Origin of the sequence: Proteiniphilum sp. (genome assembly GCF_034331125.1) — a bacterium.
Lineage (GTDB): Bacteria > Bacteroidota > Bacteroidia > Bacteroidales > Dysgonomonadaceae > Proteiniphilum > Proteiniphilum saccharofermentans.
This window is the reverse complement of the sequence record NZ_JAXQGC010000032.1, coordinates 4,334-62,004: the sequence shown is the minus strand read 5'-3', so window position 1 is coordinate 62,004 and position 57,671 is coordinate 4,334. Positions and strand designations below refer to the sequence as shown.

The 57,671-nt window shown below is 43.1% G+C and carries 30 protein-coding genes (1 of these 30 cut by a window edge); 9 read left to right on the top strand and 21 right to left on the bottom strand.

Annotated elements, in window-relative coordinates; translation table 11 throughout:
- A protein-coding gene (locus U2P89_RS06415) for an efflux RND transporter periplasmic adaptor subunit (RefSeq protein ID WP_092026161.1) crosses the window boundary here: on the bottom strand, positions 1-236 show its 5' portion. Its footprint begins 868 nt before the window's first position; only the first 236 of its 1,104 coding nucleotides appear in the window; it begins with the start codon at positions 234-236; its stop codon lies off the left edge, out of view.
- Positions 237-500: 264 nt separating this feature from the next.
- On the opposite strand from U2P89_RS06415, the gene U2P89_RS06410 reads away from it, so the two are divergent.
- The gene (locus tag U2P89_RS06410) at positions 501-1,196 is read left to right on the top strand and encodes an SGNH/GDSL hydrolase family protein (RefSeq protein ID WP_076930935.1); all 696 of its coding nucleotides are present in this window, start codon (positions 501-503) and stop codon (positions 1,194-1,196) included.
- Between the two features lie 5 nt (positions 1,197-1,201).
- Here the strand turns inward: U2P89_RS06410 and U2P89_RS06405 are convergent, their stop codons facing one another.
- From U2P89_RS06405 to U2P89_RS06375, 7 genes are all read right to left on the bottom strand, one after another.
- Positions 1,202-1,507 carry a type II toxin-antitoxin system RelE/ParE family toxin gene (locus U2P89_RS06405; RefSeq protein ID WP_322190969.1) on the bottom strand — a complete coding sequence of 102 codons (306 nt, stop codon included), beginning with the start codon at positions 1,505-1,507 and terminating at the stop codon, positions 1,202-1,204.
- The gene (locus U2P89_RS06400; protein ID WP_322190968.1) at positions 1,504-1,728 is read right to left on the bottom strand and encodes a hypothetical protein; all 225 of its coding nucleotides are present in this window, start codon (positions 1,726-1,728) and stop codon (positions 1,504-1,506) included. The genes U2P89_RS06405 and U2P89_RS06400 overlap by 4 nt, the downstream gene beginning before the upstream one ends.
- Positions 1,729-1,902: 174 nt before the next feature.
- Complete coding sequence (locus U2P89_RS06395; RefSeq protein WP_322190967.1) at positions 1,903-3,180, bottom strand: fimbrillin family protein; 1,278 nt, start codon at positions 3,178-3,180, stop codon at positions 1,903-1,905.
- 318 nt (positions 3,181-3,498) lie between these two features.
- Positions 3,499-6,222 carry an alpha-L-rhamnosidase gene (locus U2P89_RS06390; RefSeq protein WP_322190966.1) on the bottom strand — a complete coding sequence of 908 codons (2,724 nt, stop codon included), beginning with the start codon at positions 6,220-6,222 and terminating at the stop codon, positions 3,499-3,501.
- 182 nt (positions 6,223-6,404) lie between these two features.
- Positions 6,405-9,194 carry a family 78 glycoside hydrolase catalytic domain gene (locus U2P89_RS06385; RefSeq protein ID WP_322190965.1) on the bottom strand — a complete coding sequence of 930 codons (2,790 nt, stop codon included), beginning with the start codon at positions 9,192-9,194 and terminating at the stop codon, positions 6,405-6,407.
- Between the two features lie 164 nt (positions 9,195-9,358).
- Positions 9,359-12,007: an alpha-L-rhamnosidase gene (locus U2P89_RS06380; protein WP_322190964.1), complete on the bottom strand. Its 2,649-nt coding sequence runs from the start codon at positions 12,005-12,007 to the stop codon at positions 9,359-9,361.
- Between the two features lie 95 nt (positions 12,008-12,102).
- Positions 12,103-14,826: a glycoside hydrolase family 78 protein gene (locus U2P89_RS06375; RefSeq protein WP_322190963.1), complete on the bottom strand. Its 2,724-nt coding sequence runs from the start codon at positions 14,824-14,826 to the stop codon at positions 12,103-12,105.
- A gap of 423 nt (positions 14,827-15,249) precedes the next feature.
- Between U2P89_RS06375 and U2P89_RS06370 the strand changes: the two genes are divergently transcribed.
- The 7 genes from U2P89_RS06370 (at position 15,250) to U2P89_RS06340 (ending at position 25,754) form a co-directional block, all read left to right on the top strand.
- On the top strand, positions 15,250-15,999 hold the full coding sequence (locus U2P89_RS06370) for a FadR/GntR family transcriptional regulator (protein WP_322190962.1): 750 nt from the start codon (positions 15,250-15,252) through the stop codon (positions 15,997-15,999).
- A 17-nt stretch (positions 16,000-16,016) separates the two neighbouring features.
- Positions 16,017-17,072: a hypothetical protein gene (locus tag U2P89_RS06365; protein WP_313381555.1), complete on the top strand. Its 1,056-nt coding sequence runs from the start codon at positions 16,017-16,019 to the stop codon at positions 17,070-17,072.
- Positions 17,073-17,211: 139 nt separating this feature from the next.
- Positions 17,212-18,123, top strand: coding sequence for a dihydrodipicolinate synthase family protein (locus U2P89_RS06360; RefSeq protein WP_313381554.1), 912 nt, complete (start codon positions 17,212-17,214; stop codon positions 18,121-18,123).
- Positions 18,124-18,264: 141 nt separating this feature from the next.
- Positions 18,265-21,366: a TonB-dependent receptor gene (locus U2P89_RS06355; protein WP_322190961.1), complete on the top strand. Its 3,102-nt coding sequence runs from the start codon at positions 18,265-18,267 to the stop codon at positions 21,364-21,366.
- A 26-nt stretch (positions 21,367-21,392) separates the two neighbouring features.
- Positions 21,393-22,844, top strand: coding sequence for a RagB/SusD family nutrient uptake outer membrane protein (locus U2P89_RS06350; protein WP_322190960.1), 1,452 nt, complete (start codon positions 21,393-21,395; stop codon positions 22,842-22,844).
- Positions 22,845-22,851: 7 nt separating this feature from the next.
- Complete coding sequence (locus tag U2P89_RS06345; RefSeq protein WP_322190959.1) at positions 22,852-24,474, top strand: sialidase family protein; 1,623 nt, start codon at positions 22,852-22,854, stop codon at positions 24,472-24,474.
- Positions 24,475-24,506: 32 nt separating this feature from the next.
- Positions 24,507-25,754: an MFS transporter gene (locus tag U2P89_RS06340; protein ID WP_322190990.1), complete on the top strand. Its 1,248-nt coding sequence runs from the start codon at positions 24,507-24,509 to the stop codon at positions 25,752-25,754.
- Positions 25,755-26,070: 316 nt separating this feature from the next.
- Here the strand turns inward: U2P89_RS06340 and U2P89_RS06335 are convergent, their stop codons facing one another.
- Positions 26,071-28,770 carry an alpha-L-rhamnosidase gene (locus tag U2P89_RS06335; protein WP_322190958.1) on the bottom strand — a complete coding sequence of 900 codons (2,700 nt, stop codon included), beginning with the start codon at positions 28,768-28,770 and terminating at the stop codon, positions 26,071-26,073.
- 331 nt (positions 28,771-29,101) lie between these two features.
- Between U2P89_RS06335 and ilvD the strand changes: the two genes are divergently transcribed.
- Positions 29,102-30,781: a dihydroxy-acid dehydratase gene (ilvD, locus tag U2P89_RS06330; RefSeq protein WP_092026234.1), complete on the top strand. Its 1,680-nt coding sequence runs from the start codon at positions 29,102-29,104 to the stop codon at positions 30,779-30,781.
- An 85-nt stretch (positions 30,782-30,866) separates the two neighbouring features.
- Here ilvD and U2P89_RS06325 read toward each other — a convergent pair whose 3' ends face one another.
- The 12 genes from U2P89_RS06325 to U2P89_RS06270 all read right to left on the bottom strand — a co-directional run bounded on the left by U2P89_RS06325 (position 30,867) and on the right by U2P89_RS06270 (position 57,455).
- The gene (locus U2P89_RS06325) at positions 30,867-34,112 is read right to left on the bottom strand and encodes a glycosyl hydrolase (RefSeq protein ID WP_322190957.1); all 3,246 of its coding nucleotides are present in this window, start codon (positions 34,110-34,112) and stop codon (positions 30,867-30,869) included.
- A gap of 106 nt (positions 34,113-34,218) precedes the next feature.
- Positions 34,219-35,139, bottom strand: coding sequence for an alpha/beta hydrolase (locus tag U2P89_RS06320; RefSeq protein ID WP_322190956.1), 921 nt, complete (start codon positions 35,137-35,139; stop codon positions 34,219-34,221).
- A gap of 247 nt (positions 35,140-35,386) precedes the next feature.
- Complete coding sequence (locus U2P89_RS06315; protein WP_322190955.1) at positions 35,387-36,598, bottom strand: glycoside hydrolase family 99-like domain-containing protein; 1,212 nt, start codon at positions 36,596-36,598, stop codon at positions 35,387-35,389.
- Positions 36,599-36,888: 290 nt separating this feature from the next.
- Positions 36,889-38,310, bottom strand: a complete 1,422-nt coding sequence (locus tag U2P89_RS06310) for an L-fucose/L-arabinose isomerase family protein (protein ID WP_322190954.1) — start codon at positions 38,308-38,310, stop codon at positions 36,889-36,891.
- Between the two features lie 29 nt (positions 38,311-38,339).
- Positions 38,340-41,378 (bottom strand): glycosyl hydrolase, encoded by a 3,039-nt coding sequence (locus U2P89_RS06305; RefSeq protein WP_322190953.1) that lies wholly within the window; start codon positions 41,376-41,378, stop codon positions 38,340-38,342.
- Between the two features lie 107 nt (positions 41,379-41,485).
- Positions 41,486-44,194 carry an alpha-L-rhamnosidase gene (locus U2P89_RS06300; RefSeq protein ID WP_322190952.1) on the bottom strand — a complete coding sequence of 903 codons (2,709 nt, stop codon included), beginning with the start codon at positions 44,192-44,194 and terminating at the stop codon, positions 41,486-41,488.
- A gap of 22 nt (positions 44,195-44,216) precedes the next feature.
- Positions 44,217-46,895, bottom strand: coding sequence for an alpha-L-rhamnosidase (locus U2P89_RS06295; protein WP_322190951.1), 2,679 nt, complete (start codon positions 46,893-46,895; stop codon positions 44,217-44,219).
- A gap of 159 nt (positions 46,896-47,054) precedes the next feature.
- Positions 47,055-48,617 carry a RagB/SusD family nutrient uptake outer membrane protein gene (locus U2P89_RS06290; RefSeq protein ID WP_322190950.1) on the bottom strand — a complete coding sequence of 521 codons (1,563 nt, stop codon included), beginning with the start codon at positions 48,615-48,617 and terminating at the stop codon, positions 47,055-47,057.
- 99 nt (positions 48,618-48,716) lie between these two features.
- Complete coding sequence (locus tag U2P89_RS06285) at positions 48,717-51,773, bottom strand: TonB-dependent receptor (RefSeq protein ID WP_322190949.1); 3,057 nt, start codon at positions 51,771-51,773, stop codon at positions 48,717-48,719.
- Positions 51,774-52,361: 588 nt separating this feature from the next.
- On the bottom strand, positions 52,362-54,131 hold the full coding sequence (locus U2P89_RS06280) for an alpha-L-rhamnosidase C-terminal domain-containing protein (protein ID WP_416188620.1): 1,770 nt from the start codon (positions 54,129-54,131) through the stop codon (positions 52,362-52,364).
- A 123-nt stretch (positions 54,132-54,254) separates the two neighbouring features.
- Positions 54,255-56,534 carry an alpha-L-rhamnosidase C-terminal domain-containing protein gene (locus U2P89_RS06275; RefSeq protein ID WP_322190947.1) on the bottom strand — a complete coding sequence of 760 codons (2,280 nt, stop codon included), beginning with the start codon at positions 56,532-56,534 and terminating at the stop codon, positions 54,255-54,257.
- A gap of 12 nt (positions 56,535-56,546) precedes the next feature.
- Positions 56,547-57,455, bottom strand: a complete 909-nt coding sequence (locus U2P89_RS06270; protein WP_092026219.1) for an AraC family transcriptional regulator — start codon at positions 57,453-57,455, stop codon at positions 56,547-56,549.
- Positions 57,456-57,671: the final 216 nt, after the last annotated feature.

Below are 57,671 nucleotides of genomic sequence, written 5' to 3'. Positions count from 1 at the left end.
TCCTCGTCAGGCAGCAGAACCCCTGTGATCCGGAACATATTGTTCAACGTTTGGGGCTTCAGTACGGTCGCGTTTACCATCAGCGCCCTGCTACCACCTCCGCCTGTATTCATCCGAACGGGAGCATTATCCTGCTCCCCGGGAGTAAGTAGTTGTTTGATCCTTGGGAAGAATGCCATCCCCAGAATTAAAACTGCGATGGAGGCAAATACAATTATTTTTGTTTTCCTATTCATACAATTGTGTAATTTCCTGTCGGCTAATATGCGTAGTATGTATTATTTTATCGCTATATTTCTTATTCGCAAAAAATCTTTCAAAAATACCCATTAAACGAGAGAAAACGTAACATAGAAACGGTTTTTAGTTTTTTTTAGGCCTTAAAATCGATATATCATCCAAATAAGTCGATGAATCCTATACGGATCAGCAATTAAATAACTATTTTTGACATTCAAAAACAGAGATCAATACAAATAAAAATAAGAATAAGTAGGTGTATGAGAAAATTGTTTCTAGCATTGGTGTTTATTATGAGTGGTATACTTCTGGCTGAAGCCCAGGATTGGGCGAACCTGGAGCGGTTCAGGGAGGATAACGCGAAATTGGGATCGGCAAAAACGTGTGACGACCGGGTGGTCTTTATGGGTAATTCCATTACACAGGGTTGGAAAGAAAAGGTACCTGAATTTTTTGAGGGTCGTCCCTATATCAACCGGGGGATTAGCGGGCAGACTACACCGCAGATGTTACTCCGTTTCCGTCAGGATGTACTTAAGTTATGGCCTAAAGTGGTGGTGATCCTGGCCGGAACGAATGATATTGCCGGTAATACTGGCCCGTCGACACTGGAAATGATCGAAGACAATATCCATTCCATGACGGAATTGGCACAGGCGCATGGCATACAGGTAGTATTGTGTTCGGTTCTCCCTGCATACGACTATCCTTGGCGCCCCGGTTTGGAGCCGGCTCCTAAAATTGTGGAATTGAACAAACGTATTAAGCAGTATGCCGGCACACGCGGGGCTGTCTATTGCGATTTTTTCTCTGCCATGGCTGATGAGCGTGACGGCCTGCCGGAAGAACTGTCGGAAGACGGCGTGCATCCAAACAAGGAGGGATATGCCATTATGGGGCCTTTGGTGGAGAATGCCATTGCCCGGGCACTTCTTATGTGGAAGGAGTTTAAATAATATTTTTATTTGATCTTTTTCCTATTGGTTTTTGGATCTTGGCGGCAATCCCAAATTGCCGCTATATATACTGTATCCCCTTTTATATAGTAAATAACTTTGTAATTATTTACTATTAATCCCTGAAATATTTGAGGTTCATTGATTAATACTGGTTCAACCGCAGCCATTAGAGGAAAATCACGAAGTCGGTCTATTTCATCCAGAAAATCATTGTATAATCTAATCGCCGCATGTTCATTCGTTCCGGCAATTGAATTATAGATGTCTTCTAAATGCTCTTCTGCTGCGATTAAGAATTTTATTTTCATTTACGGGGATGTTTTCTTCTCATTTCTTCCATAGATTTGCCTCCTCCGTTTTGTTCATCTTCAACAGAACGTCTTACTTCCTCTATTAACTCTTCTGATGAAAATTGACAGGGAGTAGTTTTTATTCTACGATAGTAGGCTTGTACCCGTTCGATTACAGAGCTATCTTGCTCGTTTTCTATTTCTTTTTGAAATTGGGCTTTCAATTCTAATGTTGCCATGTACAACTCCTTTCTTTTTTGATACAAATAAAGATAATATTCTTTTCTCAGATTGTGGAGATCTGTGACAATTTAGCATTTTTTCTTATTTTGCTTTATAATCATTCCTAGTTCCTGCTCCTTTGGCTGTATATGGTAAATATAATTACAACTACTCCCTGACTCCGTTTACTATTACGGTTCTATGAATTCGTATGCATTGATATCTCTTAACCCGGGTGCGCTGAAGTATGTTCCCAAATCTCCCCTGATCTTTACTTTTTTATCGAAATTGTCTGGGTTACCTCGTAGATTCAGTGCATTTCTGGCACTTCCGGTGCCCAGCATCACCGGTATAATCCGAGCCAAGTCAGTCTCTCCTTGATTGTCCGCCAGTGCGAGATTGCTTTGAGAGACATCACCGGATAAATTGGTCGAAAAACTGTTCATGGAGGAAGACGAAAAATATCCCACAATATACCCTTCCACCCATACACCGGCTTTACCTTGGTATTCTTGCGCTTGGATTACCGTGTAGGGAGATCTCTTTGACCCGGGTATTATCGGAGGATTTTCGTTCGTGGTAGATACGGTCGCATTGGTGGAAGGTCCCTCAATCCAATTGGATATTGTTCCTACGGTAACGGCGGGTGTCCGATCCGAATCTAAAAAAACATTATAAATGTACCGGGTCGATTTATCGAAAGATTGGATCTCCGGTACACTACTCAGGGGGTATTTGAACGTTTCATCATCCAATAGGAACCACAATTCCATCCCGTTGAGGCTGGATGTGGGCAAAAGGATCGCCTCGGCGGTCGCTCCGTCGGATGCCACCATACAGGCAATATTGCCGGTTGCGGAAGGCGCCGACAATGTCCCGTCCGTAAGGTTGAAATTGGCATTTATCCCTGCGTTGGTGATAATTACTTCTATGCCGTTCAGGTTAGGTATAAATTTGTGCTCTATCGTGAGCGTGATTTTCGCCAGTTGGTGGGAGAACAACATATTGACATTGGGTTTACCCGAGTTGAATGCTTTTGCATTATCGGAATAGAGGAGGTCTATATCGGACTGTACCGACTGATTGGACAGGTCGATAGGATATGTCAAGTTGGCAATCATCTCTTTATAAGGATAATATCCGATGAAATCCACATTCGATCCATCGAGCGGGAAGGTAATGGTGGTTGCCCCTTTTGCCGGTAAAAACGTTGATGTGCCTGTAGTTTCATACTTTGTATTCTGCACGATGGCCGAAGGTCCGAGTGCTTCGCCCGATTTCTTCATATACACGCCTATGGCATCTCCTTTATCCCACGTGGAACCGGAGGCGCGGGTCTGCAGCCCCTCGATCGCGGCACTTAATTGAACTTTCTCGCCTGCGCCTGGAGGGATTGGCGTATCCCCTTCGCACGAAGCGATGACAAAACAGATGAGAGAACAAAAGAACACTAATTTTTTTGCTTTCATGATGTGATTTTTTTTGATTTTCACCTTGTCAAGGTGATGTTCTGAAAAAAATGAGTAGTGAATAGTACAAGGTCAAAGTACGCGGTATAGATAACGTAAACTAATCTCAGCACCGTACCACAAAGATTATTGTACGGCGGAAAGGACACACAAGATATATTATCCCATTTCTAAAATGAAACGGAATGCAATTACAAAATAATACATGTGAAATCCAAATGTATTAACGAAATAATATTTAAAAACAGTTAAGGTCTTGGTCGCTGTTACTGGGTTGACAAGTGTCTCTCAATGAGACACGTAAAATCAAATAATGATTTATATTCCAGTAAGATGGTAATTTCCCGATCCTAATTCGATTTCGATACTATTTTCCGTTTCCGTAACATTCCTTATGCCCTTCCCTGTTGGTGTCGACACGTTCAGTTCCTTTGGCAACCTGATGATGGCTGAACTGTTTCCGGGAATGGTAATATCCCAATGGAATGTTCCGTTTTCTTTTTTCCATTCGCTTTTAATTTCTCCGTAAACCGATTTATAGGAGGCTTTTACATGCGATAATCCTTCGGGGAATTTCGGCTCCATCAGCAGTTTTTTATAAGCCGTACTTTCCGGATGGTTTTTGATCCCTGCCAGATCCTCATAAAACCAGATAAGCAGATCGCCCAGTAACATCACATGATTCGCGGAATTCATTGCCGGATCGGCCGTATCTCCGTTCCACAGTTCCCAGATGGTGGTCGCCCCTTTTTCGATCATATATCCCCAACTGGGATAGGTACGGTTGGTGGCGATCCTGTAGGCCAGATCTACATTTCCCTGTTCCGTCAGACCGCGCATCAGGTGCTGGATTCCCAATACTCCTGTGCTAACATGACCGTTGAAATCCACCTCTGTCTTGCGTACGATATTGTCGAACACTTTTTGTTCATATCCTTCCGGTACCAGCCCCAGGCGAAGCGAAAGAATATTGGCCGTGACAGTATTATTATCATACAAAGCTGAATCAGTATTGAAAAAACGGGCATTATACGCCTCTTTGATCTTCGATGCCAGCTCTTGATACCCTGCTATATCTTTCGTGTTGCCAGTGAGCTTGGCAAATTCGGTCATCAGGTTCAGCAGGCTGTAGTATACGGTGGTGCTTAAAACGGCTCCGGCTGTTTTCCGGGAAGGATCCTTCGAATGGATGAGTTCCTGTGATTCGGGCGGCATGCACCAGTCGCCGTATGTATCTTTGGTGAGGATATAATCCTGCATCGATACCTGTTGGATACGTTCCAGATAGCGTTTCATGGATGGGTAGTGCCTTTTTACCGGTTCGGTATCGCCAAACTGCAGCCACAACATCTTTGCCCCGTAGAAATAGGCGGCCGGCCAGGTTACATCGTCATTAAAGATAGTCCAGTACCGTGGAGAGACCACCGAAATGCTGCCTTCGGGGCTTTGCGAATCTTCGATATCCTGCAGCCATTTACTATAAAGTAGTGCATTGTTGAACACGAAGGCTTCTCCGAAGCATCCGGTCGCACGGTCACCCAGCCAACCCTGACGCTCATCGCGTTGCGGACAGTCGGTGGGCATACCCCTGTAGTTCCCGCGGATTCCCCAATAAGCGTTTTTGAATATTTGATTGATGGTTTCGTCGGATGTCTCGAATTGTCCGGTCGTTTCCATTTGGTCATAGATAACCCTGCCGGTGAAATCCGACAATTCCGGTTGGTAATCGAGGCCCGATATTTCTACGAAGCGGAATCCGTGAAAGACGAAAGAGGGTTCCCAACTGAAATCCCCGTCTTTCGAAGGCGTATAGATGTCGGTAACCTTTGCACTCCGCAGATTTGCCATATAGAGTGTTCCGTCGGGATTGAGTATTTCCGCGAACCGCATTGTGACAGGCTGATCTTTTTCACCTTTCAGCCGGTTGATCTTTATCCAGCCTACCATATTCTGTCCCATATCCAGGATAAATTTTCCGTCGGTCAGTTTTGTGATAGCTACCGGTGTCAGTTCTTCCTGTACGCGGATATTCGGATTGGGTTGTGCGGTAAGTGTCCCTCCGGGTGCAGACATTATATCGACCTGTTTCCAGGTAGTATCGTCGTAATTGATCTTATCCCATCCGGGAAGCTCCATCCGGGCATCATATTCTTCTCCGTCGAATTCGTTATTGGCAATGATGGGGCCTCTGGAGGTGACTTTCCAGGATTCATCGCTGACAATAACATCTGTTGAACCGTCGTTGTACTCAATTTCCAGTTGTGCCAGTAGTCGGGGAAAACCGAACACCTGGGTTGGGGATTCGCGCATACCGAAATAGCGACAGTTACCTAATTTTACCCCCAATAGATTACTATCTCTTTGAATCAGGGAGGTAACATCATATACGTTGTAATATACTTTTTCAGGATACCATGAAACCGTGGGGGCAAGAACGTCATCCGATACTCGCTTTCCGTTTATATAAGCCTCATAGGCGCCTTGCCCGGAGATATAAAGCACTGCACGTTTTACCTTCTGTTTACTATCGAAAGGTTTTCGCAGATAACGGGCAGCCAGACGGGTATTTCCCTTATCTGTTTCACCCGGATTTGAAAGTGCATTTTCGCCAATCCATTTGGCCTGCCAGCCGGCAATGTCCGGTAGGGCCATAGACCAGTGGTTGATCTTACTCCAGGCTGTTTCTCCCTGATTGGTCGTTACTTTTACCCGCCAGTAATATACTTCTCTCGGAGAAAGTGTTTCTCCCGTATATGGGATAAGTATGGATTCATCATCAGCAACAATTCCCGAATCCCATAACAAGTTGTTTCCTTTTTCCAGATCCTGCTCCGATCCTGCTACCTGAATCTGGTAGCTTTCCTGCTGCAAATCAGGTTGGTTAGAGGTGATCTGCCATGAGAATCGGGGTGTCGATGTGCTCACTCCCTGGGGATTCTCCTGCATTTCTACCTTCAGGGAATCCACTCTGACCGCTGTTCCCTGACATCCGGCCATGAATATGGCCAGGATAAGTCCAATTAAAAAATGAATGTGTTTCATATTGATTAAGAAGTTAGAAATTAGAACTCAGAACTCAGAAATAAGAAGTTAGAAGTGGAGAAGTAGAATTACTAATTATCCAATTAGCAGTTTCAAAAAAAATTCACTTTTCACTTTTCACTTAAACCACCTTCCCACCTTATTCATATTGACATATTAGCATATTATCAAATCAATATCGGTCAATTACTGAACCGGTACTTTCCTGCCGGAATTTCAAAAAGGATGTATCCTTCTTTTCTGCCAGTTTCTTTGACATGTTCAGCATTCACATGTACAGTTTTTTCGTTGTCATAGGGGAACAGGACTGTTGCGGTACAGTTTGGCGGTACAGTTACATTTAATGTAATCCTTCCGTTTTCACGCTCCCATGAGGATTCTATCAACCCGGCCGGAGAATCGAATGAAGCTTTTGCAGAGGATATTTGTGTTTCGGTGAGTTTGGGTATCCGTACCATAAACTTTCTGAATCCGGGAACATCGGCATCCCTTCTGATACCGGCCACACCGTCGATATACCACGCACCGGGATAGAGATAAGAGCTGTGCAGCAGTGAGTGCCCCGACAAATCCTTTTCCCACATCTCCCATATAGTAGTGGCTCCGCTTTCACGCATAAGCCCCCACCCCGGATAGGTGGTCTGGGATGTCATGGAATAGATGAGGTCGTCTCGCCCCTCTTCACGTAATACTTTAAAAAGCATTGCACCACCGGTGATCCCTACGTCGATATGTCCGTTCTTATGAACGAGAATTTCTTCAGCCAGTCTCTCCATCACCTTTGGGCGTAATTCAGCCGGCATGATATCGCCATAGAGAGCCGCAGAAAGGCTCCGCATCGATCTGTCCGAATAATTATGATCGTCCGGATGATAATATTTGGCATGGATAGCTTTAGATGACTGTTCTGCCTGACGCGCCCATTGTTCTGCCTCTTCAGTTCTTCCGATCACCCTGGCAATTTGTGTTGCAGTTTTCAGGTTATATACCCAATAGCAGTTATTGAAAAAGATATTTTCATCGGAATAGTTATTCATCCCTTGCGACGTAGCTCCCGGCCAGAGCCAGTCGCCCAGGAAATCCCACCGTGCGCCGTACCGTTTGAGCATATCGTTTTCTACATGAGTATCGAGAAATTCCAACCAGCCTTTGATCATTTCGAAATTATCTTCGAGCACCCGCATATCATCATGATGTTGATATATGAACCACGGGAGGGTGACCACTATTCCGCCCCATGCCGGGCCGCCGCCACCATGGTAGGTCGGTGCTGTCTGAGGGAGTATACCTCCACCCAGTATCCTGCCGCTTCCTTCCTGCTTGCGTGCCCATTCCGGATCGTTCATATTGCCTGTCATCGGTTCTGTTCCCTGCACGTCGCGCCAGTCTTCCAGCCATTTGGTATAGAAAGCACCCAGTTTGTAATTAAACAGGCCGGTTTCGGAAGTGGCATGTGCATCGCCGCCATAGCCGAATCGTTCGCGTTGGGGACAGTCGACGATAAATCCGCCAAGAGACAGATTCTCAAAAGTCCATTTTACCGTATTGTAGATCCAGTTCTGCAACGGATCGGAACACTCGAAACGGGTTGCGTCATCGAAAGCGGTACGTACCATCCATCCTTTGATCTCCTCTTTTTGGGGAGCCGATCTCAAGCCTTTAATCGTGATCCATCTTCCCGAACTGTAGTTGAATCGGTTTTCAAATGTGCCTTTTCCTGAAGCACCGATAACGTAAGCGTTCATCAACCCGAACGTTATTTCTTCCTGACCTCTTTCCGAAAACAGAAACCGGATGGTATCGCCGGGGTTGCCCTGTACTGATATTTGTGTCCATCCCGCGAAATTTACGCCCATATCCACACGGTAAGAGCCATCGGGGCGGGATTCGACGGCGACCGGATGAATCTCGTCAATCAGGATGTTGGTTTCTACCTGCTGAGTTGATAGTTCAAGCGCCGGTGTGTATACTGTGGCGTTTTTCCAGTTGCGGTCGTCCAGGGTTGCCAGGTTCCACTCTTCCACCTCTTTACTAGCATCCCATATCTCGCCTCCGTATCCTCCTACTCCAAATCCCCAGTTCCCAATCAGCTTATTGGGACTCGGATAGGTTTTCCACGACTGATCGGTAGCGATCCTCGCCAGCTTGCGGTCGTTGGCATCGTAGATATCCGTCTGGGCGATTACCAAAGGGGTACGGGGTTTATCGGCCGTTGCGTAAGGAGCAAAGATAGACCACGAAGTTCCCAGCCATAGGGCGATGACGTTTGTGCCGGATGTAAGTGCGGGTGCAATATCGTAGGCAATGTAACGCGCCCGTTTAGTATGGTCCGTTACTGCCGGTGCAAGTACATGATCATCGATTCTTTTCCCGTTGACATATACTTCATGATATCCTACCGAAGCGACAAACAGCGTCGCTTTAGACGGGTTTTCCTTTAAATCGAAAGTTTTCCGGAACCACGGATCATACATTTTGTTGGGTCCTTCCGCCGGATTGTAAGCCTTGTCCGTACCGATCCACTTGGCTGTCCATTCGTCCTGAGAAAACAATCCCGTGCTCCATTCAGCTGTTTTGCCGTAAACCGATATCTTTCCTTTTTCATCTTTTACTGATACCGTCCAGTAATATTTTTGGTCGGATTGCAGCGGTTTACCTCTGTATTCTATCAGTTGCATATTGTCTGATTCGATCCATCCGCTGTCCCACATGTCGCCGAAATGGTCAGCCCTTTTTTGCAGCGAACTTCCTACCAGTATGCGGTATGCTGTTTGTCGTTGTCCGTAAGCTGATTCATCGGTCGGTTGGAGTGTCCAACTAAAACGTGGATGCGTTACATCCAGACTTGCCGGATTCTTCAGGTGTTCACAGGTGAGATTCACCGGAGCGACTGATGCTTTTTCCTTCCCAAAAACCGTTATAGCTAGAGAGGTGAGAATTAGTATAGCCAGAAAAAAGATTATTCGTTTCATATGATTAAATTTTGAACTCAGAATTTTGAACTCAGAAGTTAGAAATTAGAAGTCGGAATTGGAGAAGTATAGAATTGGAGAAGGGAAGAATAACAGGGTAATCAGCCAATTATCAAATCGTTAAATCATCACATCATCACATCACCACATCACCACATCAACCTTCAGCCACTTATCTTAAATGTAAAACTATGAGTTCCTGCATCCAGTTTTATTAATTTGTTTCCTTCCACATAATCGGGAAGATACAAAGTGGCACTGCTGTTCGCAGGTACCACAACCCGATAGTTTATCTTTCCTCCTTCCCATTTCCATTGAGAACGGATCAGGCCATGGGGTGAATTAAACTGTGCATCGAACCGCTCCAAATCTTTTTCAAAATGGGGGCGCAGGATAATATGCTTGAAACCGGGCTGTGCGGCATCGGGGTAGATGCCTCCCAGTCCTTTGAAGAACCACGCGCCGATCTCGCCGAACATCATATGATTGTCGGAGATGTCCCGCTCGGCATCCAGATCCCAGTTCTCAAGCAGGGTAGTGGCTCCATTCACAATCCACCATCCCCAGGAGGGATAAGTGTCCTGCACCGCTACCTTATACGCTACATCGGGATAGCCGTTTTCACTTAATGCGTTTAAAATAGCTTTGGCCCCTAATACACCCACATCTAAATGGAATCCGGCTTCTTCCACTTTCTTCGCAAGGTTCTGTGCTACTTTAGGTATCATATCCTCCGGTACTACTTTCCATTGTAACGGAACACTTAGTTCGGTTTGGGTTCCGCTGGCGTAAATACCGGTTTCACGATCCAGGTATTTCTTGTTGATCGCATTTTTGATTTTCTCTGCCAATGCGGAGTAATATTGATGATCTGTTTCTTTCCCGAACAGTTTTGCCGCTTCGGCCAGTATTTTTGCATCTACATAGAAATAGACGGAGGAAGTCAGTTCCAGGTTCGAACGTGATTTCACCGGTACCCAGTCGCCACGTCCCCAGGAGGTCAGCCCCCCGGGACTTGTACGATCCACATAATCCACATACCGTTTGATGTTCCCGTAACAGTCTTCCAATAGTTTACTGTCACCATAGAACCTGTATATTTCCCAGGGAATAATGGCAATTGTACTGGTCCAGTCTAATCCGTTATGAGTTCCATAACCCCATCCTCCCGTAGGAATAATGTCGGGCAACACTCCATTGGGTTGTTGTTCGTCCCGGTGGTCGGCCAGCCATTTCTCATATACGGTGATACCGTCGAAATTGTAGAGGGCGGTCTCTATGGCAAAATGGCCATCACCGGTCCATCCGTTCTTTTCGCGTTGCGGGCAATCGGTGGGATAACCCATCAGGTTCGACAGATAAGCATTATTTGTTGCCCACCATAATTTATTGATAAGGTCACTTGAAGTCTCAATTTTCCCGATCGGCGGTACATCGCTATGCATAAAATAAGCAGTCAGGTTGTTTTTATCCAGTTCAACCGGTTTACTGCTTGTTATTTCCACATACCGGAACCCTTTGTAGTTGAAGCGGGTCATAAATTCATCTTCTCCTTTTCCGCTCAATATCAGTATATCCGTCTGGAAAGGATCTTTTTCCCTATCCCCCCGGTAATACACATCGATATTGGACATATTGATCCGTCCGTTATCATACAGACGTTCTCCATGCTTTATCCGTAGTTCCGTACCTTCTTCGCCGGAAACCTTTATCCTGGTTACCCCCGACATATTTTGCCCGAAGTCGTACACATAGGTCTTTTCATCGATCTTATTGACTGATTTAGCGGGGATCGTCAATACATTCCGTATCGGTCTCAATTGTTGGGCGGTAATATTCTGAGAGGGAGTAGAGCGTAATCCTACTTCCTGCCATTGTGAATCATCAAACTCCGGCTTGCTCCATCCATCCTGTTCCAGCCGTGCGTCGTAATGCTCCCCTGTGTAAATACTGTTAAAGATGACCGGGCTGTCCGATTTTTTCCAACTCAGGTTAGTGGGGATGATCTCCACAGTGCCATCGGTATAGGTGATACGCAGGTCCAGACAGAAAGCGGGACGGTTGCGCCAGGGCGCCCGGTGAAAATCCCATACGGCCATTGACTGATGGTTATACCAACCGTTGCCGAGGATCACCCCGATGGCATTTTCTCCTTTCTGCAGTTGAGCGGTCACATCGTGGGTGACATAGAGGTTACGCCTGTCGTAGCGGGTGTACATCGGATCGAGGCGCTGGTTGCCTATCTTTTCTCCGTTGATATGGAGTTCATATAATCCGGCGACGGCAATATATACACGGGCTGATGCGATTTCCTTGGCGGTTTCGAATTTTTTACGGAAGTAGGGAGCGGGTGCATAATGGATATCCCTCCCGTCGCTGATCCAGTTCCCCTGCCAGTGGCTGATATCCATCATCCCCGTTTCAAAAAATTGGATACCGGAGATGCTTTCATTCTGCCCTGCATCCCATATCATCACTTTCCAGTAATATTTTGTGAAAGGGGCAAGGCTATTTCCTGCGTAAGTGACTAACTGCCGGTCTGAGTTCATCTTTCCGGAATCCCATACATCGCCTTTCCCGTTAAGTACTTTCAGGGAATCGGTGCCAATGATGACCCTGTAGGCGGACTGCCGTGCTCCCTGCCTGTTGTCCTCAATCCTCCATGCCAATCTGGGATTAGGGTTATCTATGCCGATGGGATTTTCCAGATGATCGGTTTTCAGATCGACCGGCAAGGAAGATGATCCCCCTTTCAGAAAATAACTGAACGAAAGTAGTATAACCAGAATGGTATATCTGTATAATTTTACCATAAATAAAAGATTGTTTTAGTATAGATCAAAGACGATTTACTGATTTGTATATTTATTGATCACCTGATTAATTATCAAATCGTTAAATTATCGAATTAATTTATTATTGTTGTAAATGAGTGATGTCCGCTCCCCACGGAGGTGTAGTCATCTTGCTGCGGAAGATATACTTTGGCTGTACAATTGTGGGGGACGAACAAATCCATTTTAAATTGATCGCCATCGATTTTCCAGTTGACGGAGATTGTGCCATACAAAGTATCGTAGGATGCTTCTACAAACTTCAGGTCTCCCACCGGTTTCGGTGCAATCACTATATTTTGGAAACCACTGTAGTCTTCTGTCGTTATTCCTGCCAGTGATTTGTAGAACCACTCCTCAATCTGGCCCATCATGAAGTGATTCCATGATGCGCCGTCTCTCGGATCCCATAACTCGGTAAGTGTTGTGGCACCGAATTGCAACTGGAAACCGTATCCAGGCACTTCCCTATGATTATGCATTTTATACATGACTTCGTTTAATCCGTTATCGGCCAACGTTTGGAACAGGTACCTGTTTCCGACATCTCCCGTGGAGAGCCGGTACCCTTTTTCTTGTATGTCTTTTATTAAATTATCCAGTACGGCTTGTTTGTGTGGAGGTTCCACAATACCCGCAAACAGCGGCATAGCATTCGATGCCTGACTTCCCGTACCGTATTGCCGGGTGTTTTCATCGAAGAATTCTTTGTTAAATGCATTTTTTACCTGCTCCCTGAGCGTTGAATAGTAGTCATAATCGTCGGATTTATCCATTATTTCGGCAGCCTGTACAAGGTAGTCAATCACCATATAATAATGGGTGGATGCGGACAAAGGTACCGGGGTGTTTTTCGAAGGGCCATACGGTTCATCTTTCCGGTAATCGCACCAGTCGCCCAACCCGTGTGAGACAATATGGTTGGTCGCGGTAGAGGAGAGGTAATCGGCATATCTTTTCATTACGTCGTAATATTCCGTGATCAGGGATTTATCCCCATAGAACCGGTAATACATAAACGGCAGGAAAACGGCTGTACTTCCCCATTCGGGAGAATCGCGGAATCCTCCTTCAAAAATAACATATTCGGGAGCAATATCGGGAACCAGACCGTTTGGAAGCTGTGCATCGCGTATATCCTGCATGATCTTCGGTGCAAATGTGCTCAGGTCAAAATTGTAAAATAATCCCGGACCGTTCAGGTGCACCTGCTCCAGCCATCCGAGTTTTTCGCGGTGGGGACAATCGGTAAACACCGCGTGCATATTACTTTTAATCGCATTGACAATAATACGGTGGGCTTCATTGAATATTTCATTCGAACAGTGGAAACGGCCTGTTTGAGGGGTGGAGTTATAGACAAAACAGGATTGTATTTCTTCCGGTCTGGCGCCGTCTATCTGTATATATTTATATCCATAATAGGAAAAACGGGGATGCCAGACCTCTTCTGTCCCTCCTTTTAAGGTGTATTCGTAATAGTAGGGTGATCCCGATTGCGATTGGTTCACGGAGCCGTCTTCGTGAATATTCTCACCTACCGTTAATCTTACCTTGTCGCCTGATTTTCCCGAGACTTTGATCATCGGAAAGCCCGACAGGTTCTGTCCCATATCAAAGACATGCGCATTGCCCGCTTTTTTTACCGACTTAGGTGTGTATGTTTCCATTATTTTAACGGAAGCGGTTGTCTGTGGTGTCAGTTGTCCATTGGGGGGACTTTGTACTACTACCGGCCGCCAACCCGAATCATCGAACCCATAAGTATCCCATCCTTTCTGCTCTATTCTTGCATCATAGTCTTCCCCACCATACATGTCATTGAAGATAATGGGGCTTGGGGAATATTTCCAGGTTTCGTCCGATACTATTTCCTGCTTTGTCCCATCCGCATAGGTTATATGCAGTCTGAAAAACAGGGTAGGGGGACCAAAGCTTACCTGCATTTTTACGTACCGGCCACCCTGCTGGTTGAAAAATCCGTTCCCCAATAGTACTCCGACTGCATTGTTGTGTTGCAGGGCATCGGTTATATCATACGCGTTGTAATAGATTGTCTTGTCATAATCGCTCCACATCGGATCAAATTGGGAATCTCCCACCTTTTCTCCGTTCAATGAAAGTTCATAGTGGCCTAATCCGCTGATATAAATAATTGCCTCTCTGATTTTCTTATCGATGGAAAAATCTTTTCTCAGATAGATACTTCTTTTGGAAAGGGGATGGGTATTCATCCATTTTTCGGCTGCTTCCGATGAGGCAGCCAGTGCGTGATAGACTCTTCCTTCCGGGATATTGGCGTCTTTTTTGTTGATCGCCCCGATCCATTCGGCTTTTAATTCCGTATCCGAAGGAGCCATCCGGAATCTGTCCATTTCACTCCATTCCGAAGAGTTATTCCGGGTATCCCAGGCTTTGACTCTCCATCGGTACTCCCTTCCCGGTTCCAATGTTTCCATGCCATTGTATTTTACCTGTTGGCTTTGACCGGATAGCACTTTTCCCGAATCCCATATTTTTATTTCTTTCCCGTTGATACGGGTATAAACCTCTATGGTGTAAGCTGACTGGCGTATTTCCTGCTTATCCGATTGCAGTTGCCATCCGAAAAGAGGTGTGCCTGAAGCAACCAGTAGTGGATCTTGTTGATACTCGCAGGTAAGTTTTATGATCCTGAGAGGATGAATGTTATTTCCATATACTGTATTGTGAGCACAGAATAGAAAGGTTGACAGGATAATTAAAATTCCCGGCTTTTGAAACTTGTGTAAAATGGTTAGTCGGTTTAATAAGAACATGTTGTTGTTTTTTGTATGGTGACATTATTGCTTAATTCCGGCACAAGAAACTATATCTTACAAAAATAAAACATTATTTCCATTTTGTAAATTATTCGAAATGATATAAAGACTAAGATATTTGATATGGGAAAGGATTGTCGGATATAAATTATTTTTTACCCGGTTCGTGGTAAATGGTTAAATTTAATCTGTCGGGAACTATTGATGTATTCATAAGGATGGATAACACATTCCAATTTCCTTAAAAGTTAAGAAAATATTCTTGAGAAGCTTGTATTTGTGAAACAAATTTAAAAAGTGGACTTTATTAGTTAAAATGCAAATTACTTTTTGTTTATTAAAAAATATTGACCGTATATTTGTCAGACAAATCATATAATTAATACAAGACGTATAAAGTACGTAAAATATCAATTACTCATGGAAAGACTGAAAATTCAGAATAATTCTGTTACCCTGGTGGATCAGGTGGAAGACAAACTTTTGACCTATTTTAGAGAGAAAGATCTTCAAACGGGGAATCCTATTCCGAATGAAATGGAATTGTCGGCTTCTTTAGGTGTAGCCCGGAGCGTATTGCGTGAAGCGTTGAGCCGGTTAAAAATGATGGGTATGATTGAAACCCGTACCCGAAGAGGTATGATACTTTCGGAACCCTCCATACTTGGAGGAATGAAACGGGTCGTAGATCCCCGTATTTTAAGTGAAGACGCGTTATTTGATATTCTGGGATTCAGGATTGCATTAGAGATAGGAATATGCAGCGATATTTTCAGGAATATTACGCCGAAAGACATAGAAGATCTCGAAGAAATTGTAAAGGTGGGTATTATGTATGAGAACAATGAATATGCTCCTTTCAGTGAATTTACCTTCCATACGAGATTGTATCAGATAACAGGAAATAAAACCATCGCTGAGTTTCAGAATATCGTGCATCCGGTTATGACCTTTGTAAAGGATAAATTCAAGGAATATCTGGCTCCTATCAATATTAAACTCAAAGAAGAAGGGCGTATCGTCACCCATCAGGATCTGTTACACTATTTGAAAGAAAATGATGAAGACGGTTATAGAAGAGCATTAGAGCAACATTTCGAGGTGTATAAGATTTTTATTCGACAAAAAAACGAAACTATTCATCATTCAAAATGCGTTGTCAAGCAATAATATCTTTTTTGATTGCCATGAGTACTACTTCTGTCATGTATGCAATGGATAATCTGCCATTACCTTGTCGGATAGAGTGGAATAATTCGAACTCTCTTCCTCCGCTTCCGGATAATGAACAAAACAGAGGTGTTGCAGGTGCATTTTCTGGATTTGTCGGCGATGAACTGGTTATTGCGGGAGGAGCAAATTTTCCTGATAAGATGCCATGGGAGGGAGGAAAAAAGAACTGGGAGAGAACACTTTATCATGCCTATACGGACACCCTGGATTTTCAGTGGGGGATTATAACTGATTTTCTGCCTGCAGCTATTGCCTATGGCGTGTCCATACAATTGGCAGAAGGTCTGCTGTGTATAGGAGGATGTGACATGAAACGGTGCTTTGATGATGTCTTTCTCATCTATAAGGAAGGGGGAGTTTTTAAGCTCTCTTATGATTGGCCTTCCTTGCCGGTCCCTTTAGCAAATGCTACAGGTGCGCTTTTGAATAATAAAATATATATAGCCGGAGGTCAGGAAAAGATGATCGAAGAAGAGGCAACGAATCATTTTTTCGTATTAGACCTTGACCGTAAGGACAAAGGATGGGTTGCTTTACCTTCCTGGGATGGAAATGCACGGGGTTACGCAGTGAGTGTTGCCTTCGAAGACGGAGAGTATCCCGGTTTTTATCTTTTCAGTGGGCGGGATTATCGTTCCTCCGGTTATGTGGAGGTATTAACAGACGGGCACAGGTATGATCCGGATATAAACAGGTGGACGCAACTTCAGGGATTTTTTCCGGTGATGGCGGGAACCGCACTTGTGAATCTGGATAACATTGTCTTCTTCGGTGGAGTTACGAAGTTGCTTCCCGGATCGTACGAACATCCGGGTTTTGAGAATATCATCAGGGTATACAGCCCTATGTCGAATACCTTCGTCCATGAGGGAATAGTGTCTTTTCCCGTTCCGGTTACTACCCATATTGCCATACGGGAAAACAAATTTTATATTACCAGCGGAGAAATAAAACCCGGAATAAGAATACCTCTTGTGTATGAGGGACAGATTGTACCATTAGAACAATAACCTGTCGGCAGGAGAGGAAAACGTACCATTAGGGAAATATTTCTCCGTCAGGAAAAGAATGCATCGACAGAGAAATAACTTACCGGCTATCTTGGGATAGTACGTAATGAAACACTAATTATCTTATCAATAAATCAAAATGAAAAATTATCAGAGACTAAAAGGCCTGGTTGCTGCAACTTTTACCCCCATGCTTCCGAATGGCGATATTCATTATGCTGTCATAGATCAATATGCACAGCATATCGCTGATTCGGGTATCTCGGGTGTGTTTGTATGTGGAACAACGGGCGAATTCACATCATTGACGACGGAAGAGAGGAAGCTGATCCTGAAACATTGGGTAAAAGCGGCTGAAGGACGCTTTAAAGTAATTGCACATGTGGGTAGCGATAACCAGCGTGAGTCGGTGGAGCTTTCCCGTAATGCGGCAGAGGCCGGAGCCTGGGGTGTCGGATCTATTGCTCCCGGTTTTTTTAAACCTTCTACAGTGCGCGACCTGATCGGTTTTTTTAAGCCGATAGCAGCCGCGGCTCCCGAACTGCCGTTCTATTATTACAACATGCCGTCGATGACAGGAGTCAGTTTGTCCGTTGCACAATTTTTACGGGAAGGAAAAAAGGAGATACCCAACTTGGCCGGTGTAAAATATACACACAACAACCTGATGGAAATGGGAGACTGTATCCATCTTGACAATGGAACGTTCGAAGTATTGCACGGGTATGATGAAATGCTTATCTGTGGATTGGCGTTAGGTGCGGTTGCCGGTGTAGGAAGTACCTATAATTATTTGCCTTCTGTCTATTTGAATATCATGAAAGCGATGGACGAAGGCGATCTTGAAACGGCCCGGGCGTTGCAGATGCAATCCATTGAAATTGTCAAAATAATTATTAAATACGGAGGAGGAGTAAGAGGCGGAAAAGCCATTATGAATTTGATCGGGATCGAATGCGGAGAATGTCGTTTACCCATTGCTCCGTTTGAAAAAGAAGAATATGATTCTCTCAGAAAAGATCTGGAAGAAATCGGTTTTTTGGGAAAATAGAGAAAGGGATACATCCTGCAATTAGTACCCCTTTCTACAATAATTTTAAAACACGAATATCTTAAAATCATTACAAAGATGAGAAAAAATTGTCGATTTTTAGCCTTTTTTATTTTCTTGTTTACTTCATTGTCTTTCCTTATGGCACAGGAAACAACCGTTACGGGTGTGGTGCATGATAATGAAGGGGAAACGTTACCGGGCGTTTCTGTAGTAGTCAAAGGAACTACTCACGGAACAGTCACGGATATAGATGGTAATTTTGAAATAAAAGTGCCTCAGGGAGCCACTTTAGAATTTTCTTATGTAGGATTCCAGCCGCAGGAGATAAGGATCACGAATCAGGAACGTATCAATGTTGTACTGAATGTTTCGACCGTGGGATTGGATGAGGTTGTCGTTGTAGGGTATGGAACGCAATCCAGGCGTACCGTAACTTCTGCTATTACAAAAGTAGGAGGAGAAGTATTGCAGAATATTCCGATCAGTACTGTAGGTGAAGGATTGAAAGGAAAAATAGCGGGTACCCGGATATATTCCAACGATAATACTCCCGGTGCAGATGCAACCATCCGTATCAGGGGAGGTTCCTCTATTAATAAAAGTAATGAACCGCTTATTCTGGTTGATGGAGTGGAAAGAGCGTTCAGCGGGATTAATCCGAATGATATCGAATCCATAGAAGTGTTAAAGGATGCTGCTTCGACAGCCATTTACGGATCAAGAGCTTCAAATGGAGTAGTATTGATCACAACGAAGAAGGGGTCGATCAATAAAGCCCCTAACATTACTTTTGAAGCCAATGTGGCATTACAGGAAGCTGCAACTTTATATAAATTCATGAGTGCAGCCGATTATTTGAGTATTGTGCGTCCGGCCGTTGCAGTAGGCCCGAATGCACGGTTTAATTGGATGGACGGCTATTCGGCCAGTTCCGGTAATACAGCTTCTTCCATTTATTCAACACGCTATCTGGGCGATGGAGAATCTGTGCCGGCTGGTTATCACTCCATGCCGGATCCATTGGATCCTACGAAAACCCTGATCTTTCAGGATAATAATTTTCAGGATGAGATTTATAAACAAGCCCTGTGGCAGAATTATTATGTGGGACTTGACGGAGGAAACGAAGGTGTTCGGTATAATATCAGTTTAGGATACACGGATGATGCCGGTGTCGCTATTGCAACCAATTATTCACGCTTAAATTTGCGAAGTAATATTGATGTGAATATTAATAAGTTCTTGTCGTTTATGGGAGGATTTGATTATTCCCGTACAGAATCGCAGGAATATGAAAACCAGATGAATGTTATTTCCCGTGGTCTGGCAACTCCTCCTACACAAAAGAAATACAATGAAGACGGAACCCCCACTAAAGGATATAATGCCACTTCTCCCAACCCATTATGGTATGCCTATTATAATGATCAGAGCCAGGAAAACAAACGTCTGTCGGCATTTGGTAAGCTGACTTATCGGATCATAGACGGCCTTAAGGCAGAGGCTCAACTATCGACCTATAATCATCATTATAAGAACGATAGTTTTCAAAAAGCGAATGAATTTAACGGATTACGTCCGGCCAGTTCTTCTTTTGGTGAACTCAGGCGGGATAAACTGGAAGTATATGCAACCTATAATAAAGGAATTGATAATCATTCCTTTTCTGTAATGGGTGGATATTCCTATCAGAAAGATATCAATCAGGCACTGGCTGCACAAGTTGATGGAGCGAGTTCTGATAAAGTGCCGACACTGACAGCCGGGCCGAATAAGAAGAATGCAACCAGCAATTATACGGAGGATGTTACCATCGGCTATTTTGGGCGGTTATCTTATGATTTTAAAAAGAAATATCTTTTTTCGGCCACATTCCGTCAGGATGCCTCTTCCCGTTTTGCACCGGGTAATCAATGGGGTTTTTTCCCGGGAGCATCTGCCGGTTGGATTATTTCCGATGAGAATTTTATGCAAGGAATCAGGAATCTGGATGATCTGAAATTAAGGGTCAGTTATGGACAAACCGGTAATAATGCGATCGGATTATATGATGCGTATGGAAGATACTCTACGAATGCAAAATACGACGGTATTGCGGGTATTGTCCCCTCCACCATGCCGAATCTGGATCTGACGTGGGAAACCTCCACCCAATTGGATTTGGGATTTGACTTATCACTGTTCAATAACCGGTTAACGCTGAATGCGGACTATTTCGACAAAAGAACGGAAAATCTCCTTTTCAGTAAGGAGCTTCCTAATACGACCGGTTTTGCCAATGTACAAACCAATATCGGAGAAGTGAAGTTTTACGGATTCGATATAGAGATCGGTTCGACCAATATTCAGACCAAAGATTTCGAATGGTCTTCAAAGTTTACATGGAGTTTTGTGAAAAACAAGGTATTGAAACTACCGGATAACGGGCGTGACCGTAACCGTATCGGTGGTATTACATTGGCCGACGGAACCGCTTTTGGGGGAACTGCCGAAGGAGAGCCACTTTACCGGTATTACGGATATATGGTGGATTACATAATAGAAACACAGGCACAGGCCGATAACGCCATGTATGATAATTCTGCGAAAGGATACCGTCATTCCGACGGAAAAAGAATTGCCGGACGCAAAGAGATCGGAGATTATGAATGGAAGAACCGGCCGGGGAGTCTGACCAGAGACGGGAAAGATTATATCGACAGCCAGGATCAGTTTTTCCTGGGATATACTGTTCCTCATTCTACAGGAGGGTTGAACAATAGTTTCACTTATAAGAATGTGTCTCTGAATATTTTTCTGGATTGGGCATTAGGACATTCTATCAACAATAACTCGGAAATGCGCTATTTTATGAATACGTTTGCCAATAACTATACCTTGATAGATAAAGTAAAAGAGACCTGGAAACAACCAGGTGATAATACGAAATATGCCCGGTTTACGGCCAATGACCCGGACGACGGAAATGCCAACTTCAGCCGAACATCCAACATATTCAACTATAAGGGGGATTATTTGTGTATCCGAGAAGTTAGCCTACAATACAATATCCCGCCTACCAAACTAACGAAGTTCGGGATCCAGAATTTAGCGATCACTCTGTCGGGAAATAACTTACATTATTTTACGCAAGTGGAAGGAGTATCTCCTGAAGTAGGAGCATCTACTACCTATAATGCCAGTTATTATAACTATCCTCCTATCCGGAAATACTCGGTAGGTGTAAAAGTTACATTCTAAACCTCACATAATAAAAATCTAAAATTATGAGACTTAAAACAATATTATTATTGACGATTTTTGCGGTACTGACTGCTTGTCATGCCGATCTGGATATTCAACAAAAAAGTGAAGTATCTGCGAATTCAATGTGGCAGGATGAAGGAGATGCTACATCTGCCATGTATGGTTTATATAATAAATTCAGATCGACTTTTTCCCAGGGTTATATGTATTGGGGAGAATACCGCACAGGATTGTGGGGTGACGGATTGACCGGACAGACCGCTCGTGATCAGGTTTATCAAAACCAGATACCTACCAATCACGGATATGCAAACTGGGAAGATCTGTACACTACCATCAATCAGGCAAACCTGATCCTCAGATATACACCGGATATTGCCTTTAACAGTGAAGAAGCTAAAAATAAAGTATTGGCGAATGCTTATTATGTGAGGGCTTTCTGTTATTACTGGATAGGCCGTGTATGGGGAGATGCTCCGGTATTACTGGATGGCTTTGAATCCGATAAACAGGATGGGCTTTTTCCTGAACGAGATCCGGCAGATAAAGTGTTTCAACAGGTAAACGATGATATAGCACAGGCATTGTCGTTGGTGCCGTCAGCTATAACAGACAGGAATCTTGCTTCAGCAGGTTCCATCAATATGTTGAAGGCCGATTACAACCTGTGGATGTATAAGGTAAGGAACGGAGGGCAAGCTAACCTGGATGCAGCCAATACAGCTGTTACTGCCGTATTGGGTAATTCGTTCTATGGCTTGGAAGAAAGTTTCTCTACTGTTTTTGAAAATGAGATGGGAAAAGAGATCATTTTCGCCTGGAGTTATATCAAAGATGAATATACGGGTGGTTATCCAGCCGATTATCTTGTTCCCTCACAATATGTTTCGGAGGAAGCTATTGAAAACCCTGTAAAAGTAGGAAGTCATCAGCAATGGTGTTTCTATACGGAAGAATATAAAGCAGTCCTTTCGGAAGATGAGAGGGATCAGAGGACGGAAGTGAGTTTTGAAACTTATTTCGATGAGCCGAAGAATGCAACATTTCAGTGGATCAATAAATTTGCCGGTGAGTGGACAAATGGGACCCGAATATTTGATTCAGACGTAATTGTTTATCGTTATGCCGATGCTTTGTTATTTGATGCCGAAATAAAATTAGCAAAGCAGGATTTACCCGGCGCACTCGTTGCACTGAACAGAATTGCGGAAAGAGCGTATGGAGTAAAAGATTTTTATACTTCCGGATTATCTTCTTCTGCAATTGAAGAGGCTATATTGAATGAACGACTGAAAGAATTTGCCGCAGAAGGAAAACTATGGTGGGATTATATTCGCTTTGGTGTAGCTTTTGAAAAAAATTCCTATCTGGAAGGACGCGAGAATGAATTAAATGTATTGCTATGGCCGATAGCGCAGGCATCTATCAATAGAAATCCGAATCTTACACAAACACCTGGATACGATAAATAAGGGACGAATGAAAAAAATAGTTACCATAATATTTATACTAATTATCTTATTCCAGTCATGTGGATATAACGATAATGTAGAGGTTGGGATTAGCAGTCCTGTTCTCCCGGTATTAACCGGGAAAGATGCGAACCCTGTACTGAAAGTTGAAATGATCCGGCAAAAACCGGTGAACTATACGTTGCAAAAGATCAGTATTTCACTGGAAGGAACCACCGATCTGAACGATATTGAGCGGATATCGCTGTTTAAGTCAGACGATAAAGGGCGTTTTGCAACCGATACTCTTATCGGTGAAGCGCAACCGGCTTCTATTGTTACTTTCAAGGATAATTTCGATGTTACTGAGGATACGCTCACGTTCTGGGTATCCGTTACATTAAAAGAGAACATCGATCTTAGTCACAGGATCAAAGTGCAATGTAAAAGTATCTCTACCGATATCGGGAATATCCGTGTTCCGGCCGCGGATACACAGAGCCTGAGAGTCGGTGTGGCCGTACGTCAGCATATGCAGGACGGGGTGCATACTTCTCGTATTCCGGGATTAGCCACTTCTAAAAAGGGCACCTTATTGGCGATTTATGATGCACGCTATGAAAATGCACGGGATCTGCAAGGACATATGGATATCGGATTGAATCGCAGTACTGACGGAGGACGCACATGGCAGCCGATGCAGACCGTATTGGATATGAACGAATGGGGCGGATTGCCGGAGAAATACAACGGAGTAAGCGATGCCTGCATTCTGGTGGACGAAAATACCGGTGATATTTACGTGGCCGGGCTTTGGATGCACGGAGTGCTTGATCGTGAAACCGGTAAATGGGTGGAAGGAATGACCGAAGACAGTACGCGGTGGATCCACCAGTGGCAGGCAAAAGGTTCCCAACCCGGATTCGGTGTAAAGGAAACATCGCAATTCCTGATCACGAAAAGTACCGATGACGGATTAACCTGGAGCGAACCGGTGAATATAACCCTTCTCAAGAAAAAAGAGTGGTGGTTGTTTGCCCCTGCACCGGGGCACGGAATCACCCTGTCGGACGGTACATTGGTATTCCCGACGCAGGGACGGGACGAGACGGGTAACCCGTTCTCCAATATCACGTGGAGCAAAGACGGCGGAAAAACATGGAACGTTTCCAAACCTGCTTCCAGCGGAACCACCGAATGCATGGCTGTCGAATTATCCGACGGGTCGGTTATGCTGAATATGCGGGACAACCGTAACCGGGGAAATGAAGAGGTAAACGGACGGACCATCGCCACGACAACCGATCTGGGAGAAACATGGACGGAACATCCCACTTCCCGGAAAGCGTTGATAGAACCTACCTGTATGGCAAGCCTGCATAAACATATGTATAACGATGACGGGACGGAAAAGAGTATACTGCTTTTCGTCAACCCCAATTCAACTTCCAGGCGCGATCATATTACGTTAAAGGTAAGTTTTGATGATGGCCGGACCTGGCCGGAAGAATACTGGATACTGCTCGATGAATACAGTGGCCGGGGATATTCCTGTATTACGTCGGTAAATGATTCAACCATTGGGATCCTTTATGAGAGTAGCCAGGCTGATATGGTCTTTCAAACCGTATTATTAAAAGAGATCCGATAATTATATAGGAAGTCGGTTGTATCATGATGAAGATACAAAATAGTAAAATATATCCCTGGATTGTAGTGGGATTGTTATGGATGGTGGCTTTGCTGAATTACCTTGACAGGCAAATGCTGTCGACGCTGCAATCTTCCATGCAGATAGATATAACAGAATTGGCGGTAGCTGAAAATTTCGGGAGATTAATGGGGATTTTCCTGCTTATTTACGGGCTGGTCAGTCCGTTTGCGGGAGCCATTGCCGACCGGATTAACCGGAAATGGCTGATCGTAGGTAGTCTTTTTACCTGGTCGACGGTAACGTATGGTATGGGAATAGCACAGACCTTTGAACAGGTATATTGGTTACGTGCTTTCATGGGGGTGAGTGAAGCGTTGTATATCCCGGCGGGACTCGCCATGATCGCCGACTACCATTCCGATAAAACTCGCTCGCTTGCGGTAGGTATCCATATGACCGGATTGTATGCCGGACAGGCTCTCGGGGGATTTGGAGCGACTATTGCGGCTACTTACTCATGGCATACCGTTTTTCACTGGTTCGGGATTATCGGTATCCTATATGCGGTATTACTGGTGTTTTTCCTTCATGAAAAGAAGGGACATGGAAGAGCCATTGTTCTCCCGGAAGCGGATAATAGCATACAACTGAAAAGGGAACCTGTATGGAAAGGATTTGCGGTATTATTTGCCACAGCCTCCTTCTGGGTGATGTTATTCTATTTTATGGCGCCGAGTTTACCCGGATGGGCGACAAAAAACTGGTTGCCGACACTGTTTACGGCAAACCTGGGTGTGCCGATGGCGCAGGCCGGGCCGATTGCCACCATATCTATCGCTATCGCATCGTTTATCGGGGTAATGATCGGCGGGCCGCTGTCCGACAGATGGGTACAGAAGAATATCAGGGGGAGGGTATATACCAGTGTGATTGGATTGGGATTAACCATCCCGTCGCTGATCCTGCTGGGATTCGGGCATAGTTATGTCAGCCTTATCGGTGCGGCATTGCTTTTCGGCATCGGTTTCGGCATGTTTGATGCCAATAATATGCCCATCCTTTGCCAGATTATTTCACCCAAATACAGGGCGACGGCATACGGCATCATGAACATGGCGGGCGTTTTCGGCGGATATGCCATTACCCGTATTCTGGGAAGCTCCATGGATGCGGGTCATTTGGGCGCCGATTTCAGTAAACTGGCGGTTATTGTATTAGCAGCTATTGTTGTTCTACTTGTTTTCCTGAAACCAAAAAAGGAATATACCTATTCGTAGGAAAGAGCATGCCGGATATAAAACGAATTTCGAGGGGATGAGAACGATATCTTCTAATCAGGAAATTATTTTCATCACAGTATAGATCTCCCGGATCAGGAATCGATAATCCCTTTCTTTACTTTCTTAGATACATTCAAGTATAAAAGTAGTGTTAATATACATAATGAACTACTTGTAAAGAGTGCAATCCAATACATTTTATCATTGGGTAGGAACAGGCCGAGTAGTAATCCCCCTAAGGCGATGATGCCTGCAAATATTGCGGACAGGCTATCGGAAAATGAAAGAATATTTTTATTATAGTCGTATTTTATCAATCAAAAAAATATTCGATAAAATATTTTCCGCTTTCCAGGGAGAGTGTGTCGGTTTGATTCGTAACTACCTCCTTGTTTATTTGGATACCGGTTGTTGGTTTGGGTGAAACCAGTTTTGCGACCGAACCAACCGGTACTTCCACATCCATAACCATCTTTTCGTCAAAGAGTTTCCAGTCGACACTTATCTTTCCGTACGGTGTTTCCTGTGTGGTTTTAGCCCAGGTGACTCCTTCCGGGATTTGGGGATCGATCAGAAATTCACGGTATGCTTCTTTCCCCGGAATAGGGCGGATACCTCCTATAGCCTGGTAAAACCACTGTCCGACCCCGTTATAACAATTATGGATCCGGCTTCTTTCCCCGTTCCAATGCTCCCAAGTGGTGGTTGCTCCCTGTTCCAGCATATACAGATATCCGGGGTATGTTTTCTTTTTCAACATGGAATAGATAAAATCAGGCTCATCTGCAGCAACTGCCCATTCCATCATGATCGGTATACCGACGAGACCGGTATTCAAGTGGCCGTTGAACTCATTTTCCGTCCGTACCTTCAAGGTTTGGGTAAGCTGATCCCTTAGTTCTAGAGGAGCCACTCCGGCAAGCATCGGGAAAATAAGGTCGATCTGCGATCCGGTAGCATAACAGCCTTGTTGGGCATCAAAGAAAGTTCCGTGTATCGTCCTGTTTAATTGTGTTCTCTTTTCGGAATAATATTTTGCCTCTTCCGTTTTTCCCAGCACGCCGGCTATATTCTTCATCTGATCGAAACAAACGGAAATGTAGCAATTATTTACCAGGTCGACCGATCTTTCATCGATATGATCGGGATTGCCGACTCCCTCCGGTGTGGTCCAATCTCCGAGATACCATGCCCTGTAGCTGGTGTCGGGCCAGCGCTTCAATAATCCGTTTACACTATGGTTATCCTCATATTCCAGCCACTTCTTCATCACGGGATAGTATTTTTCCAATACGCGTATGTCGCCATAATGTTGATAGGTGTTCCACGAAGCGGAGATGATAAATCCGCACCAGTAGGGGCCTCCTCCCGCGGCGTAGGGATTGGGTGCCGTGTGAGGCATACTCCCGTCCTCACGGATCACATCCGCCCACGCCTGAAGCCAGTTGCTGTAAAGCGGAGCCAGGTTAAACATGGTTTGGGCGGTTACGGTAGAAGCATTCCCATCCCCTCCATATCCGAGTCTTTCTATTTGAGGGCAATCTACCAAGTACCCGCCAAGCCCTACGCAACGGAGCGTATAGGAAATCATGTCGTGGATACGGTTCAGATCATCATCGGAACACTCAAATGTGGATGCCATTTCAAAATCGGTATGAATTAGATGGGCTTTTATATCTGTTAATTGGGGTACCTGTTTCAGGTTAGAGATTTTTACATAGCGAAAGCCATGATAATTGAACTTATTGATGAAATATTCTACTCCACTACCTGATGCAATATATTTATCTATTTGCCCTTGTTTTGACAGCTCACCATTTTTATTCAGATGATCTGCATACTCCATGACAACTTCCTGTGATTTTTCCAGATCAGGAAAAGTTATTTCGAACCATCCGGTAAGGCACTTGCCCATATCCACCAGTAAAGTACTGTCATTGAGTCTTTCTATTTTTGCAGGATGTATGGTTTCCCTGATTTTGTTCGATTCAACCGTCTGAGGAGTTACTTCATGTTCCGGTATTTCAGCAATCGCAATTTCTCCCCATTTCAATTCATCCGGCGCTTCAAAAACTATATGCTGTGTTTCCAGATTACCGGAAACGGTTTCTCCTCCGTATCTTCCCGTCATCCAGTCGCTGATACGGCTATATTCGCTTTCTCTTCCTACCCAGGAAGGATCACTGTGTAACACAACTTCTTTTGTACCTTCGTGAACACGTTCCATCTGTACCTTTACGGCCGGACCATTGCCTACAACCCCCGGCAACCCATTGGTGTACCAGCCGCTTCCCAGCCAGATGATCAGGTCGTTGTTCCCTGTTTTAAGGAGAGGTGTCACATCATATGTGACGATGAGTGAACGTTTATCAAATTGGGATACTGCAGGCGACAAAATATCTTCATTTACCTTTTTTCCGTTTATGAACACTTCGTGATACCCCAGTGAATTTACATGTAAGAGGTATGTTCCTTTTTTATCCGTACTACTGAGAGAAAATGTTTTCCTGAGTTGAGGAGAGCTATAAAATCCTTTTTCAGAGGGATATCCTATATAAGAAGCAGTCCAGTCATTTTTATCAAGCAGTCCGATGCCGAATCGTGCCGGGGAGCTCCATGAGGATACATCCCCGTTTTCATCCCATATACGTACTTTCCAGAATAGAAGTTGTCCGGATCGGAGCGGTTCTCCGTCATACTCAACCCAGATATTGGATGAGGAGGTTGTTTTTTCGGAGTTCCATAGATAAGCCTCTTTTTCATTCAGTTTTTTAATGTCGTCGGCCACTAAAATCTGGTATGCAGTTTGAGTTGCTCCCTGCCGGTCGGAATTGTTTTTCCAGCTAAATCGTGGTTGAAGCGTGTTAACCCCTAGGGGATCTTTTAAACTTTCACAGGTAAGATCCGATATGGAAAACCTATCCGAGTGGGTACATCCCAAAGTGAGGGTTAGGATAATACCTGGAATTGTTAGTAAAAGAACGATGGTAAACAGATTGCGACAAACTGCCATAATTATATATTTTTATCGTGTTTTTGGGAATGAACCATTTTCTTTTCAGAAACAACATAAAGTACTGTCAATGATTTTCCGGCCATGCAGTTCAATTATACAAAAATAAATATTTTTTTCTATCCTAAAAACTTATATAATGACATAAAACCTTCCTATGTTAGAAAAGGTTGTCAATAACCGACTTTTAGATTCTAACTGAATTCAACAAAAGTGCGTGATGTTTGTTAGAATCATATCCATACACGCAATCCAACCCGTGACAACCTAAAAATGAATGGGGATGAATGAAAACAAAACTGATTACAGTTTTTCATATACAAGACAAGAAATGAAAGATTTAAATAAATATTCAAAAACAATCACACAAGACCCTACACAACCGGCAGCACAGGCCCAATTCTATGCATTGGGGCTAACCGAAGAAGATTTAAGAAAAGCCCAGGTAGGTATTGTAAGTATGGGTTTCGACGGAAATCCCTGTAATATGCATCTGAACCATTTGGCCGCTGAAATAAAGAAAGGGGTGTGGGAAAATGGTTTGGCTGGACTGATATTTCACACAATCGGGGTGAGTGATGGAATGAGCAATGGAACGGATGGTATGCGTTATTCGCTGGTAAGCCGGGAAGTGATAGCTGACTCTATAGAAACGGTCTGTGGGGCACAGTACTATGACGCTCTTATTGCCGTTCCGGGGTGTGACAAGAATATGCCAGGTTCATTAATAGCCATGGGGCGGTTGAACAGGCCTGCCCTTATGGTGTATGGAGGAACCATTGCTCCGGGACATTACAAAGGGAAGGATTTAAATATTGTATCGGCTTTTGAAGCATTGGGCGAAAAAATTACCGGTAAACTCAATGAACGCGATTTTAAAGAAATTGTAAGGCGGAGTTGTCCCGGTCCGGGAGCTTGCGGGGGTATGTACACGGCAAACACTATGGCCTCCGCCATAGAAGCGATGGGAATGAGTTTGCCGTACAGCAGCAGTAATCCGGCTGTAAGTGAAGAGAAAAAAAAAGAATGCCTCGAAGCAGGAAAGTATATCCGTTTACTATTGGAGAAAGACCTTAAGCCGCACGACATTATGACCCGAAAGGCATTTGAAAATGCGATTGCGATTGTTATTCTTTTGGGTGGAAGCACCAATGCCGTCCTGCATCTTTTAGCTATGGCGCGAAGCGTGGACGTTTTGCTGTCGTTAGATGATTTCCAGGCTTTTAGTGATAAAATACCCGTACTTGCCGATTTTAAACCCAGTGGCAGGTACCTGATGGAAGATTTGCATAAAAAAGGCGGTATCCCGGCCGTGATGAAATATTTATTGCAAAAAGGATTGCTGCATGGCGACTGCCTGACTGTAACCGGCAAGACAATTGCAGAAAATCTGGCAGGAGTTCCCGACCTGGATTTTGAAACACAGGATATAATAGCTCCGCTCGAAAAACCGCTTAAACCCACCGGCCATCTACAGATTTTATATGGCAATCTTGCCGAGAAGGGGAGTGTTGCGAAGATCAGCGGCAAGGAAGGTGAAAGATTTGAAGGCCCGGCACGGGTATTCGACGGAGAAAAAGATCTTATCGCGGGGATTGCCAACGGACGCGTAAAGGCGGGCGATGTTGTAGTCATCCGGAACGAAGGGCCAAAAGGCGCCCCCGGTATGCCTGAAATGCTGAAACCGACCTCAGCCATTATTGGTGCCGGTTTAGGTAAAACGGTTGCTTTAATCACCGATGGGCGCTTTAGCGGCGGCACCCACGGATTTGTTGTGGGGCACATTACACCCGAATCTTTTGAAGGCGGATTAATCGGTTTGGTTCACGACGATGATATTATCGAGATCGATGCAGTAGCAAACACCATTAATGTTAAAATCTCCGATGAAGAAATAGCCAAACGCCGCGCAGCATGGAAGCAGCCTGGTTTAAAAGTGACTAACGGCGCGTTATACAAGTATGCTAAACTGGTAAAAGATGCATCGCACGGTTGTGTAACGGACGAGTAGAGGGAGATCTCTTCCCACGCTATTAACCGGTAATTGAATCTTCTGTTAGATGCAGTGTTCCCATTCAGGCAAAAGGCCTCACGCATTAATATTTTACAGACTGAATGGTTACAGGTCCGAAAAGGCCAGATGGTTGTAACCTACTTTGTGCATTATATGGATTCACAAAACACCATGTCTCCCTCTGCGCTTCAGGGATATTTTGGTCCCCGATCAGGCGATTCATCCAGTTATTGACCAATTCGATTTCCAATTCGTTTTTTCCAGGCCTTACTAAATCAGAGATATCGAGTTTGTAGGGGTATGTCCAAACTCCACCCACATAGGTGTCATTAACTTTCACTTTTGCCATTGCGGTCAGATTACCCAGATTGATTTCGATTATTTCATTCTCTTTTACTTCCGGAGCAGAGAAATGGATTGTATAATATGCCGTCCCCGAGTAATACTTAATTGACTCATCCGATGAGGTGCTCCAATCCTGAAGCGTCTCAAAAATCACCGGTTCGGCCGGACCTCTTAATAAGGAATCAAAGGTGACACTCCATGGGCCTTTCAATTCCTCGATGATTTCAGGTGCAGGGTAATTATCCAAAATATCGGTTAGGCTACTTTTTCCAGCCTTATTTCTAAATACGACAAAAATACTTTCATAAGGCGCCAGTTTGATGGATACGGAAGTGGTACGCTCTTTTATTTCAAAAGCAGGAAGAACGCGGATTGATCCCGAAGTTGCTTCCCATAGTTCAGGTTGTTTTCCCGTTACCCTGAATTCAGGATGAATAACCTTCTCCTCACCAGTCTGGTTAGAGATAAAATAAATATCAATATCTTCCATTGATCTGTGCCCGTAATGAATGGAATTGTCTTCGGGCAATATACAATCGGGTGGGAGTTGGAGCATTCCAAAAACCTCCTCCAGCGTAAGACCGTCCATAATCCTACCCTTGCCATATTGTCTATGTGTAACTTTGACTCCATCAATTTCACCCCATAGTTCTGCGGACATCTCGCGAACCTGTGCATCGGCTTCAGGTTGGTTCCGGAGGCTTGGCGAACGGTTGGGTGCCGGACCGAGTACCACGGCTCCGTCATGGACCAGTTTTTTGATCTTTTTGAGCACTTCCGGACGCATAGTCTCTAATTTCGGTAGTACAAGTAGCCTGTATTGCGTGCCGTGTGGTAATGTAAGCATTCCATCTTTTACCTGCATGTCTCTCAGAATCACTTCTGCATTCATGTAGTCGAACTGGTAACCTATCGGGAGAGGAGGATCTGTGATCCCTGTCATTTTGGGTGCATCTTCCCCGATGAAGTAGGCTACATCAGCGACATTGAGCCCCTGTTGTAACATGAAGTTGGTTCTTTTCAGATATTGCGTGAATAGATCCAGTTGGGAGAACCATGTATTCTTCCGGTCGAATTCGTTGCCAAACCATGCATTCACACCGGGACTTTTGTCATCGTAAGGCTGCATGATATATACATGGAGTAAGGTATTGTTGATTCCTTCCGCAAAAAAACGGTCGGTACGTTGTTTCATCAGAGCAGGGTGCCGTGAATAGGCGGGCCCACCTGATGTATTGGATTCTGCTGAAATTTTATTTTTCCCATATATATGCCCGGCTGAAGTGGCAGCACGATTTTCAATATCTCCCAGTTCTCCCTGGCTCCAGAATTCACCACCGATTTCGTCAGACTGCCCACCGTACATCAGGAACTCACCCGGGAATCCCCAATGTCCGTAATTTTCCAACCAGGTGGTCAACCCGTGTTGATGGCTTACATCCCTGAGTCCACCCACATAGTCGTAGGCGACTTTATCGGCTACCATCCTTCTCATATCCCATAAAAAACGATCCGATTCCAATTGGCTGTTCACCACAAATCCTTTGTAGGTCGGTAAATAGGGAACAGGGTCGTAACCATATCTTTCTTTGAATTCTGTCAGAAAATCATCGGTGAAGTTTTGTCCACCCGTTTCATAGCTGTCCTGTACCACCACTTTGAAGGCTTTTCGGTCCGCTTCGGGTATTCTTCTTATTATTTCTCCAATGAACCGGTCGAAATGTCCCGCAATCCACTTCCTGCTCATCTTATCGACTTCCAATCCCGTTGCTTCCGGAGAAGCGGGACTATTGGTCACTTGCGTGGGTGTCATCCCCATACGCAAGATGGTCCATTCCCCTTCGGGGACATCCCAACTCAATACCCCCTCGGTTGATAAATGGGAAGTAATATCAAGGATATCGTCTTCCTGGATGACCAGGCCTTTATCGTCCGCTTCCGGTTGAGAAGGCCATAAATAGGCGTCCCAGTAGGGGAGTGGAGTAGGATGCATTTTAGCTAGTGTTTTCTCGCTGTATCTTTCTATACGGGGGATACTACTTAATTTAACTTCTGCCAATCCCGCCTGAGGAGAGGTGCTTGCCAATGTTAACCGGAATTCCGTTGCGGTTGTTGCCGGAAAGGAAATAACTGCCGGGGCAAAAGGTTCAAAGCCTACATTCAGGGAAGGATTCGACCGGTTAATGTTGAATTCGGAAATAGTTCGGAATTCTCCGTCCTGTTGTTTTGCCTGTAAGACCGCATTTGCCAGCAATGGTGTTTCCGTTGTCCGGATGGTTAAACTTCTTGCCGTAAAAGGATGTTCAGTCTTAAATGTGATATGGAACTCATTTCCATTCGGGAATCGGATCCCTGTTTTGGTGTCTTCATCTGTAATATTTGAAAGGCCCGGTACGGAGGGAGTCGATTGTATAAGGGCGTTCCGGTGGGTTAGATCGTTATTCCCATTTTTTATGGAGGGAAAGGCGATTACTTTTACGTCCTGGAATAATTCTGCCGGTTGTTTCAACTGCTGTACAATTTTCTGAGGACCTTGCAGGATTGTTTCGGAAGATGCAAGGTACCTCATGGACTCTTCCGGTTTGATCCACGGCCCGCCGGACTGGCTCCATCCGGGAGAATTAAAGATGCCTATTTCAATGCCTAGCTCTGTAGCAGTTTTTAATGCCAAATGTAGAATTTCCCACCATTCATCGCTGAGCATTTTCACTTCACCATAAGGGAGGCCGTCTATGCCGATATTCCCGATAAATGCACGGTTAATGCCAGCCTGTTTCATAGCGTATAAATCTTTTACAGCCCCTTCTTTGGAGATGTTATCCGATATCCAGTACCAATAAACACTTGTTTGGATGGAATCGGGAGGAGAGATAAATCCGCTCTCCAATGTATCCGATAATTGCTTCGACCTCATTTCCGGGTTTTGTGTACATGAAAGTCCGGTAATCAGGATTATTGTTGCTAAGTAATGGATGATTTTCATTGACAATATATTGGTTTATTTTCGTTATAATTTCGACCTGTCTTAATAATCCAAATTTTTCATGTTGATTCCGATTTCCTATCTCCCCGGATTATAATTTACCTGTTTAAGGGGTGAGTTGTTCGGCTTTCATCCAATGGATGCATTGATTAAACCAATCTTCGAAAGACGGGGTATTCCCAAAACCATGTTGTCCTTTCGAATAAATATGCATCTCGGCTGGTATCTTGTTTTTAAGTAATTGGTTATAAAAACGCAGACTGTTTTCTACAGGGACAACGGTGTCATCTCCTGCATGAAAGAGAATGGTTTTTGGAGTGTCGGCCTTCACATGCAGATCGTTTGAAAAGAATTCAACGAAATCATCATTGCAATTTTGCCCCAGTAAACGCTCTTTTGACCCTACGTGGCCTATACTGTCGTTGAAACTGATTACCGGATAAATGAGAATCATAAAGTCAGGTCTGAGACTTGTATTTCGTTTGTTCTCAACGAGTATTGAATCATAATGAACTCCGGCGGAAGAAGCGAGGTGCCCACCGGCCGAAAATCCCATTATACCGATCTTGTCGGGGGCAATATCCCATTGATCCGCATTCTCACGCAGGAGTTGGATGGCACGTTGGGCATCTTTTAACGGTGCAAATGATTTATCCGTTACTATTTCTTCATCCGGTAAACGGTATCTGAGTACAAATGCCGCAATACCCTGTTCGCTGAAAGCCTCTGCGACCCTGAATCCTTCCCGTTGGATATGCAGGTTCTGGTATCCTCCGCCGGGACAAATGATTACCGCAGCTTTGGCCTGGTTGCCATCTGACGGGATAAAAGGAGTTAATGTGGGGTTGGTTACTTTACTCATGATCAGGTTGCCCCTTTGGTCATAAACATGCTCTTCTGCAATGATTTCATCCACTTTATTATACAGTGGAAATTCTTCTGTTTGTTGCAAAGAAGATTGCTGCCCGTTCGCCATAAGGCACAACCCCAAAAATAGAGTGATAAGCAGATCCCGATAGATTGTCATAGTAACATATTGTTTATTGTGTTTTGGGACGAATGATTTCTTACTCAGATATAACCAAAATCTCTGCCAATGATTTTCCAGTCTTGCGATTTAATCTCACAAAAATAACTCTTTTTCTGTTTTAAGGCACTGTAATAATGATATAAAACTAAGATATTTGACATTGTATATCGGTTGTCTACAAAAAAAACGACCCCAAAAAGTTTTTATCTGAGTTTTTGGGGTCGTTTTAAATTTTGTATATTGGTTAATACCTATCCTGTTTTTTATCGATAAAAACTTCTCTTACAGCCTCCAGATAATCAAATCCATGCAGCATATCCGGTAACAGGTAGCTACCTTCCACCCATTCGTTCCACGCATTAATTGTTATCAGTTTTGTTTGTCCAGGGTGTCTGTCGGCATATTCTTTCGCTTTTGAAAGCAGCATGGCAAAACTTCTGGGGGTATTGTGATAATGTACTGTATCCTTTATCCCTTTTTTGGGAAATCTAGGTGTATCATCCCACCCGATTGAGACGCACGGGAAAACGGGAACATCTAATATTTCGTTCATCTGTTCCCGTATTTTGACTGAATTGGCTCCATAGACAAGATAATCTTCTGTCATTCCTCCCATGTTATACATGGCCACACTGTTAAACCCCATGGAATCTACATTTTTTTTAAACTCCCGGGCTTTTTCTTCCGACATAAGCGATCCCCCGCCTTGATTCCATTGGATATGGAGTCCCGGGAACCCGGCCTTTTGTACTTCATCCCTGAAATAATCCAGGGCCTTTCGGGTTTCTTCTATGCTACCGCCGAAACTTTCCTTCAACTTGTCGATGCTAAAAATGGAGAAAACAGGTTCACCATTGATCTTAAAGTAATTGGGTTGCTTAAAATATTGGTTAATAACCCTGTCCACAATAATTTTGTAATTTTCCCAATCAACTTTGGCATCCCATAAAATGGAAGCATCATCTCCATAACGGTGATAATTCCAATAGTTATGTTTTACATCATGGTTGGCCCACATGATGTAGAACTGCATTTTATGATTGTTGTTGGCTTTCAGAAACCCGTCATTCAAAGCGCTTTCCAGATATGGCCCCCCTTCATACCAATACCAGTCATAAACAAATACATTCACACCGTGGTCAACGGCTACGTCTATCCAACGTTCGACCACCTCCGGATCGTTATCCAACTCGTATCCCCACAGTGGTTGACGTGGTTGGTAATGACCTTCATACCTGGGATTTCCTTTTTTTATAACCTCCCATTCACCTATACCTTCAGGCCATAATTTTTCCCTTGCCAATGGATCATCGTGACAGGATGGCCAGATGTATGCCGCTACATAATATTCATTTTTAGTTGCCTCATCTACTACTTGTGATTGAGCTTCGAAGATATTTCCCCAAATAAATCCCAACATTATTAGTAAACCAATCCCAATTTTATTCTTTTTCATGTTATTTTTCTGTAATATAGTCGTTTATGTTATTTTTAAGTACCACTTCCTTAGATAGAATCATAATCTCTGCCAATGATTTTCCGGTCTTGCGATTCAATTTCTCAAAAATAACTATTTTTCTGTTTTAAGGTCCATAATAATGATATAAAACTAAGATATTGATATTGTATATCAGTTTTCTACAAAATAAACAGAGTGATTTTTAATCAATCGCCCTACTATCTAACCTGATTGAATTATTTTATAGAGGCAGACAAGTCATGTTTTATATCCTTTTTGATAAGATGTCAAGTAATGACCGTTATCGGAATATCCAGTATAAAAGCATATTTCTTTAAAATACCCGTCACATGACCAATCCCTATTGAACAATGATGGGAAGACCCGGCCTTACTCCATTTTTTAATAAACTCCTTGGCTGAGATGGGGAATTTATACCTGCTATTCAGATTTCCAATGTTTAGGATAGAACCTGATACGGATTCTCCTTCAGTGGCAAGGAGAGATATGCCATTATTTCCCTCTACTACGGATAACAGGGTTACCGGGCCATGTTTCACTGACATTTGGATAGAGAGACCTTTGCCCGGCTTACCATGGTATATGGGCAAAGGAACCAGGCGAACTTTCCCTTCCGAGATAATAAAATGAGCAGGGCCGTCATGTCCGAGCATTACGATGTCGTCATTGAAGTCCATGGCATAGAATTCAGAAAAACAGCCGCCAATACCCATTAATGCCATGATTTTCATAGCCTGGGCATTTTTAATCTCATATTCTCCTGCTATAGGTATGTTTTTTCCGGTTAACAGCGTATTCCCGGCTATAACAGAGGTAATGATGTTCTCATATTCGTTTCCGTTCATACCTGCATAATAATATGCCATTGAACCCAGCCTGTGCTTTTCAACCAGCTTGTCCAATGCTACGGAGGTTTGTGCTGCCCTTTGGATTTCGGATGAAGGGCAGGAGGTGTCAATTTCAAAGGTTCTTTCAAATTCCCTGATTTTCTGTTCGATCTCCTCATTCTCCACAGATTTTCGGATATCGACCAATTCACACATTTCAAGTACTTCGATGTGTGTGCCGAAAACCATACTTTGCAATGTCAGATCGGAGTATACATCGACCATTCCTCCATAGTAATTGCCAAGCACCCCCATACGGTTTTTTCTCATTCCCGAGGAAATTCTTGCAGCAGTTATCCATTCTGAAATCTCATCCCAGGCTTCATTGTCATCCAGATAGCCTGAAACAATATCGTATCTGATATGGCCACGATTAAAAACAGACGAAAATTCAGGAATGGAGCATGCCTGGCAGTTTGCTAACCATTCACCGGTCATAGCTCCTCTGTCTCCCATACTGTTAAGCTTGTCATATTCTATGGCTGGTAACGGTTGCATATTCAGCAGAATGACTGGTACATTCAGGCGGTTGACAATCGGGATAAGGGTGGAAGATAGGGCGTAGGTGGAAACAAATATAAATAATAGTTCCACGTCTTCTTTCTTCATAAGCAAAGCTGCATCATTGGCTTTGTCTATGTCATCTACCATCCCACAGTCAATAACCTCTATATTTTCATAAGACTGCATCTTATTTCTTATTCTTCCCTGATATCCGGTCAAACGGTCGAGAAGCCCCTCGAATTGCCCCCAATACGTATTCAGTCCGACACCGAACAAACCAATTTTTACTGTTTCCATGATGATGTGTGTTATTTTTGAGATATTTCTTATTTGTGAGAGATGATAATAAAGTCTTCCATTAAGCCATAATCGAGTAAATTGTAGTCATTTCCGGGATCTTGCCTGTGTACACCGTTCCAATGCCATGGACCGGCTATACCTTTGTCGTGGTTATAGTGAGGACCTAACAAATTCTTCAGGCTGCCAATTACCCTTATCTCTATCTTGTTATTGCCTTTCTTCAGATAAGGTGACAAATCGAATTGATATGGTTTGTAGGCTATTATACCGACTTTATCTCCATTCACATACACTTCCGAGAGAGTTCCGTTCCATTCTTGCAACTGAAGAGTATAGTGGACTGAGGTATCTTCTATTGTGTAATTTTTACTATAGGAAATATCCCATGAATAGTAGGGCTGCCCTTGTATTTTCCAGCTTCCCAATTCCAGCTTCTCTGCAGGTTCCCGTATTATCCATCCTGTAGCAGCCGACTGTAATGCGAAATCTCCCAATATATATACCGGGGCGATTTCAGCATATATGCTCATTGGTTCTACACCAAGTTCAACAATATTGACACCGGTCTTCACATATTCTCCTATTTCATATATGCCAAAGCGGGAATCCAACCATCTTTGCTGAGGATCAGATGAGACCGGTTTGTCGTTTATCTTTACTTTCCATATATCAGGTTGTTCTGCCACTAACCTGAGACTGCTTTTATCTATATCCCCGGCCACGATAAAATGATATCTTACCTTTATATCCCCGGTTTTGAAAGTATCTCTCTCTACGATGGTTTGCTTATATTGTATTGCCGCATGCCACGGATTACTCATTCCGAAGTGTTTGAAAAGATGGTGGCTTGCTTCCACCGTATAGAGATTTTTGTCTTCATGGCTGTTTTTTACAGCGTTATCATCTATTATCAGATGGCAAAAATCAATATTGAGTACGTTGTCCTGCATTCTGTTGATTTCTAACGGGCCGGTAGCCTGTAGTTGTTCACCATCACCCATATGATTTTTTTGCGGATACTCACTTCCGTCAGATGTAGCAGAAAACAGGATAAGACTTCCGGCAGGAGGTAAAATAAACTCGGCTTCCACAAATTGCCCCAGTCTTGCATATGGATAACCAAAGATTTCTCCTGACATTCCATCAATTTCTATCAATTTGCTGCCCTCAACAGAAACTTTCCCTTTGGCGGTTTCAGTCAATGATGAGTTGACAAGAAATATGAGCTGGCCATCATCATAACTTCTCCTGTGATGATAAAGGTCGTTACTGGCTATGTCGCTAAAACTGATTTTATCGCTTTGCAAAAATTCTTTGACTACCTGTTCTGTCGCTTCTTCCGTATATAGCTTAATCTTGTCTGAGTTTTTAGTGAAAAAATCTTTCAACTCAGCGCTCTCTTTCCCATCTATTAGAATTGGAGTAGAGAACGAGATTAAGGTTCCGCCGGCATCAATGAATTGTTTTAATAGTCGGAAAGTATTTGAATTCAAATTTTCTGTCATGGGAGGGATCACAACTTTCTTGTATGCTCTCTTTCCTACAACAAATGAATTTTGATTGATTTCCCCATGATCCTTTATTATGTTTTCGGAACCAAGATCATATTCAACCTGTCTCTTTTCCAGTCTTGTGATAAAATTTTGAAAGTTAGAGCCGATCTCCATAAGTTTAGGATCACTCTCTATATAGGAGTAATAAAGCCATACAGTGGTTGTAGGCTCTAAAATAAGAATATCGTTTATTTGTTCTCCCTGACTTAATAACATAGAGAGGCGTGCAAAGTAATCATTTTGCGATTTATAGTTTGACCACCAGGGTGAGAGAGATGTAAATACCGGTGGGTGGTCATATTTACGTGCACCTGTAATTGTCGTATGAGACAAGTGCTGGTTCATGAAATTCACACCTAAAACATATTCCCAATCTCCTAATCTTTTCAGGTCTTCGAATGTTACATCCCAGCCCCCGCCTCCGTAAGTTTCACTTAAAGTGCGTACATATCCCATTTGGTTGGCTACACTGCTTAATTCTTTTACAGATCTTACGTTACCGAATTGAGCCTGAGGATGTGAGTCATTGAACTGATTGAATAGCATGTCAATACCCGGCATCTGATGCCAGGCATACATGGCCATGTTATCTCCTCCATGTGACATATTGGGCCATCCGTGTTCCCAGTAGTGGCCTGTCCAATACAAATTATTCCTTTCACAATATTCGAACCAGGGTTTAGACCAGCGGTCGATAAACATCTGTGTCAATGTTTCCATATAGTTATGGCGGACTTGTTTCCAGTTTCCTTCCGTTTCACTGAACAAAGGCAATAGAAGTTTCAGATCGTAACCCCATTGTTTTTCAAAAACATCAAACAAATCCGGAGTCCAACGTATACCTCCCGGACTGGACAGTTCCGGTTCATCAGTAAAAATTCCTTTGATTTCCGTACCTAATTTTTCTCCAAAATGTTTTTCGTAACCTGACATGGTAACTTCCATAAACTTTTGGGTAACCCCGGGATATAGCAGGTCTACGTATGAATAGCCTCCATGCCAATCAGAACGGCGATGATAAGTTTTACTATAGAGGTAATATTCTCCTTTTACGTTTTTGTAGCGATCCAAGGTTGAAGTAATATCGATAAAAGTACTGCCTTCTTTTTTCAGACAGAGAAAATATTCTTTTGTGTTTTTAGGTAATACTTCCATTTTTTCAGGGCTCAGCCCTTGTCCCTGATTATATGATTCGGGCATTTGGGCTGGCACATGTCCGCCAGCAAATCCACTAGGGTAAGAGTTCTCGTCATAGATCCAGATGTCCAGACCCAGTTTTTTCCCTACCTTCAAGCTATATTTATACAGCTCAAACCATTCATCCGAAAGATAATCGGTAATCAAGCCGGGCCGGGGATGTACAAATGCTCCCCCAAACCCCTGATCCTTGAATTCCTGCAACATCCTGTCTATGTCGTTGCGGGTCACTCTCGTATTCCAAACCCATAAAGGCGCTGAACGAAATGATTTTGAGGGATCTTTCAGCTCCTGCTTTAATTGTTCGAATCTCATCTCCCTTGTTTGAGGAGGTGATGCATAACCTATAATACAATATAGGATGAATAGTGTAATGATAATATTTTTATTCATGGATGCTTACTTCTATTATCGTTAATATTTTACTGAATCTCAAATCGGTAATTTCCAGATTGTAACTTTAGTATATACCGTCCGTTCAATGATTCTACCATATCGATGAGTGGATTATCTTCCAGTGCGCGAAGATTTTCGGTAATGCTTTTTCCTTCCAGATGAAGGAGAGCTGAACTGTTGGCTGGCACGGTCGTCCTGTATTCCACGACTTCTCCTTTTTTTACCCAACTGGAGGTAATTGTTCCGTAAGGTCCCCTGTGACTGGCTTCAAAAGAGTTGAGTCCGGTAACGAAATTTGGCTTAAGGATAATATTTTTAAATCCGGGTTCTTGCTCATCCGGAAAAATTCCACCTAACCCTTTGTAAAACCATGCACTTATTTCGCCAAACATAATGTGGTTCAGTGAATTAATATGTTCTCGTTCAATAGGCCAATTTTCAAAAAAAGTGGTTGCACCATTTACAATCCACCAACCCCAGGATGGGAAACTTTCTTGAGAAGCCACTTCCCATGCCAATTGGGGAAAGCCATTTTCACTAAGGGCATTCAATATCGTTTTAGAGCCTAATAGACCGACATCTATATGTTTATTATCTGCTTCTACACGCTTAACCAGATTTGCAGTGACTTTATCCTTTACTTCGTCAGGAACCAATTCCCAGTATAAAGCCATACTTTGTTCCGTCTGTAATCCGCTACCATATATTCCTGTTTCGTAATCAAGATATTTCCCGTTCACTGCGTCTTTTATTTTGTCGGCTAAAGCACCATACTTTTTGTTATCTTCTTCCTTTCCGAGTAGTTTCGCCGTTTTCGAGAGAATTGTTGCATCTACGTAATAATAGATTGAAGAGGTTAGTTCTTTCGATGCTCTTGATTTTACCGGTATCCAGTCTCCTAAACCCCAGTCAGTCAATCCTGATGGGTAATTCTCCTCAACGTAATCTAAATACCGTTTTATATTGTCGTAGCTTCGTTCCAGTAATCTTATGTCGCCATAAAAAAGATAAATGTTCCACGGAATAATTATCAGGCTACTGGTCCAGTCTAACCCGTTTGCCCAATGATAACCCCAACCACTGGAGGGGATTATACCCGGAAGTACACCATTAGGTTGTTGTTCGTCACGGTGATCTGCCAGCCATTTTTCATATATGGTGATGGCTTCAAAGTTATACAATCCCATTTCAATGGCTATATGTCCATCACCGGTCCATCCGTTTTTTTCGCGATGTGGACAATCTGTAGGGTAGCCAAATAAATTGGAAAGATACGATGCGTTTGCAGCTTCCCACATCTTGTTTATAGTATTGTTTGATGTATGGATCTTTCCCGCGGGTGGAACATCACTATGCATAAAATAAGCTGTCAGATTTTCTTCTGATAGCTGCAACGGGTGGGGAGAGGAAACTTCTACATATTGGAATCCTTTGTAGTTAAAGCGAGCCATAAACTCTTCCTCATAATTTCTACCTCCAAGAATAAAGACGTCGGTCTGGAAAGGGTCAGTGTCATCGGTAGGACGATAATGTTCATCGAGATTTGACATATCGATACGGCCATCATTTCCCAATAGTTCGCCGTGTTTCAGTCGAATAGTAGCCCCTTCGGGTCCCTTTATTTTCAGCTTTGTGACTCCAGATATATTTCTTCCGAAATCAAATAACCAGGTATATTCATCCAGTTTTTTTATCTCAACTGATTGAATTTCTTCCGTATGCCGGATTGGTTGTAGCGTCTGTGCGGTAATATTCCGGGACGGAGCTGCCCGATGGATCACATTCTTCCATTCTTGATCGTTGAAGCCGGGAGTGTTCCATCCATTTTTCTCTAAGCGTGCATCGTAGTGTTCAGCAGTATAAATACTATTAAAAATGATAGCTCCGGATGATGTTTTCCAGTCTGTTCCTGTGACGATTGTTTCTACAGATCCATCATCATAAGTAATATACAAATCCATACAGAAAGTAGGGCGGTTCCGCCATGGAGCACGATCAAAAAACCAGACAGCTGTCGATTGGTGATTATACCATCCATTTCCTAATATTACACCAAGGGCATTATCACCTCTTTGTAAATTGGATGTCACGTCGTATGTAACATATAAATTACGACGGTCGTACCGGGTAAACATCGGATCAAGCTGATGATCCCCTATCCTTTCCCCGTTGATGTATAACTCATAGAAACCTGCTGCAGCAATATATGCCCGTGCTGAAAGGATAGATTTATTCGTATTGAACTCTTTCCTGAAATAAGGAGCCTCTTTCACATGAATACTATTACCATTTAAACCGTGCCCATCGCTGATCCAGGATCCTTTCCAATCTGTCTGATGCATCATACCTGTTTCAAAGAAAGCTATTGGTGACCAGTCGGACCATTGTTCGTTGTAATCCCGGATCCTGACACGCCAGAAATAACGAGTAAAAGATGATAGTCCCGATCCCTGATAGACAGCAGGTATGGTTGAACTATCCACTGTTCCCGATTCCCATATATTACCTCTTCCGGAAACAATATCAGACTCTATTGTTCCTACAATTAATTGATATGCACTTTGGGATACTCCCTGTTTCTCAGATTCCAGTTGCCATGTAAAGCGAGGATAAGGCTCATCAATACCTAAGGGATTTTCAAAATATTCACATCTTAGGTTGTTAAAAGTTACCTGTGCAATCCCGATAGAAACTTGCAGAAAGAAAATAAAAATAAAAGAAAGAGATTTATTCATTTTCAGTAGGATTAGTTGGTTCTCAAAGAATATATTCTACAAAATGCTTTCCACTTATTAAACGAATAGTATCGTTTGAAGCCGGCATAACTTCATTGTTTATATGAATAGCCGTTGTACCTTTTGGAAGAGTGAGTCTTGCGGTTGAACCGACCGGCACTTCTACTTCCATGGTCATCTTTTCGTTATGGAGTTCCCAATTAACCACTATTTTTCCGTACGGTGTCATTTGGGTAGTTTTAGCCCAGTTGACTCCTTCCGGGATTTGCGGATCGACCAGGAATTCGCTGTACGCCTGTTTTCCCGGGATAGTGCGAATACCTCCTATAGCTTGATAAAACCATTGTCCCACGCCGTTATAGCAATTGTGTATCCGGCTCCTTTCCCCGTTCCAATGCTCCCATGTTGCGGTCGCGCCTTGTTCCAGCATATACAAATATCCGGGATAGGTTTTCTTCTTCAGCATGGAGTAGATAAAATCTGGCTGATCGGCGACAGCCGCCCATTCTATCATTACCGGTATCCCGACAAGACCTGTATTCAAATGGCCTCCATATTCCCTGTTTGTGCGTTTTATCAACGTACCTGTCAGTTCTTCCCTTAATTCTTCGGGAGTTGCTCCGGCAAGCATCGGGAAGATCATGTCGATTTGAGAGCCGGTGGCATACAACCCCTGTTCCCCGTCAAAGAAAGTATCGTGTATGATCCTGTTTAACTGATCCCTCTTTTCGGAGTAATATTTTGCATCTTCCGTTTTTCCCAGAATCCCGGCTATATTCTTCATCTGGTCGAAGCAGATGGAGATATAGCAGTTATTAACCAGGTCTACAGATCTCTCATCGATATGATCGGGATTGCCTACCCCTTCGGGGGTGGCCCAGTCTCCCAGGTACCAGTTCCTGTATTCGGTGTTTGGCCATCTTTTCAATAACCCGTCCACGGTGTACCTGTCGACATAGCCGAGCCACTTTTGCATCACGGGATAATATTTCTCGAGTATGCGTTGATCACCGTAGTGTTGGTAGGTGTTCCATGATGCCGAGATAATAAATCCGCACCAGTAGGGGCCTCCTCCAGCGGAGAACGGGTTGGGGGCGGTATGAGGCATGCTTCCGTCTTCACGTATCACATCTTCCCATGCCTGGAGCCAGTTGCTGTATAGCGGAGCGAGATTGAACATGGTTTGCGCCGTCGGGGTGGACGCATTTCCATCTCCCCCGTACCCAAGCCTCTCCAGGTGGGAGCAATCCACCAGGTAACCTCCAAGCCCAACACAACGTAGCGTGTGGGCAACCATGTCGTGGATACGGTTCATGTCGTCATCTGAACACTCGAACGATGAGGCAACCTCAAAATCGGTATGGACAAGATGTCCCTTTATATCGGTTAGCTGAATGGGTTGTTTCAGGTTAGAGATCTTTACATATCGAAACGAGCGGTAATTGAACTTGTTGATGAATGATTCCGTTCCGCTGCCCGAGGCAATATATTTGTCTGTTTGCCTCTGATTCGGTAACTTTCCTTCTCCGGTCAGGTGATCGGCATACTGCATGACAATCTCCTGCGATTTCTCCAGTGGGGGGAAGGTTATGTCGAACCATCCGGTGAGGGAAGTTCCCATATCCACCAGCAAGGTATTGTCGTCGATTCTCTCTATCTTAGCAGCATGTATGGTCTCCCTGATTCGGTTAGGCTCAGCAGTCTGTGGTCTTACCTGATGTTCAGGTATCTCTGTGACCAGGACACTTCCCCAGTCCAGTTCATCGGGTGTTTCAAAAACTCTGTTGCGGATTTCCAGGCTTCCGGTAACTATCTCTCCACCATAACCCCACGTCCAGTCATTGAAATGGGAATATTCACTGTCTCTCCCTTTCCAGGACGCATCTGTAAATAAGACCGTTTCTATCGTATTTTCATGAACATATGCCATCTGTGCCTTTACGACAGGGCCATCCCCTACAACACCCGGAAGGCCTTCGGAGTACCAGCCACTTCCCAGCCAGATAACCAGATCGTTGTTCCCCGCCTTCAGGAAAGGCGTCACATCATATGTCACGATCAGCGAGCGCTTGTCGAACTGGGATACCGCCGGCGAGAGTACATCATCGCTCACCTTTTTTCCGTTCATGTATACTTCGTGGTATCCGAGTGAATTGACATGCAGAAGATATGCACCCTTTTTATCCACTTTTTCGAGGGAAAATGTTTTTCTCAGTTGCGGAGAACTATAGAAACGCTTTTCGGATGGATATCCGATGTAGGAGGCAATCCAGTCCTCCCTGTCGAGTAACCCGATACTTGTCTTGGCCGGTTTACTCCATGATGATTCCTTTCCGTTCTCATCCCAAATGCGTACTTTCCAGAACAATAATTGTCCTGAATGGAGAACCTTTCCTCCATAGTCTATCAGGACACTCGCGGAGGAGTCTATCTTTCTGGAGTTCCACAAATTGGCTTCATTCTCATTCAGCTTTTGGATGTTGTCGGCAACCAGGATCTGGTATGCCGTTTGGCTTGCTCCCTGCCGGTTGGAATTGTTTTTCCAGCTAAACCGGGGATGAAGTGTATTAATCCCCAAAGGATCTTGTAAGCTTTCACACGTAAGGTCGGATATTGAGAATTCATGGGATGTGGAGCATCCCAATATAAAGGTAGTTACTACTAAAGTTACTAATTTAATATACAATCTGGAGGTCATCATGTGTAGAATATATTTGGGTTATTAATTTCTGGTAAAAGGAGATTACTTTATATAATTACAGGTTATAGGATCAAGTTATCTGTTTTTAGATGGCCTTACATTAAATGAATTTTATGGCAGGTAATCATGTTACCTGCCATAAAAATAATAAATTACATTCTAATATCCTGGATTTTGCTCTAATAAATTATTGATATCTATCTCCCGTGTAGGAATTGCATAGATCATTCTAAAATCATCAATAATAAAGCATCCATCGTTATTTGTTGCTCTTACCCAAGGGTGGAGGTCTTTAATCCTTTCCCCGTGTGCTGTCATTACTTCCTTGACCAAGCCGGTCCGTTTGAGATCGCTCCATCGATGATTTTCGTAAGCTAATTCGTGGCGCATTTCATTAGCAACATCTTCCAAGGTAACATTACTTAAGGCGGAGATGCCAGCTCGTGCACGAACCTGATTGATAAAGGGTAATGCTTCCGACCCCTTTCCCTGCCGCACCAGGCATTCCGATAATAATAACAATGCTCCGGCATAACGATAAATCGGGAAATTTTCATTTGCACGCAAACTATATGTATAGGGTGGATTAAAATACTTATTCACCATATAGCGATAGTCTTTCCCCGGAGGTACTACATAATCTTTTGCCTCACGAATTTGTTCAAAATAAAAATTGTCACCTTCCGAATATCCTTCTACAACAACGATAGATGTTGGTAGGCGGGTGTCCCCTGATTCGTATGAGTCCACCATTTCTTTGGTGGGAACAACCCAACCTCCACTGGTACCTGCGTAATTAGACCCGCCGACTCCCATCATATCTATTAAGTTGCTACATTTGGGTGCAAACCTCCATGCAAAAACACTGTATTGATTTGTTGATCCATCTTCTGTATATTGAACATCGAAAATCATTTCTTCATGATTCTTATTTTGAGGATTAAAAACGTCTTCATAGCTGCTCAATAGTTTATAGTTCATTTTTGTTATTTCTATTAAATCTATTTCTGCCGTTGTATAATCAGGACTAGGTTTAGTCATATTCACATAAGCACGTAACATACGAGCTGCACCCATTGTTGCTCTTCCGGTATTATCATTGGGAAATCTGGCCGGAATGGGTAATCCTACATCAATGGCTGAATTTAAATCGCTGAGTATTTGGGTATAACATTCTTCAACGGAAGATCTGGGTAAGAATGCCTCTTCTGATGATGTTACTTCATGTAAATTGAGAGGAACACCCCCAAAGCATTTTACGAGATCAAAATAATAGAAAGCACGTAAAAATAATGCCTCTGCTCTTACTTTTGCTTTTTCAGCGTCGGATAATTCCGAAGCATCTAATCTATCTATAATGGTATTCGCTTTGGCAATATTTTGATAGTTTACAGTCCAACGATCCCTGATGGGGCCTGAATTAGCGGAAACCTCATCATCGATGAATAAGCAAGGCTTTTCATATGCATTATATGGGCCACGATCACCATAATAAATAGTATAAAAAGCATTGTCTGATCTCATTTCGTCCATAAACATTCCATTTACGGCGATATTACGCAAGCCGGTATACGTGGCATTTAAGGCTTGATCAAAATGATCCATTGTCTTGTAAAAAGAGGGAGAAGTAATACTGGTTTCAGGATATAAATCGAGAAAAGCCTCATCACATGAAAATAATACAGATACTCCTACAATTAATAATATAATTATCTTTTTCATACGATTATTTTATTTTTTCCTTGTTGGTGTATGGAACTCGCAATAATCATGTTTCTTGGGTGTAATGATATTCATGCTCGTTTCATAACTGATTATTGTTTAGAATGACACATTAACTCCTACAGTGTATACACGGGAAACTGGATAGGCAGTATGATCCACACCATAGAAATTTAATCCGCCTGTACCACTGCGACTTACCTCGGGATTCATTCCCGGATACTTTGTCAACGTCAATAAATTTTGTCCTGTCAGATAAAGACGGAGAGATCTTATATATGGATTGGTTTTTAAAGGAATTGTGTATCCTAATGTAATGTTTTTTACCATAAGATAGGAACCGTCAAAAACCCAGCGTGAGTTGGTATACCGGAATAATTCCGTAGTCCCGGTGAGAGTACGAGGTATTTTCCCCTTTCCCGGATTATCTTCGGAGCGCCAACGCTCTGCAACTTCTTTGCGTACATTAAATACGGCATCGATATTTTCTGTCCATTCATAGGTCGCATCAATTATGTCATTACCGACAGAACCGGCAATAACAATGCTGGCGTCAAAATTATTCCAATTAAATGAATTGGTAATTCCGTACAAAAAATCTGGATTGGGATTACCTATATAGTCTTTATCATCAGTATTTATAACGCCATCTCCATTTATATCTTTCATACGAACCGTACCTACAGTTGAGGTAGCATGTTTTGGTTGCGAATCATATTCTTGCTGTGTCATATAGACTCCATCATATACATAACCGTAGAACATACCCAGGGGCATTCCCACTGCAGTTCTGTTATAGTCCACTTGATTATTGTATCCTCCAATAGGGGTATCATTGGTGCCTAATTTTACAGCTTTATTCCGGTCGAAGCTAATATTGAAGTCTGTAGACCATTTGAATTTCCCGACCATATTTCTTGTCTGTAATGTAAATTCATGTCCCCAAAAATGAAATTCCCCGATATTTGATTGAATATTGCCAAACCCGGATGAGTAAGGTATATCTATCTGATATAAAAGTCCATCGGTTATCTTATTATAATAATCGTACATGAAAAATATACGGTCTTTGTATACACTGAGATCTACACCTAAGTTCCAGGATCTTGTAGTTTCCCATGTTAAATTATTATTCCCGATATTTCCTAATTGGCGCCCTGGTACAATGGCTCCTCCTAATACATAATTTACATTATTGACAGAGGCAATGGAGGTATAATTCCCGATGTTATTATTTCCGACTTTACCCCAACTGGCACGAAGCTTGAGGAAGTTAAGATTTTGAATATTCTTCATGAAGTTTTCTTCACTTGCGACCCACCCGACAGATAACGAAGGGAAGTTAGCCCAGCGTGCATTGTAGCCGAAGCGCGAAGAACCATCACGACGGAAAGATAATGACAAAATATAACGATTTCTATATTCATAATTTAATCGAGACAACCAGGATATCATGCTCCATGCAGACTTGCTACCGGTCCCGACTTTTGTCTGTGCTGCATTGAAAAAACCTATTTCATCACTGGGATACTGGGAGGCGTTAATAGTGGATGATATGTCTTGGGATTTTTGCGCAGTGTATCCAAGTAGTAAATCCACGTCATGATTTTCGAAAAATGTTTTTTGATAAGTTAACATGTTCTCGATAAGCCAGTTCTCATAATTATATGTGTGATAAGATCCATATGCAGGATTGGGTGGAGCTGAGAACATTCCCCCGCTTACATGAGATGGTACCCATTTCTCTTGTCTGGAATTACCCACATCTACATTGGCGTTGAGACGATATTTCAATCCATCTATTATTTCAACTTGACCATAAGCGTTTACTGTTCCGCGAATATGCTTTGTCGGGTTCATTCGATCACGCAATACCAGATAATAATTTGCATTGGCAAACATTCCCGGAGCAGAATAGGAGATAGGATATGTACCATCATCGTTTTTATATTTTAAAGCAGGATCCATGAGAAAAGCAGATCCTATAATTTGACGGTCTATTCCTATATTGTCCTGTATTTGCCGGTCAATATAAGCTCCTGACAGGTTTACACCAAATAAAACTCGTTCAGATGCTTTGAATTCATTATTAGAACGAACAGAGAACCGTTTTGCATAAGAGTTTATGATTGTACCTTCTGTATTGTTATAATTTAAATTCAAGGCTGAACGCACCACATTAGTCCCTGTTTGTAATCCTAAATTATAGTTTTGTGAATTTGCTGTACGTAGTAATACTTTATACCAATCTGTACCTTGCGTCACAGATGAAGGATTGGCGTATTGTTCAGGAACAGGTGTTGTAGAACCTTCATATCTCTGTGCATCCTCATAGTATTCTTTTTTAAATTGGGCAAACTCCTGTGCGTTCATTACGTCTGGCATACCCCTGCTGGAAACATTTTCAACTCCATAAGTAGCATTAAAGGAAATATCTGTTTTTCCAACTCTTCCTTGTTTGGTAGTAACGAGGATAACGCCATTGGCAGCACGTGAACCATATAGGGTAGTTGAGGCTGCATCTTTTAAGATTGAGATAGATTCAATTTCATCAGGCGATAGCGTTTCCAATCCCGAGCTTGTAGGAAATCCATCAATTACAACTAAAGGGCTATTTCCCGCATTGATGGAAGCTTGTCCGCGAATACGAATAGAAAGATTTCCATTCGGTTCTCCGGAGTTGTTTAAAATATGAACCCCTGCAAACTTACCTTGCATTTTTTGTGTAATATTTGCCACAGGCATATCAACTAACTCATCTGTGTTGATTCTGCTCATAGCTCCGGTTACCGAACGTGCTTTTTGCGTTCCATAAGCAATTACCACTACTTCATCTAATATTTCAGTATCTTCTGTTAAAGTAATATGTATGGATGTTCTTCCTGCCACATCAATTAATTGTGTTTGCATACCCACATACGACACTTCCAAAGTCGCGTTAGGAGGTACATTTGGAAGTGAAAAGTTACCGTCAATATCGGTTGTCGTACCAGTAGTTGTACCTTGGATTTGTACCGTTACACCAATCAATACTTCTCCCAAACCGTCTGTAACCGTGCCATTTACTGTTACATTCTGGGCAAGCACACATACGGAAAATAACCACGATAGTGTGATCAATATTCCTTTCGTCAGATTTAAAATTTTCCTTTTCATTTCATTTTTTCATTTGTTTAGATTAATAATTCGAATCTGTATGAAATTTTAGAATTGTTTAATGTTTTTGGGATATTATCTTATAATTACTTTCATACTGGAATGCTTTCCATTATTAGAGTTTTTATCTGATAATCAGAGGAATGAATTAGAACTGTCTTCATAGGATGACATACGGATTTTCTCCTATTCGCATTGGCAAGTAGGAGGGGATTATTATTGATATCGATAATGTTAATTTTAGTTAACGGGGGGGGGGGGGGGGAAAAATTTTATCTGTAACTATCTTTATAATAGTTGGATATAGATTATTTTTCCGGAGAATGATACAATTTACTGGTGCCATTTCACTTTTTAATATATTGCAAATATAAAGGATGTGTATTGTTTATAACTGTAAAAAATGGTATTAAGACTGTATAGAATGATTTTTTATGTTAAAATGGGAATGCAGGATATTGTACTTATCTTGTACCTGTATCACTGAGTGAGCATTTTGACGCATTCATATATGGATATTCTTATATGGTATTAGATTTGAGCCTAAATAACAACTTTCCATTTGCTAAATGGATTCATTGTTTCAGATTACCGAATGGTCCTTATCTCTTTCGGTGCATCAATATCGCTTACTACTTTTCCATCGGCTTGCTTTACATGTTTTACCGTTACGACGCCATATGGAGTAGGGAATGATCCTTCTGCAAAAGAGAGATCTCCCAGGTTCGGACGTATACGGATCACTTTGGATCCCGGTTCGATCACCTGGATCCCCAATACGTGTGCCGTTAACCAGGCGGTTGGTCCGGATGCCCATCCGTGACAGAGACTGGCCCTGAGGCCGATATAGCAGTGATCGCCCCCGTCGGCATGAATATCGAACTTCGATGGGTCAGGAAGTTGATCGATCGGTAAGGCATTCAATCGTTCTTCATAATTGAAATTTTCCCAGAAGGTGGTGGCGCCCAAATCGAGCATTGCTCCCCAATAATCGGTGATAATATTCATTGCTTCCCTGTATTTACCGTCTTTCGCCAATGCTTCCAGCATGTAATAGCCATAGAAGGTTGCGAAATCAGTGGCCCCGTTTCTGAGTATAACCGGAGAAGCCTGATTGGGAGCCAACATCCCTGCCAATGTGAGTAATGAGGCTGCCTGTTTATTCCCATGATCGGATGGAAGGTGTTTATGTAGTGATTCAGATGCTTTTATACATACATTATTGAGTTCCCTGTCATTTAACCATCCGGCAATATCCTTTCCTGCTTCCAAAGCCATCATCGTTAAAGACTGGAGTCCGGCATGGATCACGTTGGAATCTCTGGCCGTAGGCCAATCAAGAAAACGCCCTCCATCGAGATTTTCCCTGCCGTCCGGCCCTATTTTTGAAATGATCTGACGGATCAAAGACGACAGATAGTCCTGCTGTTCTTTCAGATAATCCAAATCCCCATGATACAGGTAAAGATCGCGATGTGCAATTACCCACCACAATGAATAGGAGGAGATCCCGTTCATCCATCCGGGTAGGGGAGTAGTATCCCTTCCGAAATTGAGACTTTTTTTCACCACTTCGTGATCTCCGAACACGGTGTTTATAGTCATGATTTCCGGATGGATGTCTCCCAGCCATACCAACCGGTCTCTTTTTATTCCGTCCCATAGGTATTCCTGCATATTCAGATGAACGGTATAGGCTCCCGTTTCCCATATTTCGTTCAGTCGTTCGTTATTGCATTTGAATGAACCCAGATAAGGGATATTCCTGTACCGGAAGATCGCTCTTACCGATCGTAGCGGCAGTTCAACACCTTTATCCAACAGATCTATTCGTACAAACCGGAATCCGGAATTCCCCACCTCTACGGTTCCCAGCCAGGGAAGTTCCAGTGTGTAATCTCTTAAAGAATGATCATTGGTGGCTGAACCCATGCCCGGAACACTGTTGTCAATACAATCGCTCATGGCTTCCGAAACCGACTCTCCCAAACGGATACGTACTCGCACCGGCTTTTTCTCGCCTCTTATCGCGGCTGCAATTTCTATTCCGCCGTACAGTTCTTTTCCGAAATCCAGCAGAATCGAAGCCTGTGCTTCATCGTCCGACCGAAGGAGACACATGCCTTCTCCACTGGTAGAGAGCTGTCCGTCGAATTGTGTCAGGAGCACTTCCGAATTCTTCACCTGATTATTTTTATTGTCCGATTGCCAGACTATTTTTACAGGGGTAAGATATGCTCTTGTAATTTCATCCTCGACCAGTTGTCCCTGAAAGGTTCTTTCTGCCAAGTATTTTTGAGCCGGAACGTTTTCCGCTAAAAGAAAGAAAAAAATTATAAGGAATAAGTAAGATTTCATATTATTTTGGAGTAAAGACTTTGTAATTGAAAATTGAAAATTGAAAATGGAGAATTGGTAATTAGTAATTAGTAATTGCCGATTGGCAATCATTCGTCTGCAACGTCATAAGGGATGGGGTGCTTACCGTTCAACTGTGAAGTCCCATCTCCCTGAACCAATATTCTCAATGACTGAAAAGTTTCCGTTCCTTCTATATTTTACCGGTTGACCATTGATGCGTAAAGTCTGCCTTCCGGAATAGAAAGGAAGGTGTATTTCCGCAGTAGTGTTGGCCGGAATATCGACTTCAAGCCGGAACGATTGACCCGGATCATTGATAAAGCTTGCCGTTATATCACCCCGGATGGTCGGATGTTTGATCTCAGCTGATTTCAGCGAATCAGGCTGCGGCTTGATCCGTATCTTTCGGAAACCCGGTTCCAATGGTTCTATTCCCATCAGTTTCCGTGGGATCAGATTGGCAGGTGCAGCACCCCAGGCATGGTTCCAGTCCTGATTGGGTTTATATTTGTTGTCCCACGCTTCGAGTGTGATTGTAGAACCGACACGAATCATATTATACCAGCTCCTTTCATCGGTAGAAGTCAGCAGCTGTAGTCCGTATCCGGCATCGTGGGCATCATAAATGGCATCAAGCAGGAATTGTGAACCGTATACACTACAAGCCATTCCACGGGAACGGATAAACTCCAACACACTGTTAATCCGGTTTTCAGGGACCAATCCGAAAGCGAGCGGAAACATATTGGCATGGAGGGATGCATGGTCTGTACCAATGCCATCAATATAAACACCTCTTTTTTTATCGAAAAGGTGCTTATTGAAAGATTGTTTCAATTTGGCAGCACGTTCGTTATAGAATTTCTGATCATCTGTCTTTCCTAACGTTTCTGCAATTTGCGCCATCAATACCAGGGTTCTGTAATGGAAAGCATTGACTACCGTGTTGATATCGGTGAAGACAAATCCGTCGGTCTCACCGCTTTCCTCCTTTTCCAATCCGAGAATACCGGTATGCGGCCAATCGACAATATCCCGTATCTGCCCGTTGAAATGGATAGATTGAAGTACTTCCGGTGTTACCTTGCCTGTACGGGTACTGATAAAACCTCTTTCATCGGAGAGCGCTATCAGGGTTTTTGCCTGAAGGTCTTCATAAAAGTGTGCCAACGAGAGTTTATTACCGGTGTACATATAGTCTTCCCATGCTATGAGAACGGATTGCAGATGCCACTCGGTTGGCCAGGTCGGTTTCCGTATCAGGTATTCATGCGTGTAGCGTGCCATGCTGTAATCACGGGCTACGCCGTAGTGCGATAGTTGGTTAATCAGTGCATCTGCTTCGTAAGGAATTCTTTCCCGGTCCCCGTCAATATAAATACCAAGGAAGGATGTTGCCTTTATTGAATATTTACTGATATCCCAAACCTGGTTGAGTATTGTGTCGGCACTGTGGAAGTGAGAGTCGAAATCGTTGAACGGATAAAAAGCCGTCTCCCGTATCAGGTCTTTTTCCTCTAGCGGATGTTTATAATTTTCTATTTCGCAGTAGCGGAATGGGGTCACTTCTCCGATATATTCCGGCATCAGTACAGCCTGTGGCCCGGTATTTCTTTTATCGGGACGAATGGCGACCACATAGGTTTTCCAGCCTTTATCAAGTCTTATTTTGTATTGGGAGTAACGAATGGAAGCTTCCGGAGATCGGTTAACCTCTCCGTTTTTTTCTGTTTCTCCCAAATGGATGGTTACACTATCGGTCCCGGTGTCGGAATATAGATTCACCCTTACTCTGCCGAAAGATGCTTTACCGAAGTCGGCAAAATAACGCATCTCATCGATCCGGTTTATTTTTACCGGATATTCGTCTTGTTTCTGAATCGGATACCGGTCTGTTGCGTAATCGGTTAGATTTTGAGCTGTTTTAAAAGCCGAAATTCCGGAAAACCCTGATTCTTCTCCACGATGATCCCATGTTTTTACTTTCCAGAAATAGACTTTTCCCGGTTCAAGTTGTTTGCCGTTATACAGAATATTGACAGAACAATTCCCTTCCACTTTTCCGGAATCCCACAGATCAGCAGAATCTTTCAACAGAAAATCCCTCTCTGATGCGACTAATAACCGATAGGCTGTTTGCAGGGTGTTTTTTTCCCGGGAAGGTACTACCCATCCGAAAAATGGTTTGCGGGTACTTATTTCAGTAAACTGGAAATTCTCTCTTTGAGAAACCACTTTATCTATCGGTGTTGTTACAGGATAGCCGTTTATATATACCTGCTCGGTCTGTGATAACAGATTCACTGTTAATTCGTATGGAACGGGTGGCTCCTGTGCGTTGGCAGTAATCGACAAGAATAAATACAGGATCGTGGGTAATATTATTTTTCTGATATGCATGAATGACTGAAATTAGTTGTTGTTTTGTTTTATACGTCCTGAATTTCTGTATTCCATAGGGGTAACTCCGACTCTTTTTTTAAAAAAGGATAAAAAATATTCATAGGAACTGAAATTCAATTCGTAAGAAATCTCCTTTATAGAGTAATTGGTCTCAGCCAATAACTCCTTGGCCTTTCTTAATTTTAATTCTTGAAAATACTGCGCAGGGGCGTAACCGGTGTACTCCTTAAATGCTTTCCTGAATAAAGAGTAACTGATCCCCAGGTTGGTAGCAATCCCTTTGATATCGATATTTTTATGGATGTTTTCAATCATGATAACTTTTGCCCGTTCAATTTTCTGAGCGGATTCTTTAGATTCGAAGTTCCTGTTTTGTGCCAGCGATAAAATCGTACCCAGGATATTAAATGCAATTCCTGCCAGATTCTGCTGTGCAGCCGTTTTATCCTCTTTAGCCACTTTAATAGCTGTAGAAAACAGGTTTACGAGATCTTCGTTCACCCCTACATTGAGAACCTGATTCTCCGGAGATATGAAACCGTTTGCTACAATATCATCGATGATCTTCCCTTCAAAACCGATATAATATTCGTTCCATCCGGTCTCTTTGAGCGGACAATAGGTGTGCCATTGGCCGGGGAAAAGGAATATAACCTGGCCTTTGGTAATGTTTGTCTTTTTCGTCGAATCGGAAGAAAAGGATCCTTTCCCTTTACTGATATAGACGATTTGATATTCCGATAAAATACGTCCGTTATTTGGGGTGAAGTAATAACTTTTGGGATGCTCTGTGGACGGATACACCGTATTAGGTGCTATGGGCTGAAAACCAACGGTGTTGACCGTTAGCCCGAATTTTTTATCTTTTTCGTTTACTAACAGGTATTTAAAATCGATTCCTAAGTCGTTAAATCTCATGTTTTGTCTGTTTAGATTTGCATTTTTTAGATCGTAAATTTACATAAATAAACCGAATTCTATTGCTTCCTGTTGAGACTTTCAATAGAAGTCAGCGATTTTCGCTTTGCTTCAATTGCTTCCTGTTAAAACTTTCAATGGAAGTCAGCGATTTTCGCTTCGCTTCAATTGCTTCCTGTTAAAACTTTCAATGGAAGTCAGCGATTTTCGCTTCGC

Coding starts and splice junctions, on each gene's coding strand:
- U2P89_RS06320 (WP_322190956.1), bottom strand. CDS start 35,139: ATGACAATCTATCGGGATCTGCTTATCACTCTATTTTTGGGGTTGTGC.
- U2P89_RS06410 (WP_076930935.1), top strand. CDS start 501: ATGAGAAAATTGTTTCTAGCATTGGTGTTTATTATGAGTGGTATACTT.
- U2P89_RS06305 (WP_322190953.1), bottom strand. CDS start 41,378: ATGAGATTCGAACAATTAAAGCAGGAGCTGAAAGATCCCTCAAAATCA.
- U2P89_RS06310 (WP_322190954.1), bottom strand. CDS start 38,310: ATGGAAACAGTAAAAATTGGTTTGTTCGGTGTCGGACTGAATACGTAT.
- U2P89_RS06365 (WP_313381555.1), top strand. CDS start 16,017: ATGAGTACTACTTCTGTCATGTATGCAATGGATAATCTGCCATTACCT.
- U2P89_RS06290 (WP_322190950.1), bottom strand. CDS start 48,617: ATGAAAAAGATAATTATATTATTAATTGTAGGAGTATCTGTATTATTT.
- U2P89_RS06390 (WP_322190966.1), bottom strand. CDS start 6,222: ATGAAACACATTCATTTTTTAATTGGACTTATCCTGGCCATATTCATG.
- U2P89_RS06385 (WP_322190965.1), bottom strand. CDS start 9,194: ATGAAACGAATAATCTTTTTTCTGGCTATACTAATTCTCACCTCTCTA.
- ilvD (WP_092026234.1), top strand. CDS start 29,102: ATGAAAGATTTAAATAAATATTCAAAAACAATCACACAAGACCCTACA.
- U2P89_RS06355 (WP_322190961.1), top strand. CDS start 18,265: ATGGCACAGGAAACAACCGTTACGGGTGTGGTGCATGATAATGAAGGG.
- U2P89_RS06300 (WP_322190952.1), bottom strand. CDS start 44,194: ATGAATAAATCTCTTTCTTTTATTTTTATTTTCTTTCTGCAAGTTTCT.
- U2P89_RS06375 (WP_322190963.1), bottom strand. CDS start 14,826: ATGTTCTTATTAAACCGACTAACCATTTTACACAAGTTTCAAAAGCCG.
- U2P89_RS06380 (WP_322190964.1), bottom strand. CDS start 12,007: ATGGTAAAATTATACAGATATACCATTCTGGTTATACTACTTTCGTTC.
- U2P89_RS06280 (WP_416188620.1), bottom strand. CDS start 54,131: ATGAAATCTTACTTATTCCTTATAATTTTTTTCTTTCTTTTAGCGGAA.
- U2P89_RS06400 (WP_322190968.1), bottom strand. CDS start 1,728: ATGGCAACATTAGAATTGAAAGCCCAATTTCAAAAAGAAATAGAAAAC.
- U2P89_RS06370 (WP_322190962.1), top strand. CDS start 15,250: ATGGAAAGACTGAAAATTCAGAATAATTCTGTTACCCTGGTGGATCAG.
- U2P89_RS06395 (WP_322190967.1), bottom strand. CDS start 3,180: ATGAAAGCAAAAAAATTAGTGTTCTTTTGTTCTCTCATCTGTTTTGTC.
- U2P89_RS06325 (WP_322190957.1), bottom strand. CDS start 34,112: ATGAAAATCATCCATTACTTAGCAACAATAATCCTGATTACCGGACTT.
- U2P89_RS06315 (WP_322190955.1), bottom strand. CDS start 36,598: ATGAAAAAGAATAAAATTGGGATTGGTTTACTAATAATGTTGGGATTT.
- U2P89_RS06335 (WP_322190958.1), bottom strand. CDS start 28,770: ATGGCAGTTTGTCGCAATCTGTTTACCATCGTTCTTTTACTAACAATT.
- U2P89_RS06345 (WP_322190959.1), top strand. CDS start 22,852: ATGAAAAAAATAGTTACCATAATATTTATACTAATTATCTTATTCCAG.
- U2P89_RS06360 (WP_313381554.1), top strand. CDS start 17,212: ATGAAAAATTATCAGAGACTAAAAGGCCTGGTTGCTGCAACTTTTACC.
- U2P89_RS06405 (WP_322190969.1), bottom strand. CDS start 1,507: ATGAAAATAAAATTCTTAATCGCAGCAGAAGAGCATTTAGAAGACATC.
- U2P89_RS06295 (WP_322190951.1), bottom strand. CDS start 46,895: ATGATGACCTCCAGATTGTATATTAAATTAGTAACTTTAGTAGTAACT.
- U2P89_RS06350 (WP_322190960.1), top strand. CDS start 21,393: ATGAGACTTAAAACAATATTATTATTGACGATTTTTGCGGTACTGACT.
- U2P89_RS06285 (WP_322190949.1), bottom strand. CDS start 51,773: ATGAAAAGGAAAATTTTAAATCTGACGAAAGGAATATTGATCACACTA.
- U2P89_RS06270 (WP_092026219.1), bottom strand. CDS start 57,455: ATGAGATTTAACGACTTAGGAATCGATTTTAAATACCTGTTAGTAAAC.
- U2P89_RS06275 (WP_322190947.1), bottom strand. CDS start 56,534: ATGCATATCAGAAAAATAATATTACCCACGATCCTGTATTTATTCTTG.